The sequence below is a fragment of the Kitasatospora sp. NPDC058063 genome, from assembly GCF_042885395.1.
GTDB classification, from domain to species: domain Bacteria; phylum Actinomycetota; class Actinomycetes; order Streptomycetales; family Streptomycetaceae; genus Kitasatospora; species Kitasatospora lactacystinica.
Genome location: NZ_JBHVSD010000006.1, coordinates 85505 through 141733 on the forward strand (window position 1 = coordinate 85505; position 56229 = coordinate 141733).

Below are 56229 nucleotides of genomic sequence, written 5' to 3' on the forward strand. Positions count from 1 at the left end.
CCCGGCGGGCGCGGGGGGGTGGGGGCCCCCGGGGGCGCGGGGCGGCCCCGCGGGGGCGGTAACCGAGACGGGGCCCGGGGGGTGATCCCCGGGGCCGCCTTCCGCAGCGGGCCTAGCTGAACGAGTCGCCGCAGGCGCAGGAGCCGGTGGCGTTCGGGTTGTCGATGGTGAAGCCCTGCTTCTCGATGGTGTCGACGAAGTCGACGGTGGCGCCGCCCAGGTACGGGGCGCTCATCCGGTCGGTGACGACCTTGACACCGTCGAAGTCCTTGATCACGTCGCCGTCGAGCGAGCGCTCGTCGAAGAACAGCTGGTAACGCAGGCCGGAGCAGCCACCGGGCTGGACGGCGACGCGCAGCGCGAGGTCCTCGCGGCCCTCCTGCTCCAGCAGGGCCTTGACCTTGCCCGCGGCGGCATCGGTGAGGAGGATGCCACTCTCGACGGTGGTCTCGTCCTGGACGGTCATCTGCTTTCTCCCGGTCTTGACGACGGTCTGCCGCCAGTGCCAACCAACAGCCGTCCGGTTTCATTTCCCGGACGGCGATTGATTTCTGCGGCCTGTTCGCGACCGAATATCCGTGGGCCGGGTGTGCCACCCGCGTCCCCTACGCTCCCCATGCTCGCACACCCCCGCGGGACGGGTCACCGCGCGAGGTGCGGATCCGGGCGAACGGGCCCCGCGGCGGGCCGTCGGACGCCAGGATGGTTCCCATGATCCTTCGCCCGGTCAGGGACACCGCCGCGGACGCGGAGGCCGTCCAGGAGCTCGCCGACGCCGCGTTCGCCGACGCCGCCCCGACCACGGCGGCACCGGGGCCGACGCCGCTGCGGCTGGCCCGGACCAGACACCTGGCGCGCACCGATCCCGGCGGCTGCTGGCTGGCGGAGAGTGCCGGCGAGCCGGTCGGGGCGGTGCTGTCGATCCGCCGGGAGGGCCTGTGGGCGCCGTCGCTGTACGCCGTCCGGCCGTCCGCGCAGGGCAGGGGCGTCGGGCGGCTGCTGCTGGAACGGGCGGCGGCGCACTCCCGGGGCTGTCTGCGCGGGATGGTCTGCGCGGCGGACTCCCCGGCGGCGGCCCGCCGCTACCGGCTGGCCGGCTTCACCCTGCACCCGGCGATGCGGCTGGCCGGGCGGGTGGACCGGGAGGGGCTGCTCGACCCGGGGGACATCCCGGTGCACCGCGGCAACGCCACTCACCTGCACCTGCTGGACTCGGTGGACCGGCGGCTGCGCGGGTCCGCGCACGGGCCGGACCACGAGCTGATGCTGGGCCACTTCGAGGAGCTGCTGATCGCCGACGCGCTGGCCGGCAGCGGCTACTGCTACCGGGACGGCGGCGTGGTGCGGCTGCTCGCGGCCACCAGCAAGCGGATCGCCGCCCGGCTGCTGCGCGAGGCGCTGTCCCGGGTGCCGGAGGGGACCGAGGCGCGGGTGGAGCACCTGACCGCGGAGCAGGAGTGGGCGCTGGACGTCGGGCTGGAGGTCGGGCTGACGCCGCGGGCCGCAGGCTTCGTCGGGGTCCGCGGGATGCGGCCGCCGGCGCCGTACCTGCCGAGCGGGGCGTTCCTGTAGGGCGCGGGCACGCGTACGGCCCCGCCGGGACTGCCGACGGGGCCGTGACGGGAGCGGGCTCAGGCCATGGTGTCCAGGATCTCCCGGACCATCTCCATGGTGGTGCCCGGGTGCAGGAAGGCGAACCGGGCGACCGTCTCGCCGTCCCAGCCGGTGGGGGTGACGAAGCCGATCTGGTCCGCGAGCAGCTGCTGCGACCAGCGGTAGTAGTCGTCGTTGGTCCAGCCCTTGCGCTTGAAGCAGACCGCCGAGAGCTGCGGGTCGAACAGCAGCTCCAGGTGCTCGGTCTCGCGGATCAGCTGCGCGGTCTCGCGGGCCAGGGTGAGGCCGGCCTCGATGGCGTCGGTGTAGGCCTGGACGCCGTGCACGGCCAGCGAGAACCAGAGCGGCAGGCCGCGGGCGCGCCGGGTCAGGTGGTAGGCGTAGTCGGTGGGGTTCCACTCGTCGCCCTCGGTGTGCAGGACGTCCAGGTAGGAGGCGTCCTGGGTGTGCACGGCGCGGGCGAGCTGCGGGTTGCGGTAGATCAGCGCGGCGCAGTCGAAGGGGGCGAACAGCCACTTGTGCGGGTCGACCACGAAGGAGTCGGCGTGCTCGATACCCTCGTAGCGCTCCCGCACCGAGGGGGCGAACAGGCCCGCGCCGCCGTAGGCGCCGTCCACGTGGAACCACAGGTCGCGCTCGCGGGCGACCTCGGCCAGGCCCTTGAGGTCGTCGACGATGCCCTCGTTGGTGGTGCCGGCGGTGCCGACGACGCCGATCACCGTCTCCGGGTTCGGGTCGGCGGCCAGGGCGGCGCGCAGCGCCTCGCCGGTGAACCGGCGGTCGACGGTCGGGACCTTGAAGGCCTCGACGCCGATGATGTTGAAGGTGTTCTTGACCGAGGAGTGCACCTGGTCGGCGACGGCTATCCGCAGCCGCGCCTCCGGTCCGACGCCGAGTCGGCGGCGGGCGGTGTCGCGGGCGACCACGAGGGCGGAGAGGTTGCCCGCCGAGCCGCCGGAGACGAAGGTGCCGCCGGCCGACTGGGGCAGGCCCGCGCGGTCGGCGATCAGGCGCAGCACCTGGTTCTCGGCGGCGATCGCGCCGGCCGCCTCCAGCCAGGAGATGCCCTGCAGGGAGGCGCAGGAGACGACCATGTCGAACAGCAGCGCGGCCTTGGTCGGGGCGCACGGGATGAAGGACAGGTAGCGCGGGCTGTCGGCGGAGATGACCGCCCGGGACAGCTCGTGGTCGTACAGCTTGAGCACGTCGGCCGGGTTGTTGCCGTCCTGGTTCAGCAGGCCGGACAGCTGGGCGCGCAGGTGCTCGCCGTCCCCGGGGTGGTCGAGCGGGACGGGGTCGTACTGCAGCCGCTCCCGCATGTAGTCGAAAACCAGGTCGACCAGTTCGTTGTCGGGCCGGTGCATGCGGTCGGGTGCTGCGGACACGGCTGTCCCTCTCGGCGTGGGGTGTCGGGGGGCGTCCGACCGGCGGGACGCCTCACCGCGACGACCGGACGTGATCAGCGTAGGCAGCACGAGCGCCTCACCGCGCGTCGGAACGCGGCTGGTCAGGCAGGTTTCGGGCGTCTTCGGGCCGGTCCGCGCAGGATTCCTGCGTGCGGGCCCGGAAGGTCGTTTCCGGTGGGTCCCGGCGGGCCCGGCGAGGCTCCGCGGGACACCGCCCGGGTCACCCGATGAGCTGGGAGAGGACCACCGAGGAGCGGCTGCGCTGGACGCCGGGCTCGCGCCGGATGCGCTCGATGACGGCCTCCAGGTGGCGCATGTCGGCGGCCCGCAGGTGCACCAGGGCGTCCGGATCGCCGGTGACCGTCCAGGCGGCGACCACCTCGGGGAACTGCCGCAGGCTGGCGAGGATCTCCTCGGGGGCGGTGCGCTCGCGGCAGTAGACCTCGACGAAGGCCTCGGTCTGCCAGCCCAGCACGGACGGGTCGAGCACCACGGTGAAGCCCCGCACCACGCCGCGCGCCCGCAGCCGGTCGATCCGCCGGCGTACGGCGGTGGCGGAGAGGTTCACCTGCAGGCCGATCTCGGCGTACGAGGCGCGGCCGTCGCTGCCGAGCCGGGCGAGCAGGAGCCGGTCGGTCTCGTCCAGGTCGGCCCCGACCACCTCGTGCGCTCGGCTGCTGGTCATGGGTGCGGGGCTCCACGGTCGTACGGGGGTCGGTGGGGCGCTCCGGCGGCGGGCTGCCACTGCCGAAACGGTTCGTCACCATTCTGGCGGATGACCTGGACGAGTTCACCGCCGAAGGACGACGGGCCGGAGGCCGTCACGGAACAAGCAGCACGATCTTCCCCCGGGTGCGGCCCTCGGCGCTGAGCGCCTGGGCGGAGGCGGCCTGGGCCAGCGGGAAGGTCGAGGCGACGGTGACCGTCAGCCGGCCGTCGTCGGCGAGCGCGGCCAGCTCGGCGAGGTCGCCGGCGTCCGGGCGGACCCAGACGTACCGGCCGCCGAGCGCCTTGACCCCGAAGTCGGTGATCGAGGCGATCCGGCCCGGGTCGGCCACCAGGCCGGCCGAGACCTGGACGGCACCGTGGCCGACCAGGTCGAGGGCCGCGTCCACCCCGTCGGGGGCGAGCGCGCGGACCCGGTCGGCCAGGCCCTCGCCGTACACCACCGGCTCGGCGCCGAGGCCCCGCAGGAAGTCGTGGTTGCGCTCGGCCGCGGTGCCGATCACCCGGGCGCCGAAGGCCCGGGCCAGCTGCACCGCCAGGTGGCCGACCCCGCCCGCGGCGGCGTGCACCAGAACGGTCTCCCCCTCGGCGAGGCGCAGCGCCCGCAGGCCCTGCAGGGCGGTGAGCCCGGCCAGCGGCAGGCCGCCGGACTGCGCCCAGTCCAGCGCGGCCGGCTTGCGGGCCAGGGTGCGGACCGGGGCGGAGACCAGCTCGGCGTAGGTGCCGTGCTCGACGGCGTCCTTGCGGACGTAGCCGTACACCTCGTCGCCCGGGGCGAACTCGGTGATCCCGCCGCCGACGGCGCGCACCACGCCGGCCAGGTCCCAGCCCATGACCAGCGGGAAGTGCGCGTCGAGGATGCCGTCCAGGGCGCCGTCCCGGACCTTCCAGTCCACCGGGTTCACCCCGGCCGCCCGGACCTCGACCAGGACGGAGTCGGGTCCGACCTTGGGGTCGGGCAGGTCGGTGTACTCGACCACCTCGGGGCCGCCGTAGCGGTTGATCGCGATTGCTTTCATGGCTCAGCCATACCCGCGGGCTTCGAAGTATCGATTCGGCCACGCCGGACTGCCCCGAATCGGCTATCGGGCTCCGCCGGGGGTCCGTTTCGGCGAGCGGTTCTCGTCACATCGACAGGATGGCCATCGTCACTCTGACGCTAAGCGGTTAGAATAGATAGCGTCAGTTAGACGAAAAGGCCCCACCGCTAGCTCGGCCGCACAGAAGGGCACCCGCCCGTGACCACCACCATCACCGAGACCCACGGCGTCGACCCCACTCCGACGCCGCTCGCTCTGCTGCTGCTCGGCCGCGAGGCCGATCCGAACAGCGAGCGCGGCGTCGAATGCCCCGGTGACCTCCCCCCGGCCTCCGACCCGAACCTCGTCGAGCGCGCCCGCGCGGCCAAGGCCGCGCTCGGCGACCGCGTCTTCATCCTCGGCCACCACTACCAGCGCGACGAGGTGATCGAGTTCGCCGACGTCACCGGCGACTCCTTCAAGCTCGCCCGCGACGCGGCGGCCCGCCCCGAGGCCGAGTACATCGTCTTCTGCGGCGTGCACTTCATGGCCGAGTCCGCGGACATCCTCACCAGCGAGCGGCAGCAGGTCGTCCTGCCGGACCTCGCGGCCGGCTGCTCGATGGCCGACATGGCCACCGCCGAGCAGGTCGCCGAGTGCTGGGACGTGCTGACCGACGCCGGCATAGCCGACGTCACCGTCCCGGTCTCGTACATGAACTCCTCCGCCGACATCAAGGCCTTCACCGGCCGGCACGGCGGCCTCATCTGCACCTCCTCCAACGCCAAGCGCGCCCTGGAGTGGGCCTTCGAGCAGGGCCAGAAGGTGCTGTTCCTGCCCGACCAGCACCTCGGCCGCAACACCGCGGTGCGGGACATGGGCTTCTCGCTGGACGACTGCGTCGTCTACAACCCGCACCGGCCGAACGGCGGCCTGACCGCCGAGCAGCTGCGGGACGCCAAGATGATCCTCTGGCGCGGCCACTGCTCGGTGCACGGCCGGTTCAGCCTGGACTCGGTCAACGACGTCCGCGAGCGGATCCCGGGCGTGACCGTCCTGGTGCACCCCGAGTGCAAGCACGAGGTCGTCGCGGCCGCCGACATGGTGGGCTCGACCGAGTACATCATCAAGGCGCTGGACGCCGCCGAGCCCGGCTCCAAGTGGGCCATCGGCACCGAGCTGAACCTCGTCCGCCGCCTGGCCAAGGCGCACCCGGACAAGGAGATCGTCTTCCTGGACCGCGCGGTCTGCTTCTGCTCGACCATGAACCGGATCGACCTGCCGCACCTGGTGTGGGCGCTGGAGTCGCTGGTCGAGGGCCGGGTGCCGAACGTGATCACCGTCGACCCGGAGACCGAGAAGCACGCCAAGGCGGCCCTGGACCGGATGCTGGCCCTGCCGTAACCCGTCCCGCGGACAACGGCGAAGGGCGGGCCCCCTCCCACCGGAGGGGGCCCGCCCTTTCGTCTGGCAGCAGCCGCGGGCGCTACTCGGGGAAACCCGGGATCACGCCCTCGCCGTCGGCCATCAGCAGCTCGCGGACCTCGTCGATCGTCGCTTCGGCGCTCGGCAGGATCAGCTCGGACGGCTCCAGCGAATCCAGCGGCACCGGGGTGCCGTACTGCTTCACCGCGTCGATGAGCTTGCCGTAGGCCTGGCGGAAGAGCGTCTCGTCCCCCGACTCCACTGCAGTGACGAGCTCGGCGTCGAGCTCGTTGAGCAGGTTCAGGTGGTCGTCGCCCACCTCGTACTGCCCCTCACCCATGACCCTCATGATCATGCCGTGCGTCTCCCTGGTTCGTGGGTCGAGCTCAGATCACTTGTTGTAATTGATGCGCGGGGTGTCCTGCTGCGGCTGCGGCTGGACGTCCTGCTTGCCCTGCTCGATCGCAGCGGGGCCGGTCGAGGAGGGGCCGGACAGCTCGGCCTTCATCCGGGCCAGCTCCAGCTCGACGTCGGAACCGCCGGCCACCCGCTCCAGCTCGGCCTCGATGTCGTCCTTGCGGCCGAGACCGCTCGCGTCGTCGAGCGCGCCCGAGGCGAGCAGCTCGTCGATCGCACCGGCCCGGGCCTGCATCTGGGCCGTCTTGTCCTCGGCACGCTGGATCGCCAGGCCGACGTCGCCCATCTCCTCCGAGATCCCGGAGAAGGACTCGGCGATGCGGGTCTGCGCCTGGGCGGCCGTGTACGTCGCCTTGATGGTCTCCTTCTTGGTACGAAAGGCGTCCACCTTGGCCTGAAGTCGCTGGGAGGCGAGCGTGAGCTTCTCCTCCTCGGCCTGGAGCTGCTGGTACTGCGTCTCCAGGTCGGTGATCTGCGACTGCATGTTGGCCTTGCGGGTCAGCGCCTCGCGGGCGAGGTCCTCGCGGCCGAGCGACAGCGCCTTGCGGCCCTGGTCCTCGTACTTGGCGGACTGCTGCTGCAGCTGCGTCAGCTGGAGTTCGAGCCGCTTGCGCGAGGTCGCGACGTCCGCGACACCACGCCGTACCTTCTGCAGCAGTTCGAGCTGCTTCTGGTAGGAGTAGTCGAGCGTCTCACGGGGATCCTCCGCCCGATCCAAGGCCTTGTTCGCCTTGGAGCGGAAGATCAACCCCATACGCTTCATGATTCCGTCGCTCATGGGCCTCGGGTGCCCCCTTCTCCGGCCTGCGGTCTTTATCTCGTTACCAGACACGACGAGTGTATGTGCAGCGAGCCCGTCGCCGCAGTGCACCTGCCTGCAACAAGACTGCTACAGCGACCAGTGGCGTTTCCTCCTCCCCCGGGTGGATCCGCCCCTCATACCCCCCATCGTCCATCCGAGTGATCCCCTACGGGAAGGCCCCGGGAAACCCGCTTCGGACGGCGACCTGGCGGTATCGATATGCGTTTGGGTCCGAGGGCACCCGTGGAAGCCGCGTCGCACCCCGTACGCTGGTGGTGTGTTCCGACGCCGTTCAGATGATGCCGCCGCCTCCGCCACCGTGCTGGAGAAGCAGGACGAGACGACCCAGGCCCGCGATCCGCAGGCCAAGAAGGGCCGCCCCACCCCCAAGCGCAGTGAGGCCGAGGCCAACCGGCGTACCCGGGTGACCGTGCCCAAGGACCGCAAGGAGGCCGCCCGCCAAGGGCGCGAGCGGATGCGCACCGAGCGCGAGAAGCAGCGCCAGGCCCTGATGAACGGCGACGAGCGCCACCTGCCGGCCCGCGACAAGGGCCCGGTGCGCAAGTTCGCCCGCGACTACGTGGACTCCCGCTGGTCGCTCGCCGAGTTCTTCCTGCCGGCCGCCGTGGTCATCCTGGTGCTCAGCATCGTCAAGGTGCCGACGCTCCAGCTGCTCTCCACCCTGCTGTTCCTGCTGTTCTTCGTGCTCGTGATCCTGGACTTCGTCCGCCTCGGCTTCGGTCTGCGCAAGCAGCTCGCCGAGCGCTTCGCCGGGCAGAACACCCGCGGCGCCGTCGCGTACGGCATCATGCGCACCCTCCAGATGCGCCGGCTGCGCCTGCCCAAGCCGCAGGTGCGGCGCGGGGAGAAGCCCTGACCGCCGAACCGGTCGACTCCGGCTGGGCCCCCCCGTCCTGGGAGGGGCCCGGCCTCTACGCGCTTCCGGGGCAGGGGGACGGCGGCCACGACCGTCTCGCCCAGGAGCGCAGGCTGCCCTCGCGCAGCGGGTCCTTCGCGGGCGGCACCGGCGCCTGGCTGGACCGGCTCGGCGGGCTGCGCAACTTCGTCCGCCAGGAGCTCGTCGCCCGCCAGCTCGCCGAGCAGCTCGCCGGGCGCAGCGCGCAGCGGGTGCTCGACATCGGCTGCGGCCAGGGCACCCAGGCCCTGCGGCTGGCCAGGGCCGGCCACTACGTCACCGGGATCGACTCGGACCCGGTCGCGCTCGGCGTCGCCCAGGGGGCGCTCGCCGAGGAGCCGCCGGAGGTCCGCGGCCGGATGCAGCTGCTCAGCGGCGACGGCCACCAGTGCGGGCGCTGGTTCGGCCCGCGCAGCTTCGACGTGGTGCTCTGCCACGGCGTGCTGATGTACCTGCCCGACCCCGATCCGATGATCGCCTCGCTGGCCCGGCTGCTGGCCCCCGGCGGGTTGCTCTCGCTGCTGGTCCGCAACCGCGACGCGCTCGCCCTGCGGCCGGCCGCCGCCGGGGACTGGCGGGCCGCCCTGCACGCCTTCGAGAGCGACCGGTACTACAACCGGCTCGGGCTGGCCGCGCGGGCCGACCGGCTCGGCGACCTCACCGTCACCCTCTCCGAGGTGTCGGTGCCGCTGAGGCACTGGTACGGCGTGCGGGTCTTCACCGACAACGCCCCGGACGACGCGGCCCCGCCGGTGGACGGGCGGCAGCTGGCCCAGCTCCTGGAAGCCGAGTACCGGGCCGGCCGCACCGACCCGTACCGGCAGGTCGCCGCGCTCCTGCACGTGATCGGGGCGAAGTAGCCCGGGGAGAAGCCGATCCGGGCGGAGCAGCCGCCGGGCGACCGCCCCACCCCGTCGGGCCTACTCCTCGCGCAGGCTCATCGCATAGACGACGCGGTCGTCGTCCAGCAGCACCGCGGTGTCCACACCGTCCTCCGCGAGCTGCTTCCAGGTCTCCCCGATCCAGGTCTCGGCGTCTCCCTGGCCCGCGAACTCCTCCTGGCCGCCGCCGGGCGTCACCGCGCTGCCGTCCGCCTTCTCGTACCGCCACGTCCAGACCATGCCGGCTCCTCCCACTGACCACGCTGCCTGTGTTGCTGCGCACCATAGCCTGCCCGGCCCGATCTTCCGTATGCCTGGTCCGGCGGCCCGGTCCGGCAGGATGGGCGGCATGGCGACCCCCTCCGAGCCCACCCGTCCCCCGCTGCCCCGCACCCTGCTGCTCGGCGGCGCCCGCTCCGGCAAGTCCACCCGCGCCGAACAGCTGCTCGCCGACCACCCGGACGTCCTGTACGTGGCCACCGGCGGCACCCGGGACGGCGACGCCGAGTGGGCCCAGCGGGTCGCGCTGCACCGGGAGCGCCGCCCGTCGAGCTGGCGCACCGCCGAGACCTGCGACCTGGAGGCCGTGCTGGCCGACCCCACCGACCCGGCCCCGGTGCTGGTCGACTGCCTGGCGCTGTGGCTGACCTCCGTCATGGACGAGTGCGACGCCTGGGACGACGAGGTCTGGGCGGACGAAGGCGAGCGCGCGGTCCAGCGCCGCTGCGAGGCGCTGGCACGCGCCTGGGCGGCCACCGGGCGCACGGTCGTCGCGGTGAGCAACGAGGTCGGCATGGGCGTCGTCCCCGCCACCGCCGCGGGCCGCCGCTTCCGCGACACCCTGGGCCGGCTCAACATGGCCGTGGCGGACGCCTCGGAGCGGGTCCTGCTGGTCGTGGCCGGGCAGGTGCTGACCGTCAAGCCAGCCGCAGGCTGAACACCTTCGGCGTGTAGCCTTCCGGACGATGGACACGACCGTGGATCTCGATACGTTCTCCTCGCTCGTCGAGCGCCCCGACGAGAGCGCCCGGCGGGCCGCCGACGAGCGCTGGCAGGCGGCCGACCGCCCGCGCGGCGGGCTCGGCAGGCTGGAGGAGCTGGGCAGCTGGCTGGCCTCCGTGCAGGGGCGCTCCCCGGTGCGGCCGATCTCCGCTCCCAAGGTGCTGCTGTTCGCCGCCGACCACGGCGTCGCGGCGCTCGGGGTGTCCCGGATGCCCGCCGAGGGCGGCACCGCGGCCCGGGTGCGGGCCGTGCTCGACGGCAGCGCGCCGGTGTCCCGGCTGGCCGCGCGCTACGGCGCCCGGGTGCGGGTCGTCGACGTCGCGGTGGACGCCGACCCGGCCGACTTCCCGGACGAGGTGGTCACCCACCGGATCCGGCGCGGCTCCGGGCGGATCGACGTCGAGGACGCGCTCACCGCGCAGGAGACCGTCCGGGCGTTCCGGGCCGGCATGGCCGTCGCCGACGAGGAGGCCGACGCCGGAACCGACCTGGTGCTGCTCGGCGACCTCGGGGTCGGCGCCACCACGGTGGCCGGCGTGCTGGTCGGCGCACTCTGCGGGACGGACGCGGCGGCGGTGACCGGGCGCGGCTCCGGGATCGACGACCGGGTGTGGATGGTCAAGTGCGCCACGATCCGGGACTCGCTGCGGCGGGCCCGGCCGGTGCTCGGCGACCAGCTCGCGCTGCTCGGCGCCACCGGCGGGGCCGACTTCGCGGCGATCACCGGCTTCCTGCTCCAGGCGGCCGTGCGGCGGCTGCCGGTGGTGCTGGACGGTGTGGTCTCGGCGGCCTGCGCGCTGGTCGCGCAGCGGATCGCCTTCCGGGCGCCCGAGTGGTGGCGGGCCGGGCAGTCCAGCGGCGAGCCGGCCCAGGCGAAGGCGTACGACCGGCTGACCCTGACGCCGTTGCAGGACCAGGGCATCACCATGGGCGAGGGCTTCGGCGCGCTGCTGGCGCTGCCCCTGCTCCAGGCGGCGGGGGACGTGCTCGCGGACGAGGCGCCGAAGCCGTTCGTGCCGATGGCGCCGAGCGCGCCGAAGGAGCAGCCGAGGCTGCCCTCGGCGGCGGACCTGCTGCGGAAGCTGTAGCGAACCGGCCCGCGCCCCCGGCCGACGGCACGACAACCCCGGGAACGCCCCTGCCAGGGGCGTTCCCGCCGTGAGAGGAACGCGTTCATGGCGAGCGGCACCGATCGGGCCACCTGGGCCGACGGCCTGCGGTTCGGGTTCGGCACGCTGTCCGTCCTGCGGGTGCGGGTGGATCGGTGGGACCGGGCGGCGGCGGCCCGGGCGATGCTGACGGCTCCTCTGGTCGGGCTGGTGCTGGGCGCACTGGCCGCCGCGGCCGGGGCCCTGGTGGCCTGGCGGGCGGGCGGGCCGCTCGGCGCGGTGACCGCGGTGGGGGTGCTCGCCGGGCTGACCCGGGGACTCCACCTGGACGGCCTGGCGGACGTCGCCGACGGACTGGGCAGCGGCAAGCCGGCCGAGGACGCGCTGCGCATCATGAAGCAGTCCGACATCGGTCCGTTCGGCGTGCTGACCCTGGTGCTCGTCCTGCTCGCCCAGGTGGCCGCGCTGGCCGGACAGTTCGCCCACTCCCCGCTGCGCGGCGCGCTCGCGGTGCTCGCCTCGGCGACGGCCGCGCGGTGCGCGCTCGCCTGGGGCTGCCTGCGGTCGGTGCCGGCCGCCCGGCCGGGCGGGCTGGGGGCGATGGTGGCGGGCACCGTGGCGCCCGTCGGAGCCGCCGCCGCGACGGCCGCCGCGGCGCTCGCCCTGGCCGCGGCGGGACTGTCCGACGGATGGTCAGCCCTCCGTCTCCCGCTGGCCGTTGTGCTCGGCACGGGCTGCGCCCGGCTGCTGCTCGGACGGTGTGTGCGCAGGTTCGGCGGGATCACCGGTGACGTGCTCGGCGCGATGGCCGAAACCGCCGCGACCGCCTCGCTGTTCGCCCTGGCGTTGCTCGGCTGACACCGGGCGGCGCGTGATCCCAGCATGCGGACTACCATGCGTGGAGCACCGCAGCCCTGCACCGTGGCAGGTCCTGCCCGCCCGGCGCGCACCGAGGAGCCGGGGCCTCTGGTGTGCGCGGCCGCCTCGGACGGACGCGCGCGCCAGGGGGCCCGGACCCCGGAGGCCCGCCGGCGGACGGCCTGCGACGGCGGGCTGCGCCGGTGCGGCAGCCTCGCCGTGGCCGGCCGTGGACCGCGAAAGAACAGGACGCATTACGTGACTGCATTGTCTGTGAGCACCTCCTCCGCCGCCTCGCTGCGCGCGGATGCCCTGGTGATCGGTGTCGCGAAGGGCCCGAAGGGCATCGTGCTGGCCCCCGGCGCCGAGGCCGTCAACGAGGCGTTCGAGGGCAAGCTGACCGAGGTCCTCAGCACCCTGGGCGCGACCGGCGCCGAGGGCGAGGCCGTCAAGGTCCCCTCCCCCGCCGGCCTGAAGGCCGCGCTCGTGCTCGCGGTCGGCCTGGGCGAGGCCGCCGAGGACGGCTACCAGCTGGAGGCGCTGCGCCGCGCCGCCGGTGTCGCCGCCCGCACGCTGGCCGGCGCCAAGAAGGCCGCGCTGGCCCTGCCCGCCGAGTCCGCCGCCGACATCGAGGCGGTCGCGCTGGGCGGCCTGCTCGGCTCGTACGCCTTCGGCACGTACAAGGCCAACGGCAACGGCAAGGAGCCGGTCGGCGAGCTGGTCCTGCTGGCCGCCCGCAAGGGCAGCAAGGACGCCAAGGCCGCCGTGGAGCGCGCCGCCGCGATCGGCGAGGAGATGAACCGGGCCCGCGACCTGGTCAACACCGCGCCGAACGACCTGAACCCGAAGAGCTTCGCCGCGATCGCCCAGGCGGCCGGCAAGGAGCACGGCCTCAAGGTCGAGGTGCTGGACGAGAAGGCGCTGACCAAGGGCGGCTTCGGCGGCCTGCTGGGCGTCGGCGTCGGCTCGGAGAACCCGCCCCGCCTGGTGAAGGTGGCCTACACCCACCCGAAGGCCAAGGCCACCCTGGCGTTCGTCGGCAAGGGCATCACCTACGACTCGGGCGGCATCTCGCTGAAGCCGGCCGGCCACAACGAGACCATGAAGTGCGACATGGCCGGCGCCGCCGCCGTGTTCGCCGCCGTGGTGGCCGCCAAGCGCCTGGGCCTGGCCGTCAACGTGACGGGCTGGCTGGCGCTGGCCGAGAACATGCCGTCCGGCTCCGCCACCCGCCCGGGTGACGTGCTGAAGATGTACGGCGGCAAGACCGTCGAGGTCCTGAACACGGACGCCGAGGGCCGCCTGGTGCTGGCCGACGCGATCGTGCGGGCCGGCGAGGAGAACCCGGACGTCATCGTCGACGTGGCCACCCTGACCGGCGCCATGGTGCTGGCCCTGGGCAACCGCACCTTCGGCGTGATGGCCAACGGCGACGAGCTGCGCGAGGAGCTGCACGTCCTGGCCGGCGAGGCGGGCGAGCAGTCCTGGCCGATGCCGCTGCCGGCGGACCTGCGCAAGGGCTTCACCGAGTCGACCATCGCCGACCTGGCCAACATGGGCGAGCGGATGGGCGGCGGCCTGGTGGCCGGCCTGTTCCTGAAGGAGTTCGTGGCCGAGGGCATCGACTGGGCTCACCTGGACATCGCCGGTCCGGCGTTCCACGAGGGCGCGCCGTACGGCTACACCCCGAAGGGCGGCACCGCGAGCGCGGTGCGCACCCTGGTCCGCTTCGCCGAGCAGAGGGCGAACGGCAAGGCCTGATCCAGGCATGCCCTGAACCAGGACCCCCGGACCCGGGGCGCCCCCTGGTCCAGGACCCGCTGCGACGGGGCCCGGCGCGTGTGCGCCGGGCCCCGTCGTCGTTCCGGCCCGGTTACCTGCGAGTAGGGCCGGTGGCCGTGGCGCACCTCTGTTCGCTGCGGGCGAAACTTTGTTCCACAGTACGGAAGAAGCTGTGGCGGGCAACGCGGAAGACGCCCGTCCGGCGGCTGTCAACACCGCGCTGAGCTGCGATGATGCCCTTCCGTCGGGGGTGTTCGCGCCCCGGTGACCGCTCCGCGGGACACCCCTGGGGCGGACCCGGACATCAGCCACCGTGAACAAGTGCGAAGATGTATTTCCGGCACGACTGGGCGCCCCACAAAGGCTTCCGACCCACCGGACCGCGACCGGCCCGGCGACCCACCCCATGCATGGAGGACGTGACGTGGCGAACGACGCCAGCACCGTTTTCGACGTTGTCATTCTCGGAGGCGGAAGCGGCGGTTACGCCGCGGCGCTCCGCGCCGCTCAGCTGGGCCTGAGCGTCGCCCTGGTCGAGAAGGGTGAGCTGGGCGGCACCTGCCTGCACCGCGGCTGCATCCCGACCAAGGCGCTCCTGCACGCCGCGGAGATCGCGGACGAGACGAAGGAGGCCGCCGAGTTCGGCGTTCTGGCCACCTTCCAGGGCATCGACATCAACGGCGTCCACAAGTACAAGGACGACGTCATCGCCGGCCTGTACAAGGGCCTCCAGGGCCTGGTGGCCTCCCGCAAGGTCACCTTCATCCAGGGCGAGGGCAAGCTCTCCTCGCAGACCTCGGTGGACGTCAACGGCCAGCGCATCGAGGGCCGCCACATCGTCCTGGCCACCGGCTCCGTGCCGCGCTCGATCCCGGGCCTGGAGATCGACGGCAACCGCGTGATCTCCTCCGACCACGCCCTGAAGCTCGGCTTCATCCCGAAGTCGGCCGTCATCCTCGGCGGCGGCGTGATCGGCGTCGAGTTCGCCTCGGTCTGGAAGTCCTTCGGCGTCGAGGTCACCATCGTCGAGGCGCTGCCGCACCTCGTCCCGCTGGAGGACGAGAACTCCTCCAAGCTGCTGGAGCGCGCGTTCCGCAAGCGCGGCATCAAGTTCGAGCTGAAGGCCCGCTTCTCGGGCGTCGAGTACACCGAGACCGGTGTGCGCGTCTCCACCGAGAACGGCAAGCAGATCGACGCCGACCTGCTGCTCGTCGCCATCGGCCGCGGCCCGGTCTCCTCCGGCCTCGGCTACGAGGAGAACGGCGTCGCGATGGACCGCGGCTACGTCCTGGTCGACGAGTACATGCGCACCAACGTGCCCACCATCTCCGCCGTCGGCGACCTCGCCCCGACCCTCCAGCTGGCCCACGTCGGCTTCGCCGAGGGCATCCTGGTCGCCGAGCGCCTGGCCGGCCTCAAGCCGGTGCCGATCGACTACGACGGCGTTCCGCGCGTGACCTACTCCAACCCCGAGGTGGCCTCCGTCGGCATCTCCGAGGCCAAGGCCGTCGAGCTGTACGGCAAGGAGAAGGTCGTCACCCTGAAGTACAACCTGGCCGGCAACGGCAAGAGCAAGATCCTGAAGACCGCCGGCGAGATCAAGCTCGTCCAGGTCAAGGACGGCGCCGTGGTCGGCGTCCACATGGTCGGCGCCCGCATGGGCGAGCAGGTCGGAGAGGCCCAGCTGATCTACAACTGGGAGGCCCTCCCGGCCGAGGTCGCGCAGCTCATCCACGCGCACCCGACCCAGTCCGAGGCCCTGGGCGAGGCGCACCTGGCGCTGGCCGGCAAGCCGCTGCACGCGCACGACTGATCACGCCCCACCCCCTTTCCCGGTACTTCCCGTACGCAAGTACCTCCCGTACGCAAGACTTGATAGGAGTCGCTGAAACCATGGCGGTCTCAGTAACACTGCCCGCGCTGGGCGAGAGCGTTTCCGAGGGCACCGTCACCCGCTGGCTGAAGGCCGAGGGTGAGCGTGTCGAGGTCGACGAGCCGCTGCTGGAGGTGTCGACCGACAAGGTCGACACCGAGATCCCGGCCCCGGCCTCCGGCATCCTGGCCTCGATCAAGGTCGCCGAGGACGAGACCGTCGAGGTGGGCGCCGAGCTGGCGATCATCGACGACGGCTCGGGCGCCCCGGTCGCCGCCGCGGCCCCCGCTGTCGAGGCCGCGCCCGTCGCCGCCCCGGCCCCGGTCGCCGCTCCGGTCGCCGCTGCCCCGGTTGCCGCCCCGGCTCCGGTCGCCGCTCCGGCCCCGGTCGCCGCCGCGCCGGCCGCCGACGCCACCCCGGTGCTGCTGCCCGCGCTGGGCGAGTCGGTCACCGAGGGCACCGTCACCCGCTGGCTGAAGGCCGAGGGTGACACCGTCGAGATCGACGAGCCGCTGCTCGAGGTCTCCACCGACAAGGTCGACACCGAGATCCCGTCGCCGGTCGCCGGCACCCTGGTGAAGATCCTGGTCGGCGAGGACGAGACCGCCGAGGTCGGCGCCCAGCTCGCGCTGATCGGCGCCGCCGGTGCCGTCGCCGCCGCCCCGGCTCCGGTTGCCGCTCCGGCTCCGGTTGCCCCGGCCGCTCCGGCCCCGGTCGCTGCTCCGGCCCCGGTCGCCGCCCCGGCTCCGGTTGCCGCCCCCGCTCCGGTCGCCGCCCCCGCTCCGGTCGCCGCTGCCCCGGCTCCGGCCCCGGTCGCCGCTCCGGCCCCGGTCGCCGCCCCGGCCCCCGTTGCCGCCCCGGCCGCTCCGGTGGCCGAGAGCGGTGACGCCTACGTCACCCCGCTGGTGCGCAAGCTCGCCGCCGAGCACGGCGTCGCGCTGGCCTCCGTCGCCGGCACCGGCGTCGGCGGCCGCATCCGCAAGCAGGACGTCATCGCCGCCGCGGAGGCCGCCAAGGCCGCTCCGGCCCCGGTCGCCGCTGCCGCCCCGGCCGCCGCGCCGAAGGCCGCCGCCTCGCCGTCCGCCCTGCGCGGCCAGACGGTCAAGATGACCCGCATGCGCAAGGTCATCGGCGACAACATGCTGAAGGCCCTGCACGAGCAGGCCCAGCTGACCAGCGTGGTCGAGGTGGACGTCACCAAGATCATGTCGCTGCGCGCCAAGGCCAAGGAGGGCTTCCTGGCCCGCGAGGGCGTCAAGCTCTCCCCGATGCCGTTCTTCGTCAAGGCCGCCGCCCAGGCGCTGAAGGTCCACGCGGTCGTCAACGCCCGGATCAACGACGCCGAGGGCACGGTCACCTACTTCGACACCGAGAACATCGGTATCGCGGTGGACTCCGAGAAGGGTCTGATGACCCCGGTCATCAAGGGTGCGGGCGACCTCAACATCGCCGGCATCTCGAAGAAGACCGCCGAGCTGGCCACCAAGGTCCGCGACAGCAAGATCACCCCGGACGAGCTGTCCGGCGCCACCTTCACCATCAGCAACACCGGCTCCCGCGGTGCGCTGTTCGACACCGTGATCGTGCCGCCGAACCAGGTCGCCATCCTGGGCATCGGTGCCACCGTCAAGCGCCCGGTGGTCATCGAGGCCGACGGCGGTACCGCCATCGGCATCCGCGACATGACCTACCTGTCGCTCTCCTACGACCACCGCCTGGTGGACGGCGCCGACGCCGCCCGCTACCTGGTCGCGGTCAAGGAGATCCTGGAGGCCGGCGAGTTCGAGGTCGAGCTCGGCCTCTGACCCCACCAGGTCCCCGCGGAACCCCGCGCACGGAACCCCGCGTCGTCCCCGGACGGCGCGGGGTTCCGCCGTTCCCGGCCCCCGGACACGCCGAGTCCCGCAGTCGCACCGAGTCGCGGCATGCGCGGACGCGGCCGAACGGGGATGCTGGAGCGGTGATGGACGAGACGGACTTCTGGCAGATCATCGACGAGACCCGGGACGACGCCGACGGCGACCCCGACGAGCAGGCAGACCTCCTGGTGGAACGGCTCCTCCAGCTGACCCCGGACGATGTGATCGACTTCGCCCGGCTGTTCCAGGCGCGGTTCCAGCGCGCCTACCGCCACGACCTGTGGGGCGCGGCCTACCTGATGCTCGACGGCGCCTCCGACGACACCTTCGACTACTTCCGGTCCTGGCTGATCGGCCAGGGCCGGGAGGTCTTCGAGGGCGGGCTCACCGATCCGGACGACCTGGCGGACCTGCTGCCCGAGTTCGACGAGGAGGAGGACGGCGAGGCCGAGGACCTCGGCTACGCCGCCGACGAGGCGTACGAGCGGCTGACCGGGCTGCCGCTGCCCGAGGTGGGTGTGCGGCAGCCCGAGCGGCCGGCCGGGCCGGTGCTGGACTTCGACGATCCGGACGTCATGGCGAAGCGCTTCCCCAAGCTCTGGGAGCGGTACGGGGACTGAGGGCGGTCAGGTGCTGCTGCCGGAGGAGCTGTCCTGCTTGATGCCCTTGAGGATCTGGTCCAGCACCGCGAAGTCCGGCGCGGCCGGACTGTCGTCCACGCCGCCCTCCATGACCACGTAGCCGCCCCCCTTGGCCGGGAGGGCGGCCAGCAGGACGTAGCCCTGGGTGCCGTCCGTGGTGCGGATGTGCCAGCGGGTGGCGTAGCCGAGCACCCCGGCCACGCTGATGTACCCGGAGCCGGCGTCGGTGTGCGAGCTGACGCCGGAGAAGATCTGCCCGGCGTAGGAGGGCATCTGGGCGTCGGCGGCGGCCTTGGGCGTGGTGCCCTGGACGATGTCCTTCTCGACCGAGAACTGGCCGCGGATGCAGGCGCTGCCGTCCGGGCAGGTGTAGCGGTCGGTGCCGAGGTAGACCGTCGAGTGCGGCGGGTTGTCGGACACCACCCAGCCGTCGAGGACCGGCACGGTGATCGCGTGCTCCGGGTCGGGGACGGTGCTCTTGACCGCCGGCAGGGGCTTGGGCGCCGCGGGGCTGCTGGTGGACGCGGTGGGGCTGGGGCTCGGCGTGGGGCCGCTGCTCCGGGGCGCGGTGACCGTGGGGTCCGGGGTCGGGTCCGCCCGGTGGTCGCCGCCGCTGTTGAGGACGACCCCGGCGACGATCCCGGCCACCGCCAGCACGGCGACCGCGATGCCGATGATCAGACCGGTCTTCGGTCGGGCCGGCCCGGGCGGCGGCGGGTAGCCCGGGCCCGGGTAGCCGTAACCGGGGCCGTAGCCGGGGCCCTGGGGCGGGTAACCGCCCTGGGCCGGGCCCGGATAGTCGCCCTGGGCCGGGCCGGGGTATGCGCCCTGGGCCTGGTAACCACCCTGGGCCTGGGCCTGGTACGCGTCCTGGCCGGGGTAGCCGTAGGCGGGTGCCTGGTGGGCGTCCTGGCCCGGGTAGCCGTAGGTCGGGGCCGCCGGGCCGCCCGGGTACCCGTAGCCGGGCTTCCGGTCGGACGGCGACCCGGTCTGGGTGGGGGCGTCGGCGAGCCCGCCCGCGACGCCGCCCTGGAGCGGTCGGACCTCGGCCGTCCAGGCGTTGCCGTCCCACCAGCGCTCGTGACCGGGGGTGCCGTCCGCACCCTGGACCGGGTACCACCCGGGAGGCGTCGAGTTGCTCACGGGCGTACGGTACCCGGCACGGCGGCGCTCCAGACAGGTCGGGACTGTCACGACTCCGCACCGCCCGGCGAACGGCCAACCTCCCCTGGCGGCAAGCCTGTTCGAACGGCCGGCGCGCGGGGCGGGGCGAGAGGGCGGCGCCGGTGCGGGCGGGGCGGGCGAGGCGGGCGCGGGCGGGAAGGCGCGGGCAGCGCGGGCGCGGCTGCCCTGCCGCTCAGTCGGCCAGGCCGCGGGCCATCCAGATGTCGTCCACGTACCGGCCGTCGATCAGGAACTCCCCGGCCAGCGAGCCCTCGACGACGAAGCCACAGCTCTCGTAGAGGCGGCGGGCCGGAGCGTTCCAGCCGAGCACCCGCAGGCTCATCTTGCGGGCGCCCTCGGCCCGGGCCGCCGCACAGGCCGCGTCGACCAGCCGGCGGCCGATGCCCCGGCCGCGGACGGTGCCGTCGACGGCCAGGCCCTGGATCTGCCGCACGTGCCGGTTGCTCGCCAGCCGGGTGGCCGGGACCTGCCGGATGTAACCGACGATCCGGCCGTCCAGCACGGCCAGCAGGTAGTGCTCGGGGGCGTGCCGCTCGTCGAAGAGCGGCTCCTCGACGGGCGGTTGCGGGGAGACGTCGGACAGGACGGACCAGGCCGCGTGGTTGAGGGCGGCGAGTTCGCGCTCGTCCTCGCTCCGCGCCGTACGGATGATCAGATCGTCGTCAGGCATGCGCGTCATGCTAACGGCGCATGCGGAGGTGACGGCCGGTCGGGAACACCGCGGGAGCGCGCGGGAGCTGCGAGGATGGGCGCATGCGCATCGCTGTCACGGGTTCCACGGGTTTGATCGGTTCGGCGCTCGTCCGCTCCCTGCTGGCGGACGGCCACGAGGTGGTCCGGCTGGTCCGGCACCGCTCGAAGACCGGCCCGCGGCCGGACGGCAGCACCGCGATCGGCTGGAACCCGCTGCTCGGCGAGGTCGAACGGGACGGACTGACCGGGGTCCAGGCCGTGGTGCACCTGGCCGGCGCCGGGGTCGGCGACCGCCGCTGGACGGACTCCTACAAGCGGGAGATCCGGGAGAGCCGGGTGTACGGCACCGAGACGCTGGCCGTCGCCCTGGCCGGGCTCAAGGAGCCGCCGCAGGTCCTCGTGAGCGCCTCCGCGGTCGGCTGGTACGGGCAGACCGGCGACCGGGTGATCGACGAGGACTCCCCCGCCGGCGACGACTTCCTGGCCGAGGTCTGCCGGGAGTGGGAGGACGCCGCCCGGCCGGCCGAGCGGGCCGGGATCCGGGTCGTCCACCCGCGCACCGGCATGGTGCTGTCCGCGGCCGGCGGGGCGGGCGGGCGGCTGTTCCCGCTGTTCAAGCTGGGTCTCGGCGGGCGGCTCGGCGACGGGCGGCAGTACTGGAGCTTCATCTCGCTGCACGACGAGGTGGCCGCGCTGCGGTTCCTGATCGACCACGACGACCTCTCCGGCGCCTTCAACCTCACCGCTCCGAACCCGGCGACCAACGCCGAGCTGACCACCGCGCTGGGCCGGGCGCTGCGGCGGCCGACGCCGTTCCCGGTGCCGGAGGCGGTGCTCAAGGCGGTGCTGGGCGAGCTGGCGATCGAGGTGGTCGGCAGCCACCGGGTGGTGCCGCGGCGGCTGCTGGACGCGGGTTTCCGCTTCACCCACCCGGACGTGTACTCGGCGGTGCTCGCCGCGATGTGACGGGTGCGCGGGGCGGCGTCAGGGGCACGCGCGGAGCGGGTGCCGGGCGACGGGACGGGTGCGGCCGGCGAGGCGGGTGCGGCGGGCGAGGCCGGCGAGGCGGGTGCGCGGGTCGGTGCGGCTCCTGGGGCGGGTGCTGGGCGGCGGGCGCGCGGGGTGGCTGCGCGCGCCGGGAGGGTAGGCGGGCGCGCGGGTCGTGCGAAGCCCGTACGTACTCCGACGACGGTATCCGCCCTGGCCAGCGGCATATGCCGAGCGGGGCCCGAGGGGGCCCGAGGAGGGGGCGCACGGGAGCACATGGTGGGCGCGTCGCACGCCCCCGGTGACCGTACGCGCCCACCGACCCCGAACCCGGCCACCACGGCGCACTGTCCGTGACCACTCCCCCGCCCGGTGCCGCAGGACCCTCCCCGGCCTTCGGATCCGGCCCGATGCGCTTGTCTGATGCTCACACTGACTGGGCATCACCCTCCACGGACCGTGTCCCGGCACCCCGCTGCCTGCGTCGGCCGGAGCCCCGGGACCAGGGAGGGAGCACCCCAGTGCCCACGTACGACTTCACCCGCCGCGCCCGCCGGCCGTCCGACCCGGACGTCGTCGTGGTCGGCGCCGGACTCGCGGGCCTGGCCGCCGCCCGCGCGCTCACCGGCCACGGCCTCACCGTTCAGGTCCTGGAGACCACCGACCGGATCGGTGGCCGGATGGCCACCCGCGAACAGGACGGATTCCGGCTCGACGACGGCAGTCACCTGTTGAACACCGCCTTCCCCGAGCTGCGCCGCACGCTCGACCTCGACCGCCTCGACCTGCGCCCGCTCGCGCCCGGCGTGCTGGTGCACAGCGCCGGCCGCCGGTACCGCGCCGGGGACCCCCAGCTCACCGTCGCCCGGCAGGCCGCCGCCCGGGCCCCGCTCGGCAGCCCGCTGGACAAGGCCCGGCTGGCGGGCCGGCTCGGCCGGCTCGCCGCCACCCCGGTCGGCCGGCTCCAGGCCCGTCCGGAGACCACCGCCGCCCGCGCACTGACCGGCCACGGCCTGGCCCAGCGCACCGTGGACGGCTTCCTGCGGCCGCTGCTCAGCGCCCTGCTCTCCGATCCGGCGCTCGGGACCAGCAGCCGGGTCGCCGACCTGGTGCTGCGCTCGTACGCGCGCGGACGGCTCTGTCTGCCCGCCGCCGGGATCGCGGCGGTGCCGGCCCAACTGGCCGCCGCCCTCCCCGCCGGCACCGTCCGCACCCGGGTGCGGGTCACCTCGGTCGCCGCGGACGGCGTGGAGACCGCCGCGCACGGGCGGATCGGCGCCCAGGCCGTCATCGTCGCCACCGACGCCCGCTCCGCCGCCGAACTGCTGCCCGGGCTGCGGCTACCCGACTTCCACCCCGTCACGACCTTCTACCACGCCGCCGACGCCGCCCCGCTGGGCGAGGCCGTCCTGCTGCTCGACGGCGACCGGCCGAACGGGCACCCGCCGCTGGTCTCGCACTCACTGGTGCTCAGCGAGCTGCACCCGTCCTACGCCCCGGCCGGCCAGTCGCTGATCGCCACCACCGTGCTCGGGCGGCGCGCCTTCGACGTGGGCGGCCCGGCCGGTCTGGAGCCGTCCGTCCGGGCCCGGCTGGCCGAGCTGTACGGCGGCTCGACGTCGGGCTGGCAGTTCCTCGGCGTGCGGCACGTCCCGGACGCGCTGCCCGCGATGCCGCCGCCGCACAACCCCCGCCGCCCGGTGCGGCTGCTGGCCGGGCTGTACGTCGCCGGGGACCACCGGGACACCAGCACCGTGCAGGGCGCGCTGGTCTCCGGGCGGCGGGCGGCACAGGCGGTGCTGGGCGACCTCGGTGTCCCCGCCGACGCCCGGGAGGTGGAGGCGGCGGCCTGACGGCCGCGCCTGTGCCCGGGCCCGGGCACAGGCGCGGGCACGGCGAGCGGCTTCGGCAGGCTCCTCGGCCTCGGCGGGCGTCGCGGCGCCCCGCCGGAACGGCGGGCACCGCGTGGCCGGTGCCCGCCGTTCCTGCTGCCGTCCCCGGCCGTCCGCGGGCCGCTCCGCGCCGGTGACGGCCGACGCGGAACGGCCGGAGGTCCGGGCCGGGGCCTGAGGGCCCGGACCTCCGTACGCCGGGTGCGTGGGGGCGGACCCCGTCCGCCCTTCGGTCAGATCACCCCCGCCTGCCGGGCCGTCTCCTCGAAGGCGCGGGCCACCGGGCTGCCGCGGTAGGGGGTGAGGCGGCGGTGGAAGTCCCGGACGTACTCCAGCGAGCGGGCCGAGCGCATCTCCCCCGCCGCCCGCAGCGCGTCGGTGGCCATGGTGCAGGCCTCGTCGAGGTCCCCCATGCCGAGCCGGGCGGTGGCCAGCACCAGTCGGCAGAAGATCCGGCTGCGGGCGTAGGCGGGCGAACGCAGCCGCAGCGACTTCTCGGCGTGCTGCGCGGCCGTCCGCCACTGCTGGAGGTCGCGGTAGCAGTGGGCGAACTCGTCGGAGAGCTGGGCCTCGTCGAAGTACCGCGCCCAGGAGGGCAGTTCGTCGCCCGTCCGGGCCGCCGCCAGGGAGCGCTCGGCGCGCACCAGGGCGGTGGTGCAGGACCGGACGTCGCCCAGCAGCCCGTGCCCGCGCGCCTCGGCGGCGTGCATCAGCGACTGGACGACCGGCGGCACGGCGGTGCCCACGCCCTGCTGGGCGACCCGGGCGAGCTGGACCGCCTCCCGGCCGTGGCCCAGGTGGACGGCCTGCTGGCTCATCGTCACCAGCACGTAGCCGCCGAGCGCGCGGTCCCCGGCGGCCTGGGAGAGGCGCAGCGCCTGGACGAAGTAGCGCTGGGCGAGGCCGTGCGCGGCGATGTCGAAGGACGTCCAGCCGGCCAGCCTGGTGAGGTCGGCGACCGCGCCGAACAGGGCCCGGCCGATCTGTTCCCCGTAGCGGCCGCGCAGCATCGGCTCGGCCTCGCTCTCCAGGTAGCGGACCAGCGCCTGGCGGGCGTGGCCGCCGCCGTAGGCGTGGTCGAGCGCGCGGAAGAGGTCGCCGACGGCGCGGATGGCGGCGATGTCGCCGCGGCCGACCCGCAGGGTGGGGCGGGACTCTCGGGCCGGGTCGGTGTACGGCGGTTCGACGGCGACCGGCGGCCGGCGGCTCTGGATCGGCACCCGGCCGATGGTGGGGGCGGTGCCGGTGGTCCCGGCCGTGCTGCGGGCGGTGGGGGCCCCGGGGACGCCGGGGGCGGGGCCGCGCGCCGGGCTCCCGGGGGACGCGCCGGGCGCGCCCGGCGCCGGGGCGCCGGTGATGGCCGCGGACGTGGCGCTGCCGGACGGCGGGCCGGCGGTGGCGTCCGAGCGGGTCAGGGTGGAGCCGTCCCGGGCGACCCGCTCGTCGGTGCGGCCGATCAGCCAGTCCCGGCTGGGGACGACCAGGCCGGCCGGGGTGAAGGCGATCCGGCGCAGCTCGGACTGCGGGCCGTTGTCCTTGCGCCACATGCTCGCCACGATGTCCACCGCCTCCTGCGGCGTCTCGGCGAACTCCAGGCCGGCGTAGACCGGGGCGCAGGCGTCCAGGCCGAGGTCCTGGGCGGTGAGGCGGCGGCCGAGGCGGCGGGTGAAGACCTCGGCGATCAGCGCCGGGGTGGCCCCGCGCGGCTGCTGGCCGCGCAGCCAGCGGGTGACCGAGGTCTTGTCGTAGCGCAGGTCCAGGCCGTGCTCCAGGCCGAGCTGGTCGACCCGGCGGGCGAGGCCCGCGTGCGAGAAGCCGGCCTCCTCGATCAGCGCAGCGAGCTGGCCGTTCTGCGGGGCCGGGCCGGAGTGGCCGGGGCCGCGGGGAGGGCCGGGCACGGGCGCGGCGGGGTTCTCGTGCCGGTCGGGTGTGGCCTGCACCGGCAGCCGCCGGTCGTCGGCGTCCGGGGCGTCGGCGGTCAGCGTGTCGGCGGTCAGGGCGTCGGGGGCGTCCGGAAGGGTCCGGCCGACCGTCCCTCGGTGCTGGCCGAGCGGGTCGAGCGGTCCGTACGCCGGGCTGTCGGTTGCAGGCCGTTGGGGCATGTCTGTCAACACCTCTCGGACGTCGCACCGGGCTTCACCAGCACTTCGGCGGCCCGGGGCGGCGCCCCCTGTCGGGAATCGGCGTGAATGTAGCGAGCATTCGGGCGCTATGGGTGGATCTGACCGAGCAATCCACCGAACGGGTGAAGCAACCGCGCCCATTTCGGGGAAGCGGGGCCATCTCGGGTTTGGTCGTCCGGGGTCGAACCACCGGCCGTTCCGAGGGCTTTCCCGAGGGCCTCTCCGAGGGTCGATCCGCCGTTCGGACCCCGCTCCGGTGTCATGGCGGACGGCACCACAGCCCAGCGGACTGCTGTGGCGTTCCGCCACATGGGAGCGGGGCCGCCGGATTCCTACCGTTCTCGGCCATGGACACCTCTACTGCCCGCCCGCTCGCCGGCCGCACGGCCATGGTCACCGGGGCCGCCTCGGGCATCGGCCGGGCCTGCGCCGAGGCCTTCGCCGGGGCCGGCGCCCGGGTCTACGTCGTCGACCTCGCGGCCGGCCCGGCCGAGGAACTCGCCGAGCGGATCGGCGGCCGCGCGATCGTCGCCGACCTCGCCGACCCCGGGGCCGTGGACGCCCTGCCGGACGACGCCGACATCGTCGTCAACAACGCCGGCCTCCAACACGTCGCGCCCGTGCACGAGTTCCCGCCCGACCGCTTCACGCTCATCCAGCGCGTCATGGTCGAGGCCCCGTTCCGCATCCTGCGCCGCACCCTGCCCCACATGTACGAGCAGGAGTGGGGCCGGGTCGTCAACGTCTCCTCCGTCCACGGCCTGCGCGCCAGCGCCTTCAAGTCCGCGTACGTCACCGCGAAGCACGCACTGGAGGGACTCAGCAAGACCGTCGCCCTGGAGGGCGCGCCGTACGGCGTCACCAGCAACTGCATCAACCCGGGCTACGTCCGGACCCCCCTGGTGGAGAAGCAGATCGCCGCCCAGGCGCTCGCCCACGGCATCCCCGAGGAGGAGGTGGTCGAGCGGATCATGCTCGACCGCACCGCCGTGAAGCGCCTCATCGAGCCCGACGAGGTCGCCCAACTCGCCCTCTGGCTCTGCTCCCCCACCGCCTCCTACATCACCGGCGCCAGCCTCCCCGTCGACGGCGGCTGGACCGCCCACTGAGCGGGGAACGCCCGGCGGTCAGGCCTCCCCTCTCATAGGGCAGCACGGCACATTCGACCCCGGGACTGTGTGGGCCGTCCACATAGTCCCGGGGTCGGCCGCTTCCTACCTTGTGGCGACATCGTCTCCCCCCTGGTTCTGGAAGTGGTGGCCATGAGCACCTCCGCACGAGGTACGGCGGCGAGCAGTTCACTCCCGAGAGTGGTGGCTGCGAGCCTGATCGGCACGACCATCGAGTGGTACGACTACTTCTTGTACGGAACGGCGGCGGCGCTGGTGTTCGGGAAGCTGTTCTTCCCGCACAGCGATCCGCTGACCGGGACGCTGCTGTCCTTCCTGACCTACGCGATCGGGTTCGCGGCACGCCCGCTCGGGGCGCTGGTGTTCGGTCACTTCGGGGACCGGGTGGGACGGAAGAAGCTGCTGGTGGTGAGCCTGCTGCTGATGGGCGGGTCGACCACGGCGATCGGGCTGCTGCCGACGTACGACTCGATCGGGGCCGCGGCGCCGGTGCTGCTGACGGCGCTGCGGCTGGTGCAGGGCTTCGCGCTCGGCGGCGAGTGGGGTGGCGCCGTGCTGCTGGTGTCGGAGCACGGGGACCAGCGGCGGCGGGGGTTCTGGGCGTCCTGGCCGCAGGGCGGGGCGCCGGCCGGGAACCTGCTGGCGGCCGGGGTGCTGTCGCTGATGACGGCGGTGCAGTCGGACGCGGCGTTCCTGGCGTGGGGCTGGCGGGTGCCGTTCCTGTTGTCGGCGGTGCTGGTCGTGGTCGGCATGTGGATCCGGCTCGCGGTGGACGAGTCGCCGCTGTTCAAGCAGGCGCTGGCGGCGCAGCACAAGCGCCAGGAGGAGCGGAGCACGGCCGAACGGCTGCCGCTGGTGGAGGTGTTGCGCGACCACTGGCGGGAGGTGCTGGTGGCCATGGGCGCGCGGATGGCGGAGAACATCTCCTACTACGTGATGACCACGTTCGTGCTCACCTACGCCGTCACCCACGCCCACTTCTCCAAGCAGACCGCGCTGAACGCCGTCCTGATCGCCTCCGCGATCCAGTTCGCGCTGATCCCGCTGTTCGGCGCGCTGTCCGACCGGGTCGGGCGCAGGCCGGTGTACCTGGTGGGCGCGGTCGGGGTGGGCGCCTGGGCCTTCGTGTTCTTCGGGATGGTCGACACGAAGTCCTTCGGCTCGCTGGTCACCGCCGTGACCGTCGGCCTGGTCTTCCACAGCGCCATGTACGCGCCCCAGGCGGCCTTCTTCTCCGAGCTGTTCGCGACCCGGATGCGGTACTCGGGCGCCTCGATCGGCGCCCAGTTCTCCTCGGTGGCGGCCGGCGCCCCCGCGCCGCTGATCGCCACCGCGCTGCTCAAGGACTACGGCAGCTCCACCCCCATCGCGGTGTACGTCGCCATCGCGGCGGCGATCACCGTACTGGCGGTGCTGTGCGGCCGGGAGACCAGGGGCCAGGACCTCATGGACGTCGAGGGACGGGACAACCGGGACGGCCGGGAGCCGGGCACCGCCTCGGCCGAAAAGCCCGCCGTCGCCTGAGGAGCGAGCCGATACGATCACGGTTTCTCGGAACCGACGGAACCGACGCCGATTGGCAGCACGCACCATGAACCACCCTCACGAAAGCGCCGCGCCCGCGCTGCGGCGGCTGCTCGACCTGCTCGCCTCCGGAGCCGCCACCGAGGACTTCGCCGACGTGCTGGCCGACGCCCGCCGCCGCGGGGCGCCGGCCGCCGTCCTCGCCGAGATCGACGACGCCACCTGGCAGGCCCTGCGCGTCCACCGCACCCTGCGTCAACACCGGCGGCGCGAAGCAGAGTTGACGGCCCTGTTCGACACCGCCGGGGACCTCGCCGCCTCCCGGGACCTGGACACCGTGCTCCAGGCGATCGTCCGCCGGGCCCGGATGCTGCTCGGCACCGACACCGCGTACCTGACCCTGCCGGACGAGGGCGCCGGCGACACCTACATGCGGGTCACCGACGGCTCGGTCTCCGTCCTGTTCCAGACCCTGCGGCTGAGCCTCGGGGACGGCCTGGGCGGGCTGGTCGCCCAGACCGCCCGCCCGTACGCCACCCCCGACTACCGCACCGACGAACGCTTCCACCACACCGGCACGATCGACGCCGGTGTGCTGGACGAGGGCCTGGTGGCGATCATCGGGGTGCCGCTGCTGCTCGGCGGCCAGGTCATCGGTGTCCTGTTCGCCGCCGACCGCACGCCGCGCGCCTTCTCCCCCGACGAGGTCGCGCTGCTCTGCTCGCTGGCCGCGCACGCAGCGATCGCCCTGGACACCGCCAAGGCGCTGGCCGACACCCGGGCCGCGCTCGCCGAGCTGAACGCCGCCAACGAGCTGGTCCGGGCCCACTCCTCCGCCGTGCAGCGCGCCGAGCAGGCGCACGACCGGCTCACCGACCTGGTGCTGCGCGGCGCCGAGGTGCCGGACGTCGCCGCCGCCGTGGCCGCCCTGCTGGGCGGGGAGATAGCGGTCCTGGACGCCGAGGGCGAACCGCTCGCCGGACGCTCCGCACCCGCCGCCGAACTGGCCGAGGCGGTCGCCGCCTCCCGCGCCGAGGGCCGGTCCGTACGGCACGGCGAGCAGTGGGTCTGCGCGGTGCTGGCCGGACACGACGCGCTCGGCACCATGGTGCTGCGCGGCCGGCCCGACCTCGACGACGCCGACCGGCGGCTGTTCGAGCGGGCCAGCGTGGTCACCGCGCTGCTCCTGCTGCTGCGCCGCTCGGTCGCCGAGACCGAGAACCGGGTCCGCGGCGAACTGCTCACCGACCTGCTGACCGCCCCCGAGCGGGACCCGGGCGGGCTCACCGCGCGCGGCCGCCGGCTCGGCGTCGACCTCGCCCGGCCGCACCTCGTGCTGGTCGCGGAACCCGCCGACGGGAAGGCCGACGACCGGGCCCGGCTGGCCGGTGCGGCCCGGCGCTACCTGTTCGGCTCCCGGGGCGTCAGCGCCGAGCACGCCGAGACGGTGGTGCTGCTGGCGCCCGTCGAGAGCGGCGGCACCGACGACCCCGAGGAGACCGCCCGGCAGGCCGCCGAACGCCTGGCCCGACTGGCCGGCTTCCCGGTCACCGTCGGCGCCGGCCGGCCGTCCGCCGGGCCGTCCGCGCTGGCCGCGTCCTACGGCGAGGGCCTGCGCTGCCTCCGGGCACTGCGGGTGCTCGGCCGCGCCGGGGAGGGCGCCTCGGCCCGGGCGCTCGGCTTCCTCGGCGTGCTGCTCGGCGACGGCCACGACGTGGACGGCTTCGTCGGCGCGACGCTCGGCCCGCTCCTGGCGTACGACGCCCGGCGCGGCACCGAGCTGGTCCGCACCCTGCGCGCCTACTTCGACTGCGGCGGCAGCCTGACCCGGGCCAAGGACGAGCTGCACGTCCACGTGAACACCGTGGTCCAGCGGCTGGACCGGGTCGAGGCGCTGCTCGGGCGGGACTGGAACCAGCCGGAGCGGTCGCTGGAGCTCCAGCTCGCGCTGCGGCTGCAGCTGCTCGCGGGCGGCTGAGCCCGAACAGGCCGACGGGCTCGCCCGGGCCGGGCTGCCGCCCCCGGGCCGGCTGCCGCCCCCGGGCCGAACCGCTGCCCGGGGCGGGGTGACGGACCCCGGCAGGACGGCCGGACCCGGCAGGACCGCTGCTCATGGGCGGCCGAGGGGGTTCGGCCGGGCTGGGCGTACAGTGGCGAGGTTGGTCTCGAACGCCCGGCAAGGAGCGGCAACGGTGAGCGAGAACGTGCGTTTTGTTCGCATGGGCATAGGTGAGCGCACCGTGCCCTACCAGGAGGCCTGGGAGGAGCAGCAGCGGCTGCACGCGCTGCGGGTCGCGGACGAGATCCCCGACACCGTGCTGCTCCTGGAGCACCAGTCGGTGTACACCATGGGCAAGCGCACCAACCCCGCCGACCTGCCGCTGGACGGCACCCCGGTGGTCGAGGTCAACCGGGGCGGCGAGATCACCTGGCACGGCCCCGGCCAGCTGGTCGGCTACCCGATCGTCAAGCTGCCCGACCCGATCGACGTCATCGCCTACGTCCGCCGGCTGGAGGAGGCGCTGATCCGCACCGCCGGCGAGTTCGGCATCGGGTCCACCCGGGTCGAGGGCCGCAGCGGCGTCTGGGTGCTGGGCGAGTCCATCCCGGACGCCGTGGTGGATCCGGCGCAGGTGGTGGACATCGGCAGACTGACCCTGCGGATGGGCCTGCCGCTGGGCATCGACCCGCGCCTGGCCGGCCCCGAGTACGCGCCCTCCAACGCCGGCCAGCGCGGTGACGACCGCAAGCTCGCCGCGATCGGCGTGCGGGTCGCCCGCGGGGTGACCATGCACGGTTTCGCGCTCAACTGCGACCCGGACATGACCTGGTTCGACAAGATCGTGCCGTGCGGCATCCGGGACGCGGGCGTCGCCTCGCTCACCGGCGAGCTGCGGCGCGGACTGTCCGCCGCCGAGGCCGCGCCGGTGGTCGAACGGCACCTGGCGGACGTCCTCGCCGAGCTGCCGGAACCGGCCCTCGGCCACTGACCCGCCGGGCAGCGCCGACGCACCTTCCGCCGACGGCCGCCGAAAGTCCCGGCGGCCGCTGGGAATCTACCGGCCGGTAGCCATGTTGCCCTGCGATTGCAGGGCGGCAGGCCCGGCGAAGGCCGTACAACCACAGGCGTACCCTGGGGGTACCCCGTCTAGTTCTAGGAGTCGCACGTGTCCGCTGTCGCGCCCGACGGCAGGAAGCTGCTCCGCCTGGAGGTCCGCAACAGCGAGACCCCCATCGAGCGGAAGCCCGAGTGGATCAAGACCCGCGCGAAGATGGGCCCGGAGTACAACGCCCTCCAGTCGCTGGTGAAGAAGGAGGGGCTGCACACGGTCTGCCAGGAGGCCGGCTGCCCCAACATCTTCGAGTGCTGGGAGGACCGCGAGGCGACCTTCCTCATCGGCGGTGACCAGTGCACCCGCCGCTGCGACTTCTGCCAGATCGACACCGGCAAGCCCGCCGAGTTCGACCGCGACGAGCCGCGCCGGGTCGCCGAGTCCATCGTCACGATGGACCTCAACTACGCCACCATCACCGGCGTCGCCCGTGACGACCTGGAGGACGGCGGCGCCTGGCTGTACGCCGAGACCGTGCGCCAGGTCCACGCGATGACCGCCGCCCGCGAGGCCGGCCGCACCGGCGTCGAGCTGCTCATCCCCGACTTCAACGCGGTGCCCGAGCAGCTGGCCGAGGTCTTCTCCTCCCGTCCCGAGGTGCTCGCGCACAACGTCGAGACGGTGCCGCGGATCTTCAAGCGGATCCGCCCGGCGTTCCGCTACGAGCGCTCGCTGGACGTCATCACCCAGGCGCGTGCGGCCGGACTGGTGACCAAGTCCAACCTGATCCTGGGCATGGGCGAGACCCGCGAGGAGGTCAGCCAGGCGCTGGCCGACCTGGTCGGCGCCGGCTGCGAGCTGATCACCATCACCCAGTACCTGCGGCCCTCGCTGCGCCACCACCCGGTCGAGCGCTGGGTGAAGCCGCAGGAGTTCGTCGAGCTCCAGGAGGAGGCCGAGGAGCTGGGCTTCGCCGGTGTCATGTCGGGCCCGCTGGTGCGGTCCTCGTACCGGGCCGGCCGGCTGTACCGGCAGGCGCTGGAGCGGCGCGCGCAGGCCGCGGTCTGATCGCGGTCCGATCACGCGTGTGACGGCGGTCCGACGGCGACCTCCCGGTCCACCGATCGGTTCGAGCCACGGGAAGGGCGGAGCTTCGGCTCCGCCCTTCCGGTTTTCACCACGCTTTGACTGGCTGGTCACGGGCTGGTAACACGGGGTGGGGACTCTGGACGCCTGGTGAGCGTTCGATTCTTCTCAGCCACGAGAGGAGCTGTTCGGCATGCGGGTTCAGATGCGGATCCGGTCGGTGGGGGTGGCGCTGCGGTTCGCCGAGAGCGTCCTGCTCGCTCCCGGCCAGCGGCACGCGCGCCGCAACGCGTGGGCGGCGGTGTGCGAGAACCGCCGGTACGCGGCGGACCGCAGGCACGACGACGCGGCGGCCCGGACGGCACAGCCGCGGCCGGTCCGGCGGTAGTGCTCCGGCGGTGACGCATCGGCGTCGGCGGTGGTGCTCCGACGGCACCGCACCGGCGTCGACGATGGTGCTCCGGCGGCAACGGACCGGCGTCGCCATCGGCGATAACGCTTCGACACCGCAGGGCCCCCCGGCGTCGCTCTGTGCGACGGCGTGCGGGCACACGGGTCACGGTTGGGGCGAACGGGTACCCGGGCTTGGATATCCCGTACCCGTGCCACGTACCATGAGCGTTATGGCGAGGGAAACATCCGAGAACCCCGGGCGACTGAAGCAGATCCGCCTGGCGTACACCATGACCAAGAAGGTCGACACCAAGATCGGCCTGATCATCGCCGGCGTCGGCCTGCTGACCTTCGGCGTGTTCCTCGCCATCGGCTTCGCGATCGAGCATCCCGTCTACCTGGGCATCCTGGGCTTCATCGTGGCCGTGCTGGCCATGGCGATCGTCTTCGGGCGCCGGGCCGAGCGCGCCGCGTTCGGTCAGATGGAGGGGCAGCCGGGGGCAGTCGCCGCGGTGCTGAACAACATCCGGCGCGGCTGGAGCTCCAACAGCACCCCGGTGGCGGTCACCCGTAACCAGGACGCGGTCTACCGCGCCGTGGGCCGGGCCGGCATCGCGCTGATCGGGGAGGGCAACCCGAACCGGGTCCGCCAACTGCTGGCCTCCGAGAAGAAGAAGATGGCCCGTGTGGTCGGCGACGTGCCGGTGCACGACATCGTGGTGGGCAACGGCGAGGGCGAGATCCCGCTGAAGAAGCTCCAGATCCACCTGATGCGCCTGCCCCGTGCCATCACCGCCGCCCAGGTCACCGAGACCAACGACCGCCTGCGCGCGCTGGGCGACCTGCTCTCCAAGGCGCCGATCCCCAAGGGTCCGATGCCGAAGGGCGCCCGGATGCCCAAGGGCGGCCAGGCCCGCTGATCCTCCCCCGCCCCTGACGACACGAGAACGGCCCCGCCGCGGAAGCTCCGCAGCGGGGCCGTTCCGACGTTCGTACGGCGTCGGGGGTGCATCCCGGCCTCGACCAGGGGCCGGACCTCGGCCGGACCTCGGCCGGATCCGGATCGCGGCCGGAGCTAGATCCGGACCTCGACGGTGCCGACCGCCTTGTCGTGCAGGCCGCGGGTGTCGCGGTCCCAGACCAGCGGCGGCACCACCAGGCAGAGCAGCAGGGTGCGCAGCAGGACCTGCGGGATGGTCGCGCGGCGGCCGTCCAGCCGGACCACCCGCAGGCCGAACAGCCGCTTGCCGACCGTCGTGCCGGTGGTGGCCAGCAGCAGGGCCGCGACCACGAAGAACAGCGGGCTGGTCCACAGGTTGGCCTCGGCCTGGTCGCCGCGGGCGATCAGCCCGTACGAGATCAGGGCGACCAGCCAGCCGTCCACGAACAGGGCGCCGATCCGGCGGCCGGGGCCGGCGATCGAGCCGGGGCCCTCCTTGGGCAGCCCGAGGCGCTCGCCGCGGTGGCCGAAGTCGGCGCCCATCTTCTCGGCGGCCGCCCGGGGGCCGTCGATCCACGATCCCAACGCTTCTCTGGTGTCCACGAATCCACACTAACCGGGCTGACGGCGTACGCCGCCACCGGCTCCCCTCCGGTCGGGACATCACCCCCGACCGGGTGAATCGTCGTTCCGGCACCTTTCCAAGTGGTCCAGACCACTTGCGGGAAGGCGCCCAGCCGGGCAGGGTGATTTGTACCGTCCCGTACGTCTTTGCCAGCCGCCCGGCAGCCGTGGTTAACATCTAGGAAACGAGCGGGTCACCGAGTGGAAACGACCCATTCCTATGGTGAGCCCAATTCGCACGCCGAGGAGGATGGATGTTCAACAACGCCGCCGAAGTGAAGCAGTTCATCCAGGACAACGACGTGAAGTTCGTCGACGTCCGCTTCTGTGACCTGCCGGGCGTCCTGCAGCACTTCTCCGTACCTGCGGCGACCTTCGACCCGTCCGAGATCCTGATGTTCGACGGCTCGTCGATCCGCGGCTTCCAGGCCATCCACGAGTCCGACATGGCCCTGGTGCCGGACCTCGCCACAGCCCGCCTCGACCCCTTCCGGGCCGAGAAGCACCTCAACATCAACTTCTTCATCCAGGACCCGGTCACCGGCGAGGCGTACAGCCGCGACCCGCGCAACGTCGCCAGGAAGGCCGAGGCCTACCTCGCCTCCTCCGGCATCGCCGACACCGCCTTCTTCGGGCCCGAGGCCGAGTTCTACGTCTTCGACTCGGTCCGCTTCGACACCAGCGCCAACGCGTCCTTCTACCACATCGACTCGGAGGCTGGCGCCTGGAACAGCGGCGCCGCCGAGGGCGACGTACGCGGCTACAAGGTCAAGTACAAGGGCGGGTACTTCCCCGTCCCGCCGGTCGACCACTTCGCCGACCTGCGCGCCGAGATGTCGCTGGAGCTCGCCAAGGCCGGACTGGAGGTCGAGCGCCAGCACCACGAGGTCGGCACGGCCGGCCAGGCCGAGATCAACTACAAGTTCAACACCCTGCTGCACGCCGCCGACGACCTGATGCTGTTCAAGTACATCATCAAGAACGTCGCCTGGCGGAACGGCAAGACCGCCACCTTCATGCCGAAGCCGATCTTCGGCGACAACGGCTCGGGCATGCACGTCCACCAGTCGCTGTGGAGCGAGGGCACCCCGCTCTTCTACGACGAGCAGGGCTACGCCGGGCTCTCCGACACCGCCCGCTACTACATCGGCGGGCTGCTGCGGCACGCCCCCTCGCTGCTGGCCTTCACCAACCCCTCGGTGAACTCCTACCACCGCCTGGTGCCGGGCTTCGAGGCGCCGGTCAACCTGGTCTACTCGCAGCGCAACCGCTCGGCCGCGATCCGCATCCCGATCACCGGCTCCAACGCCAAGGCCAAGCGCATCGAGTTCCGCGCGCCGGACCCGGCCTCCAACCCCTACCTGGCCTTCGCCGCCATGCTGATGGCCGGCCTCGACGGCATCCGCAACAAGATCGAGCCGCTGGAGCCGGTCGACAAGGACCTCTACGAGCTGGCCCCCGAGGAGCACGCCAACGTCCCCCAGGTGCCCTCCTCCCTCCCCGCCGTCCTGGAGGCCCTGGAAGCCGACCACGAGTACCTCCTCGCCGGCAACGTCTTCACCCCGGACCTCATCGAGACCTGGATCGACTACAAGCGCACCAACGAGATCGCCCCGATCGCCCTGCGCCCCCACCCGCACGAGTTCGAGCTCTACTACGACCTGTAGAGGGCCGCGGGGCTGACAGTGCGCACCGGGCGGGCGGTCCGACGGAGGTCGGGCCGGCCGCCCGGTGCGTGCTGTTTCGGGCCGCGGGGGTGGGGTGGGTCAGTAGGAGTCGGGGGTGTGCTGCTGCGGCGGGTGGGTGTCCCTGGGGGTGAAGGCGGTGGCCCAGGGGGTGGTGACGGTCTCCAGTACGCCGGGGGCCCGGGCCGGCGCCGGGGCGGGCTGCGGGGGGAGGGGTTCGGCGGCGCGGAGCTCGTCGATGCTCCTGGTCATGCCGGTCTTGAGACGGGGCGTCAGGGGCTTCTCGATGAGGCGGTGGGCCAGCCAGGAGGCGACGAGCATTCCGGCGGTGACGACGGCGACCGCCGTCCAGGGCTTGACGTCGCGCTCGTGGAGAGCACGCAGGGCGGTCCAGCCCATGGTCTCGTGGAGGAGGTAGAGGGGGTAAGTGAGGGCGCCGGCGAAGGTGAGCCAGCGCCACTGGATCCGGGATCCCCAGCCCAGGGCGACCACGATCATGACGAGGTAGGAGAGGCTGGTCAGCAGGACGGCGGGCCAGGTCGGCAGGTCGACGCGACCGAGGTAGGGGTTCACGTCCTTCTGGTGCTGGATGGTGTAGAGCACCGAGAGGATCCAGCTGATCCCGACAATGCCGAAGAGCATGAGGTTGGGACCGTACCGGTGGACCAGGTAGAGCGCGAGGCCGGCGACGAAGAACGAGGAGACCTGCGACATCGCGAAGAAGTCGAGGACCGGCCACTTGGTGCTCGCCGCGACGATGCCGGCGACCGTCCAGATCGAGCAGAAGGCCACGATCCGCCGGTAGGTCACGCCCCGCCAGACCACGATGGCGAACAGCAGGTAGAAGCGCAGCTCGATCCAGAGCGTCCAGTAGACGGCGTCGACGTCCTTGATGCCCAGGCCCTCCTGGAACATCGTCAGGTTGGCGAGCACCTGCTCCGAGGGGAGCGGCTGGCGCACGAGCGGCCACACCGTGACGACCGCGGTGGTGAGCAGGACGGCGAACCAGTACGCGGGGTAGAGCCGGATGACCCGGGAGCGGACGAAGTCGCCCACCGGACGGCCCCAGCTGCTCATGCAGATCACGAAGCCGCTGATCACGAAGAACAGGCAGATGCCGGTCCACAGATAGGCGCCGAGAAAGGAAGCGCGGTGGAACACCTGATCGACCGGCTTGCCCCAGGCACTGTCCTCGGGCTTGGTACCGCCGCCGTAGCCGACGTAGTGGTGGAAGACCACCATCAGCGCGGCCAGGATGCGCAATCCGTCCAGGACCGCGAGTCGGCCGCCCTTGGCGGACTTGCGGCCCGAGGAACCTGATCGTTGCCGGGGGAAAATGCTCACGGCAGAAGATAGCGCACACACGTTCAATTGCCCGGTGCAGGCCCGGAGGCGCTCACTCCGGGAGGCTCGGCGGCACGGTCCGGACGACGGCCAGGGACGCCACGGCGGCCGCGAAGCCGAGCAGCGCGCCCGCCGCGACATCTCCCGGGTAGTGCACGCCGGTGTGGACCCGGGAGTAGCCGACCGCGGTCGCCAGCGCGCCGAGCGGCAGCGCCAGCGGTGGCAGCAGCACGCCGACGGCGGTGGCGAAGGCCGTCGCCGAGGCCGTGTGCCCGGACGGGAAGGAGGCCGACTCCGGCATCGCCACCTGCCGGCCGACGGTCACCCTCGCCAGCTCCCGGTCGGGCCGGGGGCGGTGGACCAGTTGCTTGCCGACCAGGTTCGCCGCTACCGAGGCCAGCGCCACCGCGCCGACCCCGGCCACCGCCGCCTGCCGGGGGCGGCCGGGCCGCAGGGCGAGCAGGGCGGAGACGGTCAACGAGATCTTCGAGTGGTCGGCGGCCTTGGAGAGCCGGCGCAGCGCGGAGTCGAGCGTCGGGGTGGAGGTGGCGGCGACGGCCGCGTAGACGGCTCCGTCGAGCGCCCGCAGGTCGGTGAGTACGGACGGCGGCACGGGCGGCGGTACGGGCGGTGGGACAGGAGGCGGGGCGGGAGGGGTGGCGTCGTGGTCCGGGTGGTCAGTCACGGGTCGGCCCCTCCGTAGTCGGGTCGGAGCTGTGGCCGGAACCGGAACCGGGGCCGCGGTCGGAGCCGGAACCGGAGCTGTCGCCGGTGCCGGGGTCGGAGCGGCCGAACGCAAGGGCGGCCAGCCGGCGCCAGTTCACGGACGGCACGGGAGCGGGCACGCCGGGGCGGTCGCGCGGCACCAGGACCCGCAGGGCCCCCGGGCGCAGCGTGCACACGACCGGGACGGGCATCCGCAGCGTCTCGCCGTCGACCGCCACCGGGATCTCGTCCTCCTCCGCGGTCACCTCCACCCGCCGTGCGGTCAGCGCGGTCAGCCCGGTGGACTGCGTGCCGCGCACGGCCAGGTCCGCGGCCTGGGCCGCGCCCTCCACCCGGATGCCCAGGACGCCGAGCAGGCCGCTGTCGAGCCGGGGTCGGCGGCCGCCGATGCCGAGGTCGTCGGTCGAGCCGTACGGGTTGTTGCTGACCAGCAGCGCCTGCTGGGCGGTGAGCACGGTGGCGTCGGCCCTCACGTCGACCCGCCGTACGCCCTCGCCGACCAGCAGGTCGGGCAGCAGGCCGAGCGCGGTGCCGGCCTTGGCGTCGCGGTACTCGGGGCGCTCCACGACGTCGGCGTACACCCCGAAGGAGACGGTGTTGACGAAGGCCCGGCCCGCGACCTCGCCGAGGTCGACCCGCAGTTCCTCGCCGTCGGTCAGCGCGTCCAGGCAGCGGGAGGGGTCGTCGCGGTCGAGGCCGAGGTCCATGGCGAAGTGGTTGCGGGTGCCGGCGGAGATCACCAGGAACGGCAGGCCGTGCTCGGCGGCGACGGCCGCGACCAGCGCCTGGGTGCCGTCGCCGCCCGCCACGCCGAGCAGGTCCGCGCCCTCGGCCACGGCCATGCGGGCCAGCTCGGCGACGTCGGCGGGGGCGGCGGGGTCGAGCAGGACCACCCGGGCGCCGAGTCCCTCCGCCCGCTCGACGAGCCCGAAGCGGCCGACCTTCCCGCCGCCGGACTTCGGGTTCATGATCAGGACCGGTCGCAGCGGCCGGGTCGCGGCACGCCCGCGCATCGGCGGCTCCGGGCGGGCCCGGCGCAGCGCGGCACGGGCGAGGGCCAGCGCGATGCCCCAGACCAGGACGAGGAGCAGGGCCGTCAGCCACAGCTGGTGGTGGGCGAAGAGCACCAGCACCGCGACCGGCGCCGCGATCGCGACCAGCAGCCCGAACACCCGGACCGCGCCCCGGTAGGCCAGGAACCACCAGACGCCGGCGGCCCAGACGACCAGTCCGAGCAGCCCGGCCACGAGCACCAGCAGCCCGCCTTCCCCCAGCGCGAACAGCAGCACCCCGACGGCCCCCGCGGCCGCCAGCAGGGCGCAGCGGGCGAGCAGCGGCGCGCCCGCTCCCCCGGCGTGGTCCGCCGTCCGTGTCCTGTCGATCTCGTCCTCCCGTGCCGCGCCCTGGGGCGTGTCCGTCCCGGGCCCGGTCGGGCCCGGTCGTTGCCAGCAGCCTGCGCACTCCCGCGCCCGGGGGCATCCCGGCGGGCCCGTCCGGGTGACCGGGGCGACAGGTGGCGGGAAGAACGACGGGCGATGGGCGACGGGCGGGACGAGGGCGGGAAAAGCGGTTGTCGGGCCGAGTTGGATGGGGCCATGGGACACAGGGAGAAGGTCACCCCGACGGTGTACGTGTCGGTGGACGTGGAGTCGGACGGGCCGATCCCGGGGCCGTACTCGATGCTGAGCTTCGGGGCCGTGATGGCCGGATGGCACGACGGGGACGGGTTCCGGCGGCCGCCGGCGGGGGCGGCGGCGTTTTACCGGGAGCTGCGGCCGATCAGCGCGGAGTACGTCCCGGAGGCGCTGGCGGTGTCGGGGCTGGACCGGGCGGCGCTGCGGGCGGACGGGGCCGATCCGGCGGCGGCGATGCGGGAGTTCGGCCGCTGGGTGGAGGGAGTGCGGCGCGGGCCGGGCGGGCAGCGGTACCGGCCGGTGATGGTGGGCTACCCGGCAGTGTACGACTGGCAGTTCCTCTACTGGTACCTGGTGCGGTTCACCGGCTCCAGCCCGTTCGGGCACTCCGGCTGCCTGGATCTGAAGACGCTGTACGCGGCGCGGGCCGGGGTGCCGTTCGCCGGGATCGGCAAGCGGTCGATGCCGCCGGAGCTGCTGCCGGACCTACCTCATACACACCACGCCCTGGACGACGCCCGGGAGCAGGCGGAACTGTTCGCGAACCTCTGGGAGTGGTCCGGACCTACTGGACGTCCGGAGTGGTCCGGGCCTACGGGACGTCCGGAGTGAGGGCGAGGACGGCGAGGTCGTCGGCGAGCAGGCCGGCGTACCGGTGGACGTCCTGGGCCAGGAAGGAGACCACCCGGTCGGGCGCGGTGGTGCCGAGGGCGGCGAGGCGGGGGGCCAGCGGGTAGAAGGCGCCGGCGGTGTCGCGGGCCTCGCTGACGCCGTCGGTGTAGAGCAGGACGGTGTGGCCCGGCGGCAGCGCCACGGCGACCGCCTTGCTGCGCTCGTCGGCGGGGCCGAGGTGGCCGAGGCCGAGCGGGAGCTCGTCGGCGCAGGACACCGGGGTGATGCCGCCCCCGCCGAGGAGCAGCGGGGTGGTGTGACCGCGGTTGACGATCTCGACGCAGTCCGAGCCGGGCCGGTACTGGAGCAGGACGGCGGTGACGAACAGCTCGTCGTCGCCGCGGTCGGCGGCGTCGCGCAGCACCGCGCGGTCCAGCTGGTCGGCGAGTTCGACCAGCCCGGGGGTGTCGTACGCGGCCGCCCGGAACGCGCCGAGGACGTCGGCGACGGTGCGGACCGCGCCCAGGCCCTTGCCCCGGACGTCGCCGAGCAGCACCCGCACGCCGAAGCGGGTGTCGCAGACCTCGTACAGGTCGCCGCCGACCAGCACATCGGCCTGGGCCGGGCGGTAGAGGCCGGCCACCCGCAGCCCGCCGGCCCGCTCCGGCACCGGGCGCAGCACCGTGCGCTGCAGGGTCTCGGCGACCGTACGGGCCTGGAGCAGGTTGCGGTTCTGCCGGGTGCGCTGCCAGGACAGCGCGGTGCCCATGACGCCGGAGAGCAGGGTGGCGATGTAGACCCAGACGTGGTGCTGCTCGTTGACGTGGTCCGCGCGCAGCGCCAGGCCGAGCTGGAGTGCCAGGGAGCCGGCCGTCGTGACGGCGGTCAGCACGGGGCCGTAGCTGAAGGCGGCCACCACGGGCAGCGCGGTGAGCAGGAACCCGGCGGCGACGGCGTCCGGGACGACGGCCTCGGCGACCAGGTCCAGCACCAGCAGGAGCACCGGCAGCCAGGGCACCCAGCGCGGAACCCTGGGCTCCAGCGCCGCGGGGCGCGGCGGGCGGGGTGCTGTGCGCACGGTGGGACCTCCTGGCAGGTGGCCGTTCCGGGTGATCGGTCCGGATTGGCCGCTTTCGTCCCTCCATGCTCTCCCACGAACGGCCCAGCCACGAACGGCCGAACGTCCCGGTCCCCGGGGCCGGAGGAGCCAAATCCCCCGGCCCCGGGGACCGCGCGTCACCGGACGGTCACCGGACGGTCACCGGCAGGGTCTCGTAGCCGCGCAGCACCAGGCGGTCGCGCCGGGTCGGGACGCCGCCCGGGGCGAGCCGCGGGAAGCGGTCGAGCAGGGCGGGCACCGCGACCTCGGCCTCCAGCCGGGCCAGCTGGGAGCCCAGGCAGAAGTGGGTGCCGCCGCCGAAGCTGAGCGGCTGGCTGTCGGTGCGGGTCGGGTCGAACACCTCGGGGCGCTCGTACCGGGCCGGGTCGTGGTTGGCCGAGCCGATCAGCAGGGTCACCGCGTGGCCGGGCGGGATCGGCAGGCCCTCGACGCTCAGGCCCTCCTCCAGCGCGACCCGGCCGGTGGCCTGCACCGGGGAGTCGAAGCGCAGCACCTCGTCGGTGAACCCGGCCGGGGTGATCGCGCCGCTGCGCAGCCCGGCGGCCGCCTCGGGGTGGCGGAACAGCAGGGCCAGGCCGTTGCCGAGCAGGTTGGTGGTGGTCTCGAAGCCGGCCACCAGCAGCAGGACCAGGTTGGCCAGCAGCTCCTCGGCGGAGAGCCGCTCGTCGTCCGCGGCGGCGATCCGGGCCAGGTCGGTGACCAGGTCGTCCTGCGGCCGGGCCAGTCGCTCGGCGGCCAGCTCGGTGAAGTAGCGGGCCAGCTCGTCGGCGGCCTCGTCGGCGGCGGCCAGCTCGTCCAGGTCCTGGATGATCTCCAGCGCGACGGTCAGGTCGGAGGCGAGGTCGCGGAAGCGGTAGCGGTCCTGCTCGGGGACGCCGAGCAGCTCGCAGATCACCCCGACCGGCAGCCGGAAGGCGAAGGCGTCCATGAAGTCCACCGGCGAGCCGTCGGCTCCCTGCTCGGCCATGCCGTCCAGCAGCCGGTCGACCGCCGTCTCCACGGCCGGGCGCAGCGCGGCGACCCGGCGGGCGGTGAACACCGAGGCGATCAGCGAGCGGACCCGGGGCTGGTCGGGGGCGTTGCGCTGGAGGATCGAGCGGCCGAACAGGGCCAGCGAGGAGTGCACGGCGTACTCGGGGGCCAGTCCGGCCATCATCTCGGCGGTCGCCACCCCGAAGGCGGGCGTGCGCAGCACCTTGTTGACCGCCGTGTAGCCGCTCACCACGAACATGCCGTCCCCGGCCGGGGCCACCGGGCCCAGCTCGCGGGCCCTGGCGTACAGCGGGTACGGATCGGTCCTGACCTCCGTGGTCATCAGCTGTTCGATGATCGCCGCGCCGTCCATGCGGTGCTCCCCTCCCGAGATCACGCTTCCTGTCCGGTCAACCGCCTTCGGGCGCGGCGGAGTTCCCGTACCCACCGAAATCGCGCGGCGGGGCGGGGGCGGGGCGGGGCGGGCCGTTGTGCGCGGCGGGGCGGGGCGGGCGCGGGCGGCTCGGTAGGGTGGCCGGCATGGAGATCTGGATCAACCCGCGGTGCGGCAAGTGCCGGTCCGCGCTCGGCGAGCTGGACGGCGCCGGAGTCGAGTACACCGTGCGGCGCTACCTGGAGCAGCCGCCCACCGCGGCCGAGCTGGTACAGGTGCTGGAGCGTCTCGGCCTGGAGCCGTGGGACATCACCCGCACCGACGAGCAGGTCGCGAAGGACCTGGGGATGAAGGGCTGGCCCCGGGAGGCGGGTGAGCGCGACCGCTGGATCGCGGCGATGGCCGAGCACCCGATCCTGATCCAGCGCCCGATCATCACCGCGGACGACGGGCACGCCGTCGTGGCCCGCACCCCCGAGGCCCTCAAGTCCGTCCTGCCGTAGGGGCGTTGCGGCCGGATCGGCCGGTCAGTGGACCTGGATCCGCTCCACCGGCCGACCCGGGTGCCAGTTGTGCACGAGCAGGTGGTCGCCCTCCACGGAGGTGTGCACCACCTGGTCGAGCTCCAGCCGGAACGCGTGGAACGGGCCGGGCGGCGCCTCGGGCAGATCGGCGGCGAAGGCGGCGAGTTCGGTCTCGTCGGTGACCTCCACCGCCCTGCCGGAGACCTTGGAGTCCCCGCCGGCCATGGTCTCGTCCCCCGGGTGCGCGTGCAGTGCGAAGCGGGCGTCGCGCTGGAGGTCACGCGCCTTGACCGCGCCGTACATCGACCCGATCCACAGGTCGGCGCCGACGAACTCGACCTCCGTGCCGCTGACCCGGGGCGATCCGTCCTTGCGCAGCGTCGCCATGACGTGGTGCTTGTTCGCCTCGAACCGGGCCCGGACCAGGGGCGCCAGATCGGGGGCCTCGTGCTCGAAATCCTGCCAGGTAGCCATGGCGCCAGTCTGGCACCCGGCACCGACGGCCGCCGTGCGCGGACGACCGGACGGGCGGGGACGACCGGACGGGCGGGGACGACCGGACGGGCGGGGGCCGGGCCGTTGTCGGTGGCCGGTGCCACACTGGCCGGGTGACCACCACGACCACGTACATCGCCTTCCTGCGGGCCGTCAACGTCGGCGGCCGGACGGTGCGGATGGAGCGGCTGCGGGCGCTGTTCGCCGAGCTCGGCCTGGGGAACGTCCGCTCCTACATCCAGAGCGGCAACGTCTTCTTCACCACCGACGAGCCGGACCGCGCGGCGCTGACCGCGCGGATCGAGGAGCACCTGGAGCAGGCGCTCGGGTACCCGGTGCCGGCGCTGCTGCGGACGGTGGACGAGGTGGCCGGGCTGCTCGCCGCCGAGCCCTTCCGGGGCGTCGAGGTGACACCGGACGTCCGGCTGGTCGTCGCCTTCCTCTCCGAGCCGCTGCCGGGCGAATTCGCCTTCCCGTACCGCTCGCCGAAGGGCGACGTCGAGGTGCTCGGCGCCGACCCGGGGGCCGCGTACGTGGTGATCCACCTCCGGGACGGCAAGTGGGTCACCAAGGACATGTTCGGCAAGGCCTACCGGGGCACGGTCACCTCCCGGTTCCTGCACACCACGGAGAAGATCCTGGCCGCCGCCCGCAAGGCCTGACGGCCCGTACGGCGCCCCGGAACGGACCGGGCGGCACGGCCGGAGCACCCCGCCCGGGCGGCCCGGAAGGTGCGGAACCGCCCGGCCGGAAAGGGCGTCTGGACTGCCGTGACGTACGAACCCCGCACCCGTGCACGGCGTGTTCTGGACAGCCTGAGTCGGCCGCGCCGACAATTTGGCCATGACGACTCCTGAGCTCCCCACCGGCGCGGCCGGTCCGACCGGCGCGGTCCGACCCTCCGACGCCGAGCGGGACCAGGCGCTCGGGGTGCTGCGGGACGGCGCGGGCAGCGGTCGGCTCTCGCACGACACCTTCCTCGGCCGGATGGACATCGTCCTGCAGGCCACCAGCCGCGGCGAGTTGGACGCGGCGGTGGCCGGGCTGCCCACCGGCGGGCCGGTCGAGCGCTTCGTGCTGCGCACGGTCGGGCGGGCGTCCGCCTTCGGCGACCGGCTGGGCCGGGCCTGGCGCACCGAGCGGCTGCCGGGGCTGAGCCTGCCGCAGGCCGGGGCCGGGCAGTTGACGATCGGCCGGATCCCCGGTTCGGGACTGCGGCTGCACGACGCCTCGGTGTCCCGGCGCCACGCCGAACTGCGGCACGAGCAGGGCGGCTGGGTGCTGTACGACCTCGGCTCGACCAACGGCACCCATGTGAACGGGCGCCGGATAGCGGGCGGCGTACGGGTCGGCCCGGGCGACCAGGTGCGGTTCGGGAACCTGGAGTTCCGGCTCGCCGCGTTCTGACCGGCGTTCCGCGCCCGCGCTCCCGGTCAGTGCGGGAACTGCCGGGGCGGTCGCAGGCGCGGCAGCTCGTCCTGGAACTCGGCGATCACGGTGGCGATCTGGCGGGTCACCACGGTGTGCTCCAGCCGGTCCAGGTACCGGTTCTCGGCGGCCAGCGCCTCGACCGTGACGCCGAAGTAGAGCGTCATCAGCGGGTTGACGAAGAGCTGCGCGTCCTTGGTCCGCTCGGTGAAGCGGACGTCGCCGAACTCGCCGCGCAGCGCCGCCGCCACCGAGCCGTTGACGATGCTGGGGTGGTCCGGGAAGGCGGCCCTGGCGTGCTCGACGGCGTCCAGGTAGAGCACGCCCTCCCGGCTGTCGCGCGGGATGGAGAAGGCGCCGAGGTAGCCGCCGGCCCGGTCGATCGCGGCGAGGTTCTCCAGCACCAGGGAGTGGTTGACGCCGTGGTAGGCGTCGATGCCGAAGCCGAGGCAGGCGACCAGCCGCTCGGGCACCTCGGACAGGCCGGCCACCGCGCCCAGGCTCGCCATGTCCTCCTCGGGGGTGCCGAGTCCGGCCTCGTCGCCGCGCATCAGGATGTCGGTGCCGCCGTCGACCAGCAGGATCGCGTCCACGCCCAGGCCGGCGACCAGCGCGCGGTAGGCCTCGCGCAGCGGCTGCACGCCCACCGTCGGGAAGGCCCACACGGTGTCGGGCATCCCGTGCCGGTTCAGCCAGCGGGCCAGGGTGCGCTCCGGGAAGTAGCCCTCGGGGCCGGCGGTGTCCGGACCGATCCGGGCCACGTCGGGCTCCGCCCAGACGTCGAGGGGCAGGCCGTAGAGGTGGGTGAAGGAGAGGTTGGCCAGGTGCACCTCCTTGCCCGCGGCCCGCAGGGCGAGGGCGATCGGCAGCCCCGCGTACACGTCGAAGCCGCCGCCGGCTCCGGCGATCAGGATGCGCTCGGCGGCCAGCAGCCGGGTGATCAGCGGTGGTTGCAGCAGAGAAGTCACCGGCGGACGGTAGCAGGGCGGTGTCGGGACGGCGGCGCCGGAGGCCCGGGCGTCGCACCGGAGGCCCGGGCGTTGTCGGTGGCGGGTGCGAGGCTGCGGGCATGACCGAGGAGACGGTTCCCACCCCCGACGTGCTGCGCGAAGCCCAGGAGCGGGCCCGCGAGTTGATCCGGTGCGGCTTCCAGGAGCCGGACGAGATGGCCGAGTCCCTGGTCGAGCACCTCGACGACCGGGGGCTGACGCAGGAGGAGGCGGAGCGGATCCTCGCCCCGCTGTGGACCGAGCGGCTGGCCGAACAGGCGGCCTGGCCGGAGACCACCGACGTGGACCGGCTGGCAGACGCCTTCGACGCGCTGGAGGACCGGGGCATCGTCGCGGCGATGGACTTCACCTGCTGCGCGAGCTGCGGCTACGCGGAGATCGGCGGCGAGGCCGGGACGGACTCGGTCGGCTTCGTCTTCTTCCACCAGCAGGACACCGAGGCGGCGGCCGCCGGGCGGGGGCTGATGCTGCGCTACGGCGGGTTCCGCGCCGGGGAGGAGACGGCCGAGGTGTCGGAGCGCCGGACGGTGGAGGTCGGGCGGGCGGTGGTCGCCGCGCTGGAGGCGGTCGGGCTTCCGGCGGAGTGGGACGGCTCGCCGCACACGGCGATCCGGGTCGCCCCGATGGAGTGGCTCAACCGCCTGCCGGGGTAGGCGCCGGGGTAGCGCTTCGTCGTGCCGGGGCGTTCAGTCCCGCTCGATGTGCACTTCGGCGTAGTGGTCGTCCTTGTTCGTCTTGCGCAGGGTGATCCTGACTCCGCCGACGGAGGTCTCGGAGTCCTTGGTGGCGGTCTTCCTGTCGTCGCCGACGGTCACCTCGGCCGAGTTGTCGCCGATGTGGCCGACGGTCATCCGCATCGGGTTGTCGCCGCCGAAGACCTTGACGGTCTTGGTGCCGTCGGCCTTGTCGGTCTTGATGTCGACGGTGCACTTGTGGTCGTCCAGGCAGAGGGCCACGCCACCCTCGCAGGCGGTCAGTCCGGCGCCGAGCACCAGGACGGCGCCGGCGGCGAGGAACGCGGGGCCGCGTCGGAAGCGGGTCCCGAGGCGGGTCCCGGGGCGGGTGCGGTGCGGGCCGGGTGTGCTGCGCGCTGTGGTCATGCGGTCGACGGTAGTGCGGCGGGTACGGCCCGCCATCAGCCGTCGGCGTGACGCCTCCCCTGGTGCGGCCCGGAGCGGCCGGGGCGGCCCGACCCCGAGGGCGGTGGGTCGAATCCCCTAGGGGCATGGGGAGTTGAGAGCTCCCCCGCACTGGGGACCAGCTCGGCATATGCCGCAGTCCCCTGCCTCCGGCTTATGCCACGCGCGTAGATCAAAGGCCCGCGAAGAGCCCCGGGGTCAGTCCGCGATGCGCCCCAGGCCGTCGAGGCCGAGGTCGTCGAGGCCGAGGCCGTCGAGGCCCAGGCCGGCGCCGGCGGCCGGACCGTCCGGCGGGCCCCACAGCGGCGAGGTGCAGCGCTGGTAGGTCGCGTGCCAGTGCGGCCAGTTGCGGGCCACGTCGTCGTCGCACTCGGCCAGCAGCCGCTCGACCAGCTCGGGCTCCACGCCCTCCAGGAGCCAGGCCAGCGCGTCCGCCGTGCCGGGGCCGTCGGCCAGGCGCAGCAGGTCCAGCAGCTCGCCCAGCCCGCCGAGCCGGGAGCCGTCGGCGATCACCCGCTCCATCCGGGGCAGCAACTGCCGCTCCTCGATCCGCAGGTGGGTCTCCAGCCGGGCCGCGAGGTCCTCCATCGCGTACGCGACCGGCCAGGCGCTGCCGGTGTCCCGGCTGGCGATCCGCACCAGCGTGGTGACCCGGGTGAAGGAGTGGTCCAGGTTGTGGTGGTCGTCCTCCAGCCAGTTGAGCAGCAGCCGCAGCTCGGGCGCGAAGCGGCGCACGATCGGCCACAGCCGGGTGTCCTGCTGCTCGTGGTGGCAGGTGAGCATCGCGGTGATGAAGTTCCAGTGCCGCAGCAGGGCCTCGCCCTTGTGGTCCTCGTCGGGCTGGAGCAGCCGCAGCGCGTTGGGCAGCCGGGCGAGGTCCCGGCGCAGCGCGGCGTGCACCAGGCGGAGCCCGGAGAACCGCAGGACGGCCGGCTCGTCGGCCGCGGCCCGTCCGTACGCGTCCGCGCCCAGCGAGGCGGCTCCGGACTTGCCCTGCGCGGGCACGGTGGGGACGGGCTGGGGCACCAGGTGGATCGGCATGGCACTCTCTTCACGGCTTGGGGCACGGCGGGTGGCGGCGGCCGGTGGAGGACCGCCCCAGCCAAGGTGCTCGCAGTCGATCAGAAGCGAATCAATGTCCGATTGACGCGCAGGTCACGGGCCTGCGGACGGGCGGCGCGACCTGCTCGGAGCCGCCGGAAAGCAGGACCGCCGGCGTCGGGAGCGCGAACGCGTCCCGGCACCGGCGGTACGGGTGAGAGCAGTGCGGCAGTCCGAGCAGTGCGGCAGCAGTGCGGGCAGTGCAACAGCAGCACGGGCAGCGCGGGCAGTGCGGGCAGCCGAAGGGCGGGCCCTCAGTCGGCCGCCGGCCCCGCCAGGTGGGCGGAGAGCCACACCAGGGTGTCCGGGATCATCTTCTTGAAGTCCGAGGTCAGGTGCTTGCCGCCGGGCTGCTCGTGGTACTGGAGGCTCACCGGCGGGACCGCCTTGTCCACCCAGCTCTTGACCACCTTGGTCTCGTACGGGTTGGCGCCGCCCGCGGTCACCAACATGCTCACCTCGGCCTTGCCCTGGGCGACCAGCACGTCCGGGTTGTTGGCGGCCCGCTCCGCGTCGTGGCCCTTCCACAGCCCCGAGTCCGGTATGAAGTAGCCGTCGATCGGCACCGCGGCCTTGTAGACCTGCGGGTACTGGAGGGCGAGCTTGGCACTGCAGAAGCCGCCGGTGGAGGCGCCCATGACGCCCCAGCCGTCGCGGCCCTTCACGGTGCGGAAGTTGGCGCGGACGAAGTCCGGGAGGTCCTCGGCCATCCAGGTGGCCATCTTGGGCTGGCCCGGGATGTCGGAGCAGTCCAGCGCGTTCTTCTCGTCGCTGTTGAAGTTCTGCACCGGCATGATCATGATGAACGGGTGGGACTTGCCCTCCTTGACCAGCCGCTCGTTCTCCTCCTGGATCGGCAGCTGGTTGTCGGTCCAGGTGTTGTAGCCGTTGCTCTGGCCGCCCGCGAACAGGGTCAGCACCGGGAAGCCGGTCTTGGCGAACTTGGGGTCGTTGTACTCGGGCGGCAGCCAGACCCAGACCTGGCCGGTGACGCCGGACTTGGCGCCGGTCACCTTGGTCATCATGATCGGGCCGGCACCGGTGTCCCGGACCTTGTTGAGGGCGGCGGCGGGCCCGGTGGGCATCAGCACCTTGCCGGAGGAGGCCGCGGTGGCGGTGCCGGTCGCGGCCGGGCTGGTGCCGCCGGCGCTCGGACTGCCCGCCGAGCTGCTGCCGCCGGCCGGGGTGGCGTTCTTGGCGCTGTCCCCCTTCCCACCGCCGGAACTCCCGCAGGCCGCGAGCGAGGCGGCCAGGGCGAGCACGGCGGCGCCGGACAGGACGGCGCGGGAACGGGACGACTGCCTAAGCACGGTGAGGACTCTCCGACCGATGTCGCGCCCGGTCCGTCTGACCGGGCGGCGGCCCCCCGGTGGGGCCGGACAGACCGGGGGCACAGCGCTGGTGCGTCCCCCGGAGCGATGGCGCGCCGCCCCTCGCGGGGGTGCGCCTTCCTGCGATCTTATGACGTGGGCCCGGGTGGCCCGGTTGCGCGGTGGCCACCGGAAATCCAATGTTTGTTCGCGATCGGGTAAAGGCCTTCACCACTCCCCCCGGTCGGCGGGGGTCGGATGGCGGGGGTGGCCGCCGGGCTCCCGCCGAGCCGTCCGGATTTCGGCGGCTTTGACCAGTGACGGCGGGCCGCCGGTCCGCGACGATCTCCAGGGCACGCCCGGGGCCGACCGGGAACAGTCATCGAGGAGGGTGCCATGAACCAGCGGATCGCCGTCGTCACCGGAGCCGGGAGCGGCGTCGGCCGCGCCGTGGCGGTCGAACTGGCCGCGGACGGCTGGCGGACGGTGCTGGCCGGCCGGCGGCCCGGACCGCTGCGGGAGACCGCCCGGCTCTGCGCCGCCCCGGCCTACGTGGTGCCGGCCGACGTCACCGACCCGGAGGCGGTGGACGCGCTGTTCGCCGCGGCCGCCGGGCGTCACGGCCGGGTGGACCTGCTGTTCAACAACGCCGGCGCCTTCGGCCCGGCCGTCCCGCTGGAGGAGCTGTCGGTCGAGGACTGGCGGGCCGTCGTCGACCTCAACCTGACCGGCGCCTTCCTCTGCGCCCGGGCCGCGTTCCGGCAGATGAAGGCGCAGGACCCGCAGGGCGGCCGGATCATCAACAACGGTTCGATCTCCGCGCACGTCCCGCGCCCGCACTCGATCGCCTACACCGCGACCAAGCACGCCGTCACCGGCCTGACCAAGTCGCTGTCGCTGGACGGCCGCCCGTACCGGATCGCTTGCGGGCAGATCGACATCGGCAACGCGGCGACCGACATGACGGCGGCGATGGGCGCGGGCGTGCGTCAGGCGGACGGCCGGATCGCCCCCGAGCCGACCATGGACGTGGCCGACGTGGCGCGCACCGTGCGGCACATGGCCGGGCTGCCGCTGGAGGCGAATGTGCAGTTCGCCACCGTGCTGGCGACGGCCATGCCGTACATCGGGCGGGGGTGACGGACGGCCGCGCCGCCCGCCTCCCGGCCGCCCTCGCGGGGGATCCCCGCCGGAGCGGGCCGACGGGGATCCGGGACGGGCCGGGGCCCGCGGCTCACGGCCGCCAGGTGTCGTTCAGCGCGACGGTCCCGCCCGAGGGCACCGTCGCCGTCCGGTTGGCGCCGGACTCCCAGGTGACCGCGCCGCTCGCGTCCTTGCGGACGTACTTGTACTGGAAGGACGTGCCGGCCGGCAGCGACAGCGCCAGCGACCAGACCGGGTAGCCGGCCGAGGAGAGCGGCAGGGCCTTCGCCGGGTCCCAGGCGCCGAGCGCCGCGGCGTCGCCGACGACGTAGATGTTCTGCCCGACCGAGGTGGTCGCGTTGACGTTGAACGAGGCGCCGGAGACGCTCGCGCCGGACTGGACGTACAGCGCGACCGCGTCGCCGGCGCCGACCGTCGCGGTGAACTGCCCGTTGGCGCCCACCTGGTACGTCGGGCCGGTGCAGCCGCCGCCGGACTGCGGGTCGCCGTGCTGGACGTCGCAGTAGGTGCCGGCCGGCAGCCCGGTCTGGAAGGTCCGGGTTATCGCTCCGCCCTCGTGGTTGATCGCGACGTAGCCCCTGTTGCCGCGTCCGAAGGCGATCGCGTTGCCGCCGTTGGACCACCAGTCGGTCACTCCGGTGCCCGCCACCGCGTTGCGGAAGCCGACCATGTTGGCGACCTGCCGCCAGGCGTGGGTGCAGTTCCAGCCGTCCTGGTAGCAGGCGTTGACGGTGCCGCCGTTCGGCGGGCCGTCGTCCTTGTTGGCGAAGGAGTAGCCGGAGTGGATGTTGGGGGCGCCGTACGGCGAGGCCAGCAGGAAGACGTTGGCCAGCGTGTAGGTGTTGCCGTAGGTGTAGTTGAGGGTGGAGCCGTTGCGCTCGGTGTCCCAGTTGTCGACGAAGGCGCGCGCCTGCCCGCTCGGCAGGTAGCCCCAGGAGGCGCCCCAGCCGCTGAGGTTGGCGAGCTTGTCGGTGGTGAACATCCGCTTGAGGTCCGTGCCGACCCGGAACTCGTCCACGTCGCCGGTGCCGGTGTACTCGGTGGGCTGGACCGGCTCGCCGGCGCCGTAGATGACCTCCTGGACCCAGTAGGCCGCGGGGTTGGCCATCCTGGCCTTGATCGCCGCGAGGTCGGCGGCGGCGATGTGCTTGGCGGCGTCGATCCGGTAGCCGTCGACGCCGAGCGAGGCGAGGTCGTCCAGGTAGTGCGCGATGGTGGTCTGGACGTACGCGCTGCCGGTGTTCAGGTCGGAGAGGTTCTCCAGCTCGCAGTTCTGGACGTTGCCGCGGTCCTGGTAGTTGGTGATCGGCTGGCGGCAGGCGTGGAAGTCCTGGTCCTGGTACGTGCCGGGGTAGGTGTACTTGGTGTACGCGGTACCGCCGGTGCCGGTGCCGGAGCCCGCCGACATGTGGTTGACCACCGCGTCGGCGATCACCTTGACGCCGGCCGCGTGGCAGGCGGCGACCATGTTCTTGAAGGACGTGCGGTCGCCGAGCCGTCCGGCGATCCGGTAGCTGACCGGCTGGTAGGAGGTCCACCACTGCGCGCCCTGGATGTGCTCCTGCGGCGGGGAGACCTCGACGAAGCCGTAGCCCTTGGGGCCGAGGGTGGAGGTGCAGGCCTGGGCGACGGAGTCGAAGCGCCACTCGAAGAGGGTGGCGGTGACGTCCTTGCCGTTGTTGGCCGGCGGGGCGGCCTGGGCGGCGGGGGCGCCCAGGGAGGTGCCGAGCGAGAGCGCGAGCGCCGCCGAGGCGGCGAGCGCGCCGGCCGCGCGGGCGGGCCGGCGGGTGGCCCTGGGGGTCCTCCCGGCCGAAGGCAGGGGGAGGGTGGGAGCGGTGGTGACCACGTCGTCTCCTGAGGGGGTGGCTGGGGTGGGGCAGCCGGAGGTGAGGCCTGCAGGAAGTTTCTGCAACTTGCCGGAAACTTGCAGCGCCGAACCTAGAGGCGCCCGCGAGGGCCGTCAAGACCTCGGCCGAAACCCCTGAGGGCACGACAAGGGCCCGGCGGCCGTAGCCGCCGGGCCCCTCACCTGTCCTGGTTCACCGGCCCTTCAGGAGCCGGCCCGGGGTCAGCCGGTCTGGACGGAGGTGTCGTCGATCACGAAGCTGGTCTGGAGCGAGGCGTCCTCGGTCCCGGCGAACTTCACGGTGACCGTCTGGCCCGCGTAGGCCGACAGGTCGAAGGTGCGCTGCTGGTAGCCGGCCGCGGCGTCCACGTTGGAGTAGGTCTTCAGCGCGGTGCCGTTGACCGAGACGGTCAGCTTGTCGTACGCGGTGGTGCCCGACTCGGCGGTGTCGATGTGCAGCCAGAAGCTCAGCGTCGCCTTGCAGCCCGACGGGATGCTCACGGTCTGCGACAGCGAGTCCGAGTGGGTCGAGCCGTAGCCGTTCATCCACGCCTTCCAGGAGCCGCCGTGGGCCGCCTGCGAAGAGCTGTTGTCGACCACGCCGCTGGACGCCGTCCACGGGGTGGCGGTGCCGGTCTCGAAGCCCGCGTTGCCCAGCAGCTGCGCCGGGGTGCAGCTGCCGCCACCGGTGGAGACGGTCCAGGTGAAGCTGGTGCTGCCGGTCTTGCCGGCCGCGTCCTTCGCCGTGACGGTCACGTTGTAGGTGCCCGCGGTGGAGGCGGTACCGGTGATCGCGCCGGAGGAGGAGATCGACAGCCCGGTGGGCAGGCCGGTCGCGGTGTAGGTCAGCGGGGCGGTGCCGCCGGTGGCGCTGACCTGGAGGTTCACCGCACCGCCGACGGCGGTGGACTGGTTGCCCGGGTTGGTGACGGTGACGCCGCCGCTGGGCGCGGTGCCGACGTTGACGCCCGCCCAGGCGGTGCTGACCGCGGTCAGCTCGGCGCTGCCGGCGCCGTACAGGTCGGTGGCCGCCTTCTCCGTCGCGACGCGCGCCGCGGCGTAGTTGGTGCTGGAGGTCATGTAGGTGGTCAGCGCGCGGTACCAGACGGCCGCGGCCTTGTCCCGGCCGATGCCGGTGACCGTGATGTTGCCCTGGGTCGGCGAGTCGTAGCTGACGCCGTTGATGACCTTCGCGCCGCTGCCCTCGGACAGCAGGTAGAAGAAGTGGTTGGCGACGCCGGAGGAGTAGTGGACGTCCTTGTTGCCGACGGTCGAGGACCAGTAGTCGGCCGAGGCACCGTCCTTGGACGGCTTGTCCATGTAGCGCAGCGGGGTGCCGTCGCCGTTGATGTTGATCAACTCACCGATCAGGTAATCGGGGTTGTCGGTGGGGATGTTGGCGGAGAACTCGACCATGGTGCCGAAGATGTCCGAGGTGGCCTCGTTGAGGCCGCCGGACTCGCCGGAGTAGGTCAGGTTGGCGGTGGCCGCGGTGACGCCGTGGCTCATCTCGTGGCCCGCGACGTCCAGCTCGGTGAGCGGCGCGGTGTTGTTGCTGCCGTCGCCGTACGTCATGCAGAAGCAGGAGTCGTCCCAGAACGCGTTCACGTAGTTGTTGCCGTAGTGGACGCGGCTGTAGGCGCCGACACCGTCGTTGCGGATGCCGTTGCGGCCGAAGGTGTTCTTGTAGTAGTCCCAGGTGGCCGCGACGCCGAAGTGGGCGTCGACCGCGGCGGACTCGCCGTTGTTGACGGTGCCGTCGCCCCAGGTGTCGGTCGCCTTGCTGTACAGCGTGCCGGTGCCCGAGGTCCCGTGGTTCAGGTTGGTGGTGTACATCCCACCGCGGGTGGTGTCCTTCATCTGGAACGCCGAGCCCGACTGGGTCGTGCCGATGGTGACGTTGCCGACGAAGACGCCCTTGCCGGAGCCGGTCTCGATGCCGTCCCACTGCTGGATGACCTGGCCGCTGGTGGCGTCGGTGACGACGTGCATCTTGCTCGGGGTGCCGTCCGACTTGGTGGAGGAGACGACGGTCTCCCAGGCCAGCCGCGGGGTGTTGTCCCCGGCCCAGACCACCAGGCGCGGCGCGGTGTCGACCGCGGTGCCCGACTCGGCGGCGAGCGCGGCGCTCTGCGCGGCCGGCGCGGCCAGCTTCGGCGTGGTGCTCACACCGCTCAGCGAGGCAGTGCTGGCCCGGTCAACGCTCTTGGTCGCACCGGTGGGCGCCTGGTGCACCACCAGGTCCCCACCCAGGACGGGCAGTCCGTCGAGGGTGCGCTCGTACCGCAGGTGGCGGGTGCCGTCCGCGTCCTGGATGACGTCCCTGGTGACCAGCTTCTCGGTGCCGCTCAGGCCCAGGGTCTGGGCGAGGGAGGCGGTCTGCTGGTTCGCGACGGAGATCAGCTGGGCGCGGCTCGCCTGCTGGGCCGCGACGGCGGCCGGCGCGTCCGGCGTGGCCGCCTGGGCGATCACCGGAATGCCGGTGACCAGCAGCGCGGTGGAGGCGGCCATGACAACCGCCGCCTTCCGGGCGTGAGCGTAACGGGACATGCGGACTCCTTTTCCGACCGGCGCTGGGTCGCGCACGGTGGAGAGAAACCTGAGCCGCGGTTGCGGCGCAGTGGGGGCCCCCGCCGGGTGCGACGGGAGTGCGGATGCGTTGCTCACAACTCGTTTGCAGGGTCGGGACGCGCTGCACCTGAACTGGAACAGCTGCACCGGGGGGTGGGGTCCCCTCGTCTACAGCCGGGGGAATCGTGGCAGCTACCGAGCGGTTAATGACAGATGCATGCCACGGATTGGCCGATTCATTACCGAAACCGTATGCAGGACGGTTCGTCAGTTGTGTTACCCCGTGACGAACTCGTGAACACGGTTTTCATGCCCCGGACAAAGTTCGATCACTGCCGACGGTCGGTGACCAGCACTCAGGGCCGGTTCTCCCCGCGGAGAGCGGCCGCCAGCGCCAGGCAGACCCGGCACATCACAGTTCCGGCCGTGCCATCAACGGTTTCCGGCCATTGTGCGTCCGGAACGGAACCTTGCCGTCCCCGAACCGGAGCCGGGCCCCGCACCACCTGAACAGTGGTACGGAGCCCGAGAGTTGTCGCAGTGTACGAATCAGTGTTGGACGAACACCGCCACGGTGCGGCCCGGCACGGTGAAGGTGCCGGTCGCGGCGTCGAAGCCGGACCGCTGCACCACCCGGTCCGCCCCGCCCGCCTGGACGGGGTGCAGCGCCTGGCCGGTGCCCCGCAGGGCCGGCACGGTCTGCGCCTGCGCCGCGGGGGTGGCGTTGAAGACCACCGTGATGCCCTTCTCCGCCCCCGGCAGCCCGGTGCCGTCCAGGTGCAGGGTGATCACCCCGGGCGTCTCACCGGCGGTGCCGGAGAGCGGGAAGGAGAGCCGCTGCTGGACGGCGGCCAGGCTCGGCAGCGAGAACAGCGGCGAGGACCGCTTGATCCGCAGGAACTCCTGGTACTGCGCCGAGGCCGCCCGGATGTCGGCCGCCCCCACCGTCAGCTTCGGGTTCGCCAGCAGGGACCGCGCGGCCGTCCACTGCTCCTGGTTGTCCTTCGCCATCGGCAAACCGCGGCCCCAGCCGTTGCCGTCCGCGGCGTCCCAGTGGATCGCGTTGAACCAGTCCCCCGAGTCGTAGGAGTTGGAGTCGAGCGACTTGGAGCGCAGCAGGTCGCTGCCGGCCTGGGCGAAGCCCGCGCCCTGGGTGAGCGCGGTCAGCGAGAGCGCGAGCGCCTGCATCCGGGC

The 56229-nt window shown here is 73.4% G+C and carries 51 protein-coding genes (1 of these 51 running past the window's edge); 27 read left to right on the plus strand and 24 right to left on the minus strand.

What is annotated here, in order from left to right; all coding sequences use genetic code 11:
* Positions 1 to 112: 112 nt before the first annotated feature.
* Entirely contained in the window at positions 113 to 466 is a 354-nt protein-coding gene (gene erpA / locus ACFVUY_RS12100) for an iron-sulfur cluster insertion protein ErpA (RefSeq protein ID WP_359897039.1), read from the minus strand.
* A 245-nt stretch (positions 467 to 711) separates the two neighbouring features.
* Here erpA and ACFVUY_RS12105 point away from each other — a divergent pair, with 245 nt between their 5' ends.
* Complete coding sequence (locus ACFVUY_RS12105; protein WP_387729461.1) at positions 712 to 1572, plus strand: GNAT family N-acetyltransferase; 861 nt, start codon at positions 712 to 714, stop codon at positions 1570 to 1572.
* Between the two features lie 59 nt (positions 1573 to 1631).
* Here the strand turns inward: ACFVUY_RS12105 and ACFVUY_RS12110 are convergent, their stop codons facing one another.
* The 3 genes from ACFVUY_RS12110 to ACFVUY_RS12120 all read right to left on the minus strand — a co-directional run bounded on the left by ACFVUY_RS12110 (position 1632) and on the right by ACFVUY_RS12120 (position 4765).
* Positions 1632 to 2999: a pyridoxal phosphate-dependent decarboxylase family protein gene (locus ACFVUY_RS12110; protein WP_387729463.1), complete on the minus strand. Its 1368-nt coding sequence runs from the start codon at positions 2997 to 2999 to the stop codon at positions 1632 to 1634.
* Between the two features lie 241 nt (positions 3000 to 3240).
* Positions 3241 to 3705 (minus strand): Lrp/AsnC family transcriptional regulator, encoded by a 465-nt coding sequence (locus tag ACFVUY_RS12115; RefSeq protein ID WP_049651848.1) that lies wholly within the window; start codon positions 3703 to 3705, stop codon positions 3241 to 3243.
* Positions 3706 to 3841: 136 nt separating this feature from the next.
* Positions 3842 to 4765, minus strand: a complete 924-nt coding sequence (locus ACFVUY_RS12120; protein WP_387689242.1) for an NADP-dependent oxidoreductase — start codon at positions 4763 to 4765, stop codon at positions 3842 to 3844.
* Between the two features lie 219 nt (positions 4766 to 4984).
* Between ACFVUY_RS12120 and nadA the strand changes: the two genes are divergently transcribed.
* Entirely contained in the window at positions 4985 to 6169 is a 1185-nt protein-coding gene (nadA, locus tag ACFVUY_RS12125; protein ID WP_380546007.1) for a quinolinate synthase NadA, read from the plus strand.
* Positions 6170 to 6251: 82 nt separating this feature from the next.
* On the opposite strand, the gene ACFVUY_RS12130 is transcribed toward nadA, so the two are convergent.
* Together ACFVUY_RS12130 and ACFVUY_RS12135 are read right to left on the minus strand one after the other, a co-directional pair.
* Positions 6252 to 6545, minus strand: a complete 294-nt coding sequence (locus tag ACFVUY_RS12130) for a hypothetical protein (RefSeq protein ID WP_387689246.1) — start codon at positions 6543 to 6545, stop codon at positions 6252 to 6254.
* A 36-nt stretch (positions 6546 to 6581) separates the two neighbouring features.
* Positions 6582 to 7370, minus strand: a complete 789-nt coding sequence (locus tag ACFVUY_RS12135; RefSeq protein ID WP_380546013.1) for a PspA/IM30 family protein — start codon at positions 7368 to 7370, stop codon at positions 6582 to 6584.
* 316 nt (positions 7371 to 7686) lie between these two features.
* Between ACFVUY_RS12135 and ACFVUY_RS12140 the strand changes: the two genes are divergently transcribed.
* Together ACFVUY_RS12140 and ACFVUY_RS12145 are read left to right on the plus strand one after the other, a co-directional pair.
* Complete coding sequence (locus ACFVUY_RS12140; protein WP_359897026.1) at positions 7687 to 8286, plus strand: DUF3043 domain-containing protein; 600 nt, start codon at positions 7687 to 7689, stop codon at positions 8284 to 8286.
* 158 nt (positions 8287 to 8444) lie between these two features.
* The gene (locus ACFVUY_RS12145) at positions 8445 to 9185 is read left to right on the plus strand and encodes a methyltransferase domain-containing protein (RefSeq protein WP_359897136.1); all 741 of its coding nucleotides are present in this window, start codon (positions 8445 to 8447) and stop codon (positions 9183 to 9185) included.
* Positions 9186 to 9245: 60 nt separating this feature from the next.
* On the opposite strand, the gene ACFVUY_RS12150 is transcribed toward ACFVUY_RS12145, so the two are convergent.
* Positions 9246 to 9446, minus strand: coding sequence for a hypothetical protein (locus ACFVUY_RS12150; protein ID WP_359897024.1), 201 nt, complete (start codon positions 9444 to 9446; stop codon positions 9246 to 9248).
* Between the two features lie 109 nt (positions 9447 to 9555).
* Here ACFVUY_RS12150 and cobU point away from each other — a divergent pair, with 109 nt between their 5' ends.
* From cobU to ACFVUY_RS12185, 7 genes are all read left to right on the plus strand, one after another.
* Positions 9556 to 10143, plus strand: a complete 588-nt coding sequence (cobU, locus tag ACFVUY_RS12155) for a bifunctional adenosylcobinamide kinase/adenosylcobinamide-phosphate guanylyltransferase (protein WP_387689251.1) — start codon at positions 9556 to 9558, stop codon at positions 10141 to 10143.
* 28 nt (positions 10144 to 10171) lie between these two features.
* On the plus strand, positions 10172 to 11296 hold the full coding sequence (locus ACFVUY_RS12160) for a nicotinate-nucleotide--dimethylbenzimidazole phosphoribosyltransferase (RefSeq protein WP_387729467.1): 1125 nt from the start codon (positions 10172 to 10174) through the stop codon (positions 11294 to 11296).
* Between the two features lie 87 nt (positions 11297 to 11383).
* Positions 11384 to 12175 (plus strand): adenosylcobinamide-GDP ribazoletransferase, encoded by a 792-nt coding sequence (locus tag ACFVUY_RS12165; RefSeq protein WP_387729470.1) that lies wholly within the window; start codon positions 11384 to 11386, stop codon positions 12173 to 12175.
* Between the two features lie 258 nt (positions 12176 to 12433).
* Entirely contained in the window at positions 12434 to 13936 is a 1503-nt protein-coding gene (locus tag ACFVUY_RS12170; protein WP_387689260.1) for a leucyl aminopeptidase, read from the plus strand.
* A gap of 427 nt (positions 13937 to 14363) precedes the next feature.
* Positions 14364 to 15770, plus strand: a complete 1407-nt coding sequence (gene lpdA / locus ACFVUY_RS12175) for a dihydrolipoyl dehydrogenase (protein ID WP_359897017.1) — start codon at positions 14364 to 14366, stop codon at positions 15768 to 15770.
* 80 nt (positions 15771 to 15850) lie between these two features.
* Complete coding sequence (gene sucB / locus ACFVUY_RS12180) at positions 15851 to 17635, plus strand: 2-oxoglutarate dehydrogenase, E2 component, dihydrolipoamide succinyltransferase (protein WP_387729472.1); 1785 nt, start codon at positions 15851 to 15853, stop codon at positions 17633 to 17635.
* Positions 17636 to 17793: 158 nt separating this feature from the next.
* Positions 17794 to 18309, plus strand: coding sequence for a DUF4240 domain-containing protein (locus ACFVUY_RS12185; protein WP_380540255.1), 516 nt, complete (start codon positions 17794 to 17796; stop codon positions 18307 to 18309).
* Between the two features lie 6 nt (positions 18310 to 18315).
* On the opposite strand, the gene ACFVUY_RS12190 is transcribed toward ACFVUY_RS12185, so the two are convergent.
* Entirely contained in the window at positions 18316 to 19473 is a 1158-nt protein-coding gene (locus ACFVUY_RS12190; protein ID WP_387729475.1) for a DUF2510 domain-containing protein, read from the minus strand.
* A 214-nt stretch (positions 19474 to 19687) separates the two neighbouring features.
* Positions 19688 to 20185, minus strand: a complete 498-nt coding sequence (locus ACFVUY_RS12195; protein WP_387689268.1) for a GNAT family N-acetyltransferase — start codon at positions 20183 to 20185, stop codon at positions 19688 to 19690.
* An 83-nt stretch (positions 20186 to 20268) separates the two neighbouring features.
* Here ACFVUY_RS12195 and ACFVUY_RS12200 point away from each other — a divergent pair, with 83 nt between their 5' ends.
* Positions 20269 to 21174 carry a TIGR01777 family oxidoreductase gene (locus tag ACFVUY_RS12200; RefSeq protein ID WP_359897007.1) on the plus strand — a complete coding sequence of 302 codons (906 nt, stop codon included), beginning with the start codon at positions 20269 to 20271 and terminating at the stop codon, positions 21172 to 21174.
* A gap of 542 nt (positions 21175 to 21716) precedes the next feature.
* Positions 21717 to 23048 carry an FAD-dependent oxidoreductase gene (locus ACFVUY_RS12205; protein WP_387729477.1) on the plus strand — a complete coding sequence of 444 codons (1332 nt, stop codon included), beginning with the start codon at positions 21717 to 21719 and terminating at the stop codon, positions 23046 to 23048.
* Between the two features lie 272 nt (positions 23049 to 23320).
* On the opposite strand, the gene ACFVUY_RS12210 is transcribed toward ACFVUY_RS12205, so the two are convergent.
* The gene (locus ACFVUY_RS12210) at positions 23321 to 25189 is read right to left on the minus strand and encodes a regulator (RefSeq protein ID WP_387689274.1); all 1869 of its coding nucleotides are present in this window, start codon (positions 25187 to 25189) and stop codon (positions 23321 to 23323) included.
* A gap of 368 nt (positions 25190 to 25557) precedes the next feature.
* Here ACFVUY_RS12210 and ACFVUY_RS12215 point away from each other — a divergent pair, with 368 nt between their 5' ends.
* The 7 genes from ACFVUY_RS12215 to ACFVUY_RS12245 all read left to right on the plus strand — a co-directional run bounded on the left by ACFVUY_RS12215 (position 25558) and on the right by ACFVUY_RS12245 (position 33316).
* Positions 25558 to 26319, plus strand: coding sequence for a 3-hydroxybutyrate dehydrogenase (locus ACFVUY_RS12215; RefSeq protein WP_387729479.1), 762 nt, complete (start codon positions 25558 to 25560; stop codon positions 26317 to 26319).
* Positions 26320 to 26472: 153 nt separating this feature from the next.
* Positions 26473 to 27864, plus strand: coding sequence for an MFS transporter (locus ACFVUY_RS12220; protein WP_387729481.1), 1392 nt, complete (start codon positions 26473 to 26475; stop codon positions 27862 to 27864).
* A gap of 67 nt (positions 27865 to 27931) precedes the next feature.
* Complete coding sequence (locus tag ACFVUY_RS12225) at positions 27932 to 29842, plus strand: helix-turn-helix domain-containing protein (protein ID WP_387689283.1); 1911 nt, start codon at positions 27932 to 27934, stop codon at positions 29840 to 29842.
* 241 nt (positions 29843 to 30083) lie between these two features.
* Positions 30084 to 30854 (plus strand): lipoyl(octanoyl) transferase LipB, encoded by a 771-nt coding sequence (lipB, locus tag ACFVUY_RS12230; RefSeq protein WP_387729753.1) that lies wholly within the window; start codon positions 30084 to 30086, stop codon positions 30852 to 30854.
* 177 nt (positions 30855 to 31031) lie between these two features.
* Positions 31032 to 31985, plus strand: a complete 954-nt coding sequence (gene lipA, locus ACFVUY_RS12235) for a lipoyl synthase (protein ID WP_359896996.1) — start codon at positions 31032 to 31034, stop codon at positions 31983 to 31985.
* Between the two features lie 211 nt (positions 31986 to 32196).
* A complete protein-coding gene (locus ACFVUY_RS12240) occupies positions 32197 to 32391 on the plus strand; it encodes a hypothetical protein (RefSeq protein ID WP_359896994.1) in 195 nt (64 codons plus the stop codon).
* Between the two features lie 226 nt (positions 32392 to 32617).
* Complete coding sequence (locus ACFVUY_RS12245; protein ID WP_380352414.1) at positions 32618 to 33316, plus strand: DUF4191 domain-containing protein; 699 nt, start codon at positions 32618 to 32620, stop codon at positions 33314 to 33316.
* Between the two features lie 155 nt (positions 33317 to 33471).
* Here the strand turns inward: ACFVUY_RS12245 and ACFVUY_RS12250 are convergent, their stop codons facing one another.
* Complete coding sequence (locus ACFVUY_RS12250; protein WP_387729484.1) at positions 33472 to 33939, minus strand: RDD family protein; 468 nt, start codon at positions 33937 to 33939, stop codon at positions 33472 to 33474.
* 275 nt (positions 33940 to 34214) lie between these two features.
* Here ACFVUY_RS12250 and glnA point away from each other — a divergent pair, with 275 nt between their 5' ends.
* Positions 34215 to 35627: a type I glutamate--ammonia ligase gene (glnA, locus tag ACFVUY_RS12255; protein WP_359896989.1), complete on the plus strand. Its 1413-nt coding sequence runs from the start codon at positions 34215 to 34217 to the stop codon at positions 35625 to 35627.
* A 99-nt stretch (positions 35628 to 35726) separates the two neighbouring features.
* On the opposite strand, the gene ACFVUY_RS12260 is transcribed toward glnA, so the two are convergent.
* The 3 genes from ACFVUY_RS12260 to ACFVUY_RS12270 are packed head-to-tail and all read right to left on the minus strand — an operon-like array spanning position 35727 to position 39097.
* Positions 35727 to 36989 (minus strand): acyltransferase family protein, encoded by a 1263-nt coding sequence (locus ACFVUY_RS12260; RefSeq protein WP_387729487.1) that lies wholly within the window; start codon positions 36987 to 36989, stop codon positions 35727 to 35729.
* Between the two features lie 52 nt (positions 36990 to 37041).
* A complete protein-coding gene (locus tag ACFVUY_RS12265) occupies positions 37042 to 37674 on the minus strand; it encodes a phosphatase PAP2 family protein (protein ID WP_387729489.1) in 633 nt (210 codons plus the stop codon).
* Positions 37667 to 39097: a diacylglycerol/lipid kinase family protein gene (locus ACFVUY_RS12270; RefSeq protein WP_387729756.1), complete on the minus strand. Its 1431-nt coding sequence runs from the start codon at positions 39095 to 39097 to the stop codon at positions 37667 to 37669. Before ACFVUY_RS12270 ends, ACFVUY_RS12265 begins: the two co-directional genes overlap by 8 nt.
* Positions 39098 to 39310: 213 nt before the next feature.
* On the opposite strand from ACFVUY_RS12270, the gene ACFVUY_RS12275 reads away from it, so the two are divergent.
* Positions 39311 to 39961: an exonuclease gene (locus ACFVUY_RS12275; RefSeq protein WP_387729491.1), complete on the plus strand. Its 651-nt coding sequence runs from the start codon at positions 39311 to 39313 to the stop codon at positions 39959 to 39961.
* Here the strand turns inward: ACFVUY_RS12275 and ACFVUY_RS12280 are convergent.
* A complete protein-coding gene (locus ACFVUY_RS12280; protein ID WP_359896975.1) occupies positions 39942 to 41039 on the minus strand; it encodes a PP2C family protein-serine/threonine phosphatase in 1098 nt (365 codons plus the stop codon). The genes ACFVUY_RS12275 and ACFVUY_RS12280 overlap by 20 nt on opposite strands.
* A 169-nt stretch (positions 41040 to 41208) precedes the next feature.
* Entirely contained in the window at positions 41209 to 42426 is a 1218-nt protein-coding gene (locus tag ACFVUY_RS12285; RefSeq protein ID WP_387689300.1) for a cytochrome P450, read from the minus strand.
* A gap of 167 nt (positions 42427 to 42593) precedes the next feature.
* Between ACFVUY_RS12285 and ACFVUY_RS12290 the strand changes: the two genes are divergently transcribed.
* Positions 42594 to 42950: an arsenate reductase family protein gene (locus ACFVUY_RS12290; RefSeq protein WP_359896971.1), complete on the plus strand. Its 357-nt coding sequence runs from the start codon at positions 42594 to 42596 to the stop codon at positions 42948 to 42950.
* A 24-nt stretch (positions 42951 to 42974) separates the two neighbouring features.
* On the opposite strand, the gene ACFVUY_RS12295 is transcribed toward ACFVUY_RS12290, so the two are convergent.
* Positions 42975 to 43445, minus strand: a complete 471-nt coding sequence (locus ACFVUY_RS12295; protein WP_359896970.1) for a pyridoxamine 5'-phosphate oxidase family protein — start codon at positions 43443 to 43445, stop codon at positions 42975 to 42977.
* Positions 43446 to 43579: 134 nt separating this feature from the next.
* Here ACFVUY_RS12295 and ACFVUY_RS12300 point away from each other — a divergent pair, with 134 nt between their 5' ends.
* Complete coding sequence (locus ACFVUY_RS12300) at positions 43580 to 44128, plus strand: DUF1697 domain-containing protein (protein ID WP_387729494.1); 549 nt, start codon at positions 43580 to 43582, stop codon at positions 44126 to 44128.
* A gap of 181 nt (positions 44129 to 44309) precedes the next feature.
* Positions 44310 to 44873 (plus strand): FHA domain-containing protein, encoded by a 564-nt coding sequence (locus ACFVUY_RS12305; protein WP_380540302.1) that lies wholly within the window; start codon positions 44310 to 44312, stop codon positions 44871 to 44873.
* A gap of 26 nt (positions 44874 to 44899) precedes the next feature.
* Here ACFVUY_RS12305 and ACFVUY_RS12310 read toward each other — a convergent pair whose 3' ends face one another.
* A complete protein-coding gene (locus tag ACFVUY_RS12310) occupies positions 44900 to 45862 on the minus strand; it encodes a DUF1152 domain-containing protein (RefSeq protein ID WP_387729496.1) in 963 nt (320 codons plus the stop codon).
* A 101-nt stretch (positions 45863 to 45963) separates the two neighbouring features.
* On the opposite strand from ACFVUY_RS12310, the gene ACFVUY_RS12315 reads away from it, so the two are divergent.
* Positions 45964 to 46557 carry a DUF6891 domain-containing protein gene (locus tag ACFVUY_RS12315; RefSeq protein ID WP_387729498.1) on the plus strand — a complete coding sequence of 198 codons (594 nt, stop codon included), beginning with the start codon at positions 45964 to 45966 and terminating at the stop codon, positions 46555 to 46557.
* A gap of 33 nt (positions 46558 to 46590) precedes the next feature.
* Here the strand turns inward: ACFVUY_RS12315 and ACFVUY_RS12320 are convergent, their stop codons facing one another.
* The 3 genes from ACFVUY_RS12320 to ACFVUY_RS12330 all read right to left on the minus strand — a co-directional run bounded on the left by ACFVUY_RS12320 (position 46591) and on the right by ACFVUY_RS12330 (position 49454).
* On the minus strand, positions 46591 to 47004 hold the full coding sequence (locus ACFVUY_RS12320) for a hypothetical protein (RefSeq protein WP_387729500.1): 414 nt from the start codon (positions 47002 to 47004) through the stop codon (positions 46591 to 46593).
* A gap of 237 nt (positions 47005 to 47241) precedes the next feature.
* Complete coding sequence (locus ACFVUY_RS12325) at positions 47242 to 48084, minus strand: hemerythrin domain-containing protein (RefSeq protein ID WP_387729503.1); 843 nt, start codon at positions 48082 to 48084, stop codon at positions 47242 to 47244.
* 314 nt (positions 48085 to 48398) lie between these two features.
* Positions 48399 to 49454, minus strand: a complete 1056-nt coding sequence (locus ACFVUY_RS12330) for an alpha/beta hydrolase (protein ID WP_387689322.1) — start codon at positions 49452 to 49454, stop codon at positions 48399 to 48401.
* Positions 49455 to 49850: 396 nt separating this feature from the next.
* Here ACFVUY_RS12330 and ACFVUY_RS12335 point away from each other — a divergent pair, with 396 nt between their 5' ends.
* Entirely contained in the window at positions 49851 to 50594 is a 744-nt protein-coding gene (locus ACFVUY_RS12335; RefSeq protein ID WP_387729505.1) for an SDR family oxidoreductase, read from the plus strand.
* Positions 50595 to 50688: 94 nt separating this feature from the next.
* Here the strand turns inward: ACFVUY_RS12335 and ACFVUY_RS12340 are convergent, their stop codons facing one another.
* The 3 genes from ACFVUY_RS12340 to pulA form a co-directional block, all read right to left on the minus strand.
* Complete coding sequence (locus ACFVUY_RS12340; protein WP_387729508.1) at positions 50689 to 52464, minus strand: carbohydrate-binding module family 20 domain-containing protein; 1776 nt, start codon at positions 52462 to 52464, stop codon at positions 50689 to 50691.
* A gap of 222 nt (positions 52465 to 52686) precedes the next feature.
* A complete protein-coding gene (locus tag ACFVUY_RS12345; RefSeq protein ID WP_387729510.1) occupies positions 52687 to 55014 on the minus strand; it encodes a M4 family metallopeptidase in 2328 nt (775 codons plus the stop codon).
* A gap of 570 nt (positions 55015 to 55584) precedes the next feature.
* A protein-coding gene (pulA, locus tag ACFVUY_RS12350; protein ID WP_387729513.1) for a pullulanase-type alpha-1,6-glucosidase crosses the window boundary here: on the minus strand, positions 55585 to 56229 show its 3' end. The gene runs 4878 nt beyond the window's last position; only the last 645 of its 5523 coding nucleotides appear in the window; its start codon lies off the right edge, out of view; it ends in the stop codon at positions 55585 to 55587.

Bases quoted from the DNA above. Each gene is read 5' to 3' on its own strand.
- erpA (WP_359897039.1), bottom strand. From the start codon at position 466: ATGACCGTCCAGGACGAGACCACCGTCGAGAGTGGCATCCTCCTCACC.
- ACFVUY_RS12105 (WP_387729461.1), top strand. From the start codon at position 712: ATGATCCTTCGCCCGGTCAGGGACACCGCCGCGGACGCGGAGGCCGTC.
- ACFVUY_RS12115 (WP_049651848.1), bottom strand. From the start codon at position 3,705: ATGACCAGCAGCCGAGCGCACGAGGTGGTCGGGGCCGACCTGGACGAG.
- ACFVUY_RS12120 (WP_387689242.1), bottom strand. From the start codon at position 4,765: ATGAAAGCAATCGCGATCAACCGCTACGGCGGCCCCGAGGTGGTCGAG.
- ACFVUY_RS12130 (WP_387689246.1), bottom strand. From the start codon at position 6,545: ATGATCATGAGGGTCATGGGTGAGGGGCAGTACGAGGTGGGCGACGAC.
- ACFVUY_RS12135 (WP_380546013.1), bottom strand. From the start codon at position 7,370: ATGAAGCGTATGGGGTTGATCTTCCGCTCCAAGGCGAACAAGGCCTTG.
- ACFVUY_RS12150 (WP_359897024.1), bottom strand. From the start codon at position 9,446: ATGGTCTGGACGTGGCGGTACGAGAAGGCGGACGGCAGCGCGGTGACG.
- cobU (WP_387689251.1), top strand. From the start codon at position 9,556: ATGGCGACCCCCTCCGAGCCCACCCGTCCCCCGCTGCCCCGCACCCTG.
- ACFVUY_RS12160 (WP_387729467.1), top strand. From the start codon at position 10,172: ATGGACACGACCGTGGATCTCGATACGTTCTCCTCGCTCGTCGAGCGC.
- ACFVUY_RS12165 (WP_387729470.1), top strand. From the start codon at position 11,384: ATGGCGAGCGGCACCGATCGGGCCACCTGGGCCGACGGCCTGCGGTTC.
- lpdA (WP_359897017.1), top strand. From the start codon at position 14,364: ATGCATGGAGGACGTGACGTGGCGAACGACGCCAGCACCGTTTTCGAC.
- sucB (WP_387729472.1), top strand. From the start codon at position 15,851: ATGGCGGTCTCAGTAACACTGCCCGCGCTGGGCGAGAGCGTTTCCGAG.
- ACFVUY_RS12185 (WP_380540255.1), top strand. From the start codon at position 17,794: ATGGACGAGACGGACTTCTGGCAGATCATCGACGAGACCCGGGACGAC.
- ACFVUY_RS12195 (WP_387689268.1), bottom strand. From the start codon at position 20,185: ATGCCTGACGACGATCTGATCATCCGTACGGCGCGGAGCGAGGACGAG.
- ACFVUY_RS12200 (WP_359897007.1), top strand. From the start codon at position 20,269: ATGCGCATCGCTGTCACGGGTTCCACGGGTTTGATCGGTTCGGCGCTC.
- ACFVUY_RS12210 (WP_387689274.1), bottom strand. From the start codon at position 25,189: ATGCCCCAACGGCCTGCAACCGACAGCCCGGCGTACGGACCGCTCGAC.
- ACFVUY_RS12215 (WP_387729479.1), top strand. From the start codon at position 25,558: ATGGACACCTCTACTGCCCGCCCGCTCGCCGGCCGCACGGCCATGGTC.
- ACFVUY_RS12220 (WP_387729481.1), top strand. From the start codon at position 26,473: ATGAGCACCTCCGCACGAGGTACGGCGGCGAGCAGTTCACTCCCGAGA.
- ACFVUY_RS12225 (WP_387689283.1), top strand. From the start codon at position 27,932: ATGAACCACCCTCACGAAAGCGCCGCGCCCGCGCTGCGGCGGCTGCTC.
- lipB (WP_387729753.1), top strand. From the start codon at position 30,084: ATGGGCATAGGTGAGCGCACCGTGCCCTACCAGGAGGCCTGGGAGGAG.
- ACFVUY_RS12240 (WP_359896994.1), top strand. From the start codon at position 32,197: ATGCGGGTTCAGATGCGGATCCGGTCGGTGGGGGTGGCGCTGCGGTTC.
- ACFVUY_RS12245 (WP_380352414.1), top strand. From the start codon at position 32,618: ATGAGCGTTATGGCGAGGGAAACATCCGAGAACCCCGGGCGACTGAAG.
- glnA (WP_359896989.1), top strand. From the start codon at position 34,215: ATGTTCAACAACGCCGCCGAAGTGAAGCAGTTCATCCAGGACAACGAC.
- ACFVUY_RS12275 (WP_387729491.1), top strand. From the start codon at position 39,311: ATGGGACACAGGGAGAAGGTCACCCCGACGGTGTACGTGTCGGTGGAC.
- ACFVUY_RS12285 (WP_387689300.1), bottom strand. From the start codon at position 42,426: ATGGACGGCGCGGCGATCATCGAACAGCTGATGACCACGGAGGTCAGG.
- ACFVUY_RS12290 (WP_359896971.1), top strand. From the start codon at position 42,594: ATGGAGATCTGGATCAACCCGCGGTGCGGCAAGTGCCGGTCCGCGCTC.
- ACFVUY_RS12295 (WP_359896970.1), bottom strand. From the start codon at position 43,445: ATGGCTACCTGGCAGGATTTCGAGCACGAGGCCCCCGATCTGGCGCCC.
- ACFVUY_RS12305 (WP_380540302.1), top strand. From the start codon at position 44,310: ATGACGACTCCTGAGCTCCCCACCGGCGCGGCCGGTCCGACCGGCGCG.
- ACFVUY_RS12315 (WP_387729498.1), top strand. From the start codon at position 45,964: ATGACCGAGGAGACGGTTCCCACCCCCGACGTGCTGCGCGAAGCCCAG.
- ACFVUY_RS12320 (WP_387729500.1), bottom strand. From the start codon at position 47,004: ATGACCACAGCGCGCAGCACACCCGGCCCGCACCGCACCCGCCCCGGG.
- ACFVUY_RS12325 (WP_387729503.1), bottom strand. From the start codon at position 48,084: ATGCCGATCCACCTGGTGCCCCAGCCCGTCCCCACCGTGCCCGCGCAG.
- ACFVUY_RS12335 (WP_387729505.1), top strand. From the start codon at position 49,851: ATGAACCAGCGGATCGCCGTCGTCACCGGAGCCGGGAGCGGCGTCGGC.
- ACFVUY_RS12345 (WP_387729510.1), bottom strand. From the start codon at position 55,014: ATGTCCCGTTACGCTCACGCCCGGAAGGCGGCGGTTGTCATGGCCGCC.